This window comes from Novosphingobium sp. SG707 (genome assembly GCF_012275515.1).
Lineage (GTDB): Bacteria > Pseudomonadota > Alphaproteobacteria > Sphingomonadales > Sphingomonadaceae > Novosphingobium.
In genome coordinates this window covers 57,672-111,062 of sequence record NZ_JAAZQL010000003.1, presented here as the reverse complement: position 1 = coordinate 111,062, position 53,391 = coordinate 57,672, and the positions used below count along the sequence as shown (strand labels likewise).

Genomic DNA, 53,391 nt, shown 5'->3' with positions numbered 1-53,391 from the left:
AGCCCTGGTGTGGGTCTGCTGGGGCTATTCGATGGCCTTTACCGGCGGTTCGCCCTTTGTCGGCGGCTTCTCCAAGGCGTTTCTGATGGGCGTTTCGGCCAGCACCTATGCGGCCACCTTCTCGAACAACGTCTATCTGCCCGAATACACCTATGTCATTTTCCAGATGACCTTCGCCTGCATCACGCCGGCGCTGATCGTGGGCGCCTTTGCGGAACGCGTGAAGTTCACGCCGCTGATCATCTTCACGGTGCTGTGGCTGACCTTCATCTATTTCCCGATGGCCCACATGGTGTGGTATTTCGCCGGTCCCGACTTCCTGTCGGCCAACACGTCTGACGCCGGCTATCTCTATGGCCTTGGCGCTCTGGACTTTGCGGGCGGCACCGTGGTGCACATCAACGCCGGTATTGCCGGTCTCGTCGGCTGCCTCGTGATCGGCAAGCGCGTGGGCTTTGGCAAGGAAGCCACCCCGCCGCACTCGCTGACCATGACCATGATCGGCGCCTCGCTGCTGTGGGTTGGTTGGTTCGGCTTCAACGCCGGTTCGAACCTGGAAGCCAATGGTCTGGCCTCGCTCGCCTTCATCAACACCTTTGTCGCCACCGCCGCTGCCGCTGTCAGCTGGTCGCTGGTCGAGCAGGTCAAGCATGGCAAGCCCTCGATGCTGGGCGCTGCTTCGGGTGCTGTGGCCGGTCTGGTGGCCATTACGCCGGCCTCGGGCTTTGCCGCTCCGATGACCTCGATCGTGCTGGGCCTGGTGGTTTCGCCGATCTGCTTCTTCTTCGTCTCGACCGTGAAGAACAAGCTCAAGTATGACGATACGCTCGACGTTTTCGGCGTGCACTGCATCGGCGGTATCGTCGGCGCCATCGGCACCGGCATCGTCGCCGACCCCTCGCTGGGCGGCCAGGGCTGGGTTGACTACACCGTGTTCCCCTCGAAGGCCGGCACCTATGACATGGTTGCCCAGGTCATCACCCAGATCAAGGCTGTCGTCCTGACGCTGGTTCTCTCGGGCGGTGGTTCGGCGATCCTGTTCTTCGCTCTGGACAAGACCATCGGTCTGCGTCCCTCGGAAGAAGCCGAGCGCGAAGGCCTCGACATCACCGAGCACGGCGAACGCGCCTACAACTACTAAGTTTCAAAAGTTTGGCGGGGCTGGGGATCTCCTCCCTCTCCTCCTCCCCGGTCCCGCCTACCGATGTTCCTCCTGCGAACGACAAACTTACAAAGGGCCGGAGCCAGCCGCTCCGGCCCCTTTTTTATGCGCAGATCGAGGATATGAAAAAGGCCGGAGCGGTGGGCTCCGGCCTTTTCGCGTTTGGATGTCGGTGGTGGTTCAACCGGCTTGCGCGGCCAGCATGTCCATCAGCGGGCGGACCGGGCTGACGTCATAGCCGGCTGAGGCGGCCTGCGCGGTGACCTCGTCAAGGTCCGCGCCGAGGCTGGCCTGCGCCAGCGACCAGAGCAGTGTCGAACGCGTGCCCGACCGGCAATAGGCCAGAATTTTGCCCTCGCCCTTGAGTGCCTCGGCCATGGCGCTCACTTGTGCCTGGCTGAAACCGGCATGGGTAACGGGGATGGCGACATAGCCCATACCCGCGGCGGCGGCGGCCTGCGCGATGGCGTCGCCCGGCGTCTGGTCGTCGCTTTCGCCTTCGGGGCGGTTGTTGATGATGAGGGTGATGCCCTGCGCGGCGGCGGCATCGACATCGGCAAGGCTGATCTGCGGGCTGGCCCAGACACGCTGGGAAATCTGACGGAACATGATCGTCTCCTGATCCTGGCAGGCGCGAAGGCGGATGGGCCGCGCCAAAGGGCTGGATTCGCTCTGCCAAGGGGCGGGGAATCAGACAAGCGGGGATTTGCGCAAGGCGGCTGAGTCGCGGTCTTGGCGCATTATTTTCGGATATTCTTGGGGATGTGCACGATTCTATTCGCTATGACCTGGAATTTAGGATATGCCGGAGAGTGCAGAGGAGAGGGTCGCGTGTTTTGCGCGGCTGCTTGCCCTGTCGTTTGGTGTGATTCGTCCTCGCGCCACGCGATTTGGATCAGGGCGAAGCGAAGGTGCTTTCGGTTTTATGGGTTTTGATAGAGGGCGTCGCGGCAGGGGCCGAGACAAGCGCGACGGGTTCGGCGAAGAAGGTTTCGATCCCTTCATGGGCGGTGGCGACCGCTTTGGTGGTGGCGACCGTTTCGGCGGCGGTGACCGCTTTGGCGGCGGCCGTGATCGCGGCGGCTTCGGCGGCGGTGATCGTGGCGGCTTCGGCGGCGGCCCGCGTGGCGGCGGCTTCGGCGGCGGCGGTGGCGGCGGCTTCGGCGGCCCGCGCGGCGGCGGCGGTGGCGGCATGCCTGCCCAGGTCGTTGGTCAGGGCAAGGGCGTCGTGAAGTTCTTCAACGCTCAAAAGGGTTTCGGCTTCATCCAGCGTGAAGACGGCGGCGAAGATGTGTTCGTGCACATCAGCGCGGTCGAACGCGCCGGTCTTGAAGGTCTGGCCGAAGGTCAGGGTCTGGAATTCACGCTGGTGGATCGTGGCGGCAAGGTGTCGGCCAGCGATCTGTCGGTTGTGGGTGATGTGATCGCGGTCGCCAAGCGCGAACCCGCTGCTCCCCAGCGCCAGCTGACCGGTGAAAAGGCCACCGGCACGGTCAAGTTCTTCAACGCGATGAAGGGCTTTGGCTTCATCACGCGTGATGACGGCCAGCCCGATGCCTTCGTGCACATCAGCGCGGTCGAACGTTCGGGTCTTCGTGAAATCAACGAAGGCGACCGTCTGGAATTCGACATCGAAGTCGATCGACGAGGCAAGTACTCGGCGGTCAACCTCTCGCCGCGTCAGGGTTGATCCCGAACCTCTTGCCTTCAAGAGGACGCACGGCCCCCAATGGGTTAAAACCTGATTTCCTTTAAGGACAGGTTTGACCCGGGGGCGGCGACAGCATAAACGCGCGCAAATGGCGGCAGGTCCGAAGGATTCGCTTCGGGTCGCCGCCATTTCGCGTTTTCAGCTTCCGCCGAAATATTCTACCGAACATTGTCTGGATTGAAGAGCGACCCCGCGATCCTGGGGTCATTCTGGAATGCAAAGGAACTATCGATGACCATTTCGCCGTTGATGCCTGTTTACCCCCGGACCGCCTTTCGGCCGGTGCGCGGTGAGCATTGCCATCTGATTGGCGAGGATGGCCGCCGATATCTGGACTTTGCCGCCGGGATCGCTGTCAATCTGCTGGGCCACAGCCATCAAGGGCTGATTTCCGCGATTCAGCAACAGGCCGCGACGCTGATGCATGTGTCGAACCTCTATGGCAGCCCGCATCAGGAAAGCGTGGCCAAGCGGCTGGTCGAAGTGACTTTTGCCGACACGGTGTTCTTCACCAACTCGGGCGCCGAGGCTGTGGAATGCGCCATCAAGACCGCGCGCGCCTATCACCAGCACATCGGCAATCTCGACAAGTACGAGCTGATCACCTTCAAGGAGGCGTTCCACGGGCGCACCATGGGGACGATCTCGGCATCGAATCAGGAAAAGATGCATAAGGGCTTTCTGCCCATCCTGCCCGGTTTCAAATATGTCGATTTCGGCGATCTGGAAGCGGTGAAGGCGGCCATCGGCCCCAACACCGGCGGCATCATGATCGAGCCGATTCAGGGCGAGGGCGGCATCAAGGTGCCCAGCGACGAGTTCCTGCAGGCTCTGCGCGCGCTGTGCGACGAGCATGATCTGATGCTGATCTTTGACGAGGTGCAGTGCGGCGTGGCGCGTACCGGCACGTTCTATGCCTATGAGCAGTTCGGCGTGGTGCCCGACATTCTGGCGACGGCCAAGGGCATTGGTGGCGGCTTCCCGCTGGGCGCTTGCCTTGCCAGCGAGAAGGCCGCGCGCGGCATGGTGGCGGGCACCCATGGCAGCACCTATGGCGGCAACCCGTTGGCGATGTCGGCGGCCAATGCCGTGCTGGACGCAGTGGCCAATGAGGAATTCATGGCCCACGTGCGCGATATGGGCGCCAAGCTGACCAGCCGTCTGGAACAGTTCATCGGCAATTATCCCGATCTGTTCGAGCTGGTGCGTGGGCGCGGCCTGATGCTGGGCCTGAAGATGAAGGTCGAGCCGCGGCCTTTCGTCGCCCATCTGCGCGACAATCACCAGTTGCTCTGCGTTTCGGCGGGCGACAAGACCATGCGCATTCTGCCGCCGTTGGTGATCGACGAGAGCCATATCGACGAGTTCATGGAAAAGCTCTCGGCTGCGGCCGCCAGCTATCAGCCTGAAGAGGTGGCGTGATGGCGCGGCATTTCCTCAACCTCTCGGATGCGGGAGGGGATGCGGTCGTCGCGATGTTGAATGACGCGCTCGACCGCAAGCGGGCGCGCAGCAGCTGGACCAAGGGGCGCGTCGATGCCGATGCGCCTTTGGACGGCCATGTGCTGGCGATGATCTTTGAAAAGAACTCGACCCGCACGCGCGTGTCCTTCGATATGGCGATGCGCCAGTTGGGCGGCAGCGCGATCGTGATGGATGCAGGCGGCATGCAACTGGGTCGCGGCGAGACGATCGCTGACACCGCCCGCGTGCTCAGCCGCATGGTCGATGCGATCATGATCCGCACCAATGATCACGCCAAGATCGAGGAACTGGCCCATTACGCCGATGTTCCGGTGATCAACGGGCTGACCGATGCCTCGCATCCGTGCCAGATCATGGCCGATCTGCTCACCCTGCTGGAGCGCGGTGTGGCGTTGCCCGGCATGGAAATGGCTTGGCTGGGCGATGGCAACAATGTGCTGCATTCGCTGATCGAGGCAGCGGGGCTGCTGAAGTTCAACATTCGCGTCGGCGGCCCCAAGGGCTTTGAGCCGGATGCTGCTTTTGTTGAACAGGCGCGCACGCTGGGGGCGAAAATCACCTTTACGCAGGATGCTGCCGAAGCGGCGCGTGGGGCGCAGGTGGTGGTCACTGATACCTGGGTGTCGATGGGCCAGCCCGGTGGTGATGCCGTCATCAAGGCGATGGAGCCCTATCAGGTCAATGATGGCCTGATGGCGCAGGCGGCGCCGGGGGCTTTGTTCCTTCACTGCCTGCCCGCCCATCGCGGCGAGGAAGTGACCGACAGCGTGATCGACAGCGGGCAAAGCGTCGTCTGGGATGAGGCGGAAAACCGCATTCATGCCCAGAAATCGGTGCTGCGCTGGGCCTTTGGCCAATTGTGAGCACGGGCATGGATTGCGTTCTGCACTTCACCATCCCGTCGCGCGATGCACGGGGGCGGGCGGTTCGGCTCGGCCCCGTGCTCGACCTTGTGCAATCGGCCCATGATTATCCGCCGCCGATCCGCAAGCTGCTGGCCGAGGCGCTGGTGCTGGGCGCGCTGATGGGGTCCTTGCTGAAGGATCAGGACAGCCAGTTGACCATGCAGGCGCAGACGCAGGATGGCGTGGTCGATCTGCTTGTTTGCGATTATCGCAATGGCGAGGTGCGCGGCTATGCGCGCCACGACGAGGAGCGTCTGGCCGCGCTGGGGCCGAATCCGACTCTGCATGACCTGTTCGGCAAGGGCTATCTGGCGATTACCTTCGATCTGGCCGTGACCAAGCAGCGTTATCAGGGGGTCGTGCCGCTGGAGGGCGATTCTCTGGCGCAGGCTTGTCAGGCCTATTTCATCCAGTCCGAGCAGGTGCCGACCCTCATTCGCGTGGCGACATCGGATGTGGGCGGCCATTGCGTGGCCGGCGGGCTGCTGGTGCAGCATTTGCCCGATGGTGAGGAAGGGCGCGCGCGGCTGCATGTGCAGTTGGACCATCCGCATTGGGAGCATGTTGCCGTTCTGGCCGGATCGACCCGCGATTCCGAACTGGTGAACAGCGATCTGGCTTTGGACCAGTTGGTCTGGCGCCTGTTCCACGAGGAGAGCGAAGTGCGCGTGTCGGAAGATGCGCCTCTCAAGCGCGGCTGCCGCTGCAGCGAAGAGCATTATCGCTCGATCCTCTCGCGTTTTGGCGAGGGCGAATTGGCCGAAATGCGGGATGAAAATGGCGAGATCATCATCGATTGCGCCTTTTGCTCAAGGCTTTTCCCGATTTCGATGTAAGGTGGCATGGCTTGTTCGGGCCTTGCCGCAATAGAGATGGAAATATGACCCAGACTGATGTTCCCGCAGGCCGCAAGGCGGTTGTCCTGCTCTCGGGCGGGCTGGATTCGATGGTTTCGGCGGGGCTGGCGCGTGAGGCCGGTTATGAAATCTATGCGCTGACCATCGATTACAACCAGCGCCATGCATGCGAGATTGATGCGGCCAAGGTGCTGGCCAAGGAATTGGGGGCGGTGCGCCATGTGGTGCTGCCGCTCGATCTGCGCCAGTTTGGCGGGTCGGCGCTGACCGATGATATTGATGTGCCCAAGGACGGGCTGGAGCCGGGGATTCCCGTCACCTATGTTCCGGCGCGCAATCTGGTGTTTCTGTCGCTTACGCTGGCTTGGGCCGAAGCGGTTGGCGCGCGGGATATTTTCATCGGGGTCAATGCGCTCGATTATTCTGGCTATCCCGATTGCCGTCCGGAATTCATCGCGGGTTTTACTGAAGTCGCGCGTTTGGCGACCAAGGCAGGGGATGAGGGCGGCGAGTTTGTGATCCATGCGCCGCTCCAATTCCTTGGCAAGGGCGATATCGTTCGCGAAGCGGCTCGGTTGGGGCTGGATTTGGGACTCAGCTGGTCCTGCTATGATCCTCAGCCGGATGGCTCGGCATGCGGCCTGTGTGACAGCTGCCGTCTGCGTCTGGGCGGTTTTGCTGAGGCGGGGCTTCAAGACAAATTGCGCTATGCCGTAAAGTAAATCGATCGCGTTCCATTTTCCGAACACAATTAAGGCCGGGCTCCTTTCGGAGTTCCGGCCTTAATTGTGTTTAAGGTCAAATTGACTGCCCTTTGCCCAGGGGTGCACGCAAAAAAGAAGGGGCAGCTTGCGCCGCCCCTTCCGTTTTTGCCTGAAAGGCTGGACTTAGTTGCCCGAACCCGGACCGTAGGTGATTTCCACACGACGGTTCTGGAGTTCGCGAACGCCATCGGCGGTCGGAACGCGCGGGTTGGCTTCACCAAAGGCCTGGCTCGAGATCGCCGAGTCAGCGATGCCATGCGAGGTGAAGTAGGCGCGGACCGAAGCGTTACGGCGAGCCGACAGACCCAGGTTATACTTGGGCGTGCCCGAGCGGTCTGTGTAACCAGCCAGAACGACCGGAACCGAGGCGCAATTGCCATAGGCCTGAATGGCGCTGTCGAGGATCGACGAGGCTTCAGGGGTGATGTCGGCCTTATCCCAATCGAAGAACACGATGTAGGGACCCTTGTTGCACACCGGAGCCGGAGGCGGCGGAGGCGGCGGCGGAGGCGGCGGAGGCGGGGGGGGCGGCGGCGGCGGCGGGGGAGGCGGCGGCGGAGCAACCGGCTCAGCGCCACCGAAGTTGTAGGTCAGCGTCGCCAGCAGCGAGTGCGAGTGGAACTTTTCCGACAGGGTGTTGCCGGTCACGCCCACAAAACGGTCTGCACCCGGAGCGTTGAAGTAACGATACTTCAGGCCCAGATCCCAGTGCTTGCTGATCGGCGCGCGCACGCCGGCCAGAGCCTGCCAGGCAAAGCCGGTGGCCGAATCATCAACGTTATAAGCCGCAACCGAAGTGGCGTTGTAGCTCTTGACGCGAGCCACGCCGACGCCGCCGCCGACAAAGCCCTGAAGGCCATTGTCAGGACCGAAGTCGAGCAGGCCGTTGGCCATGAAGCTGAGCGCACCGGTGCCACCGCCGACCTGGCCGTTGCTATGGGTGTAGATCGTGCCATTGGCGGCTTCGAACGACTTGGTCCGGGCGCGACGATAGCTGGCTTCGGTTTCCAAGCGGAAGGGGCCGAAGTCGTAACCGACGATGCCACCGAAGTCGTAGCCGAGCTTCGACTTGATGTTGCCAAGAGCGGCGCCGCTCGTGACGTTGCCCAGCGGGTTGGATTCGACGATGACAGCACCGGCGTCGCCTTCGACGTACCAGGTCTTGTCTTTGGCCAGTGCCGGCGTAGCGAGGGCAGTAGATGCCAGCGCCAAGCCCAAGGCAATCTTGCGCATTTGTTTTCCCCTTGTGCGAGTGAGAGGCTACCAATTGCGCGCAGGTCTAACCCCTCGCTTACAGGCGTGCAAGCCGAGAAATACTTAGGATCGTTGCAAATTTGCCACAGGTGAGGCAATTTCAATTCTTGAATTGCGGCATTTTGGCCTCTGTATGGCGCCTTAAGGCAAAATGCCCGCCAGCCTTAACGCGGCGATTAACTGGCTGAGGGCGGCGCGGGCCTCCGAATCCACGGTCGAGCCGCCGGTGGGCGCGCTCACTGCGGAAGGAATCTTCCAGCCGGAAGAGTAAAGCCATGAACGGCCAGAGGATCGGTCGAAAACCCTCATGCCGTCCTTGGGCGTGACATAAATCCAGTTTCCGCTTTGCCGACAGGCGATCTGGCCGACATGCGAGGCCCAATCTCCGGTAGCGCCCGTGCCGATGCTCCAGTTCTGGCCGTCAACCGGCGATGCGGGCGGGGTGGTCGCCGTGCCTTCGATCGCGCAATGCAGTAGCGCATCGGTGATGGCGAAGGCCTCGTTGACGTAGAACTCCTTTTGCGCCTGTCCGGAATAGAGAAAGGGCAGACCGAAACGCGGGCTGGCATTGTCGAAAACGAGAGGGTCGCTCATCTAAATTCTCCTGTTGTTCGTATCTTTCGCGGAGCGGGGCTCACAGATCATACAGATGCAGCGCATCGGAGGCCTGGTAGGTGCCGACCTGCTTGACCCAGAGCGCGCCATGGCCATGAGCGGACACCAGATCGGCCTGCGCTGCAGCGCTCAGGGTCAGGCTGGCGGAAGTGACTTCCCACAAAGCGTTGGGGGCTGAGGTCGGACCGTAACCAACCTGATAGGCCTCCCTTTCCTCTTTCAGGGGAACATCGACATAATCGGACCATATCCAGGCCCCGCGCGCTCTTCGCGTCCAACTCAGGCTCAGCGCGCCATCCGATTGCGGCGCTGCCTGTCCCTGCACGGGTGAAAGCGGGCGGGTGGCAATCCCGCGACAGGCAATTGCGCTCTCGACCGGATCACTGTCACCCAGCCCCATGGCCGCAATCAGGATATCATTCGAACTGCCCAGCTTGCTCTTGTCCAATTCGATCACGGCATCGTCGAGCAGGACAAAGGGCTCATTGACCGCATGGCCGCTGATCGCCGCTTCGGTGCCCGCGCGCCCGCGCAGCAACTGCTCCAGCCGCCACCTTGCGCCGCCCAGCGGCACCGCGCGGCCGAATTGCACGATCTCGGTGCCCAGCAGCGCGCGATTGCTGCCCGCCGACAATTGGCGCAGCGACGCATCAGCCAGTGCCAGATCGTCATTGGCCAGTTCGATCTCAACCGAATTGTTCCGGTCCAGCCTGTGCGATGGCCCTGCCGCCAGTGCGGTGAGCGCCTTGCCCAGCGTAGCCGGTTGCCGCCCGCTGGTGCCGATCTGGGTCAGGGCGCCCGCCCCGTCGTCCATGTAAAGCACCGCGCCCTTCCAGGCGCTGCCTGAGGAGGAGAGCGCGGCATAGATCAGCCCGGCATCGCCCGCGCTGCTTCCGTCCGAGGGCAATTCGAAGGCGGCGATCCTGGTCTGGCCTATCGCCAGATCAGAGGCCAGATTGGCCTGCCCCGAGGCGGTTGCCGAACGGATCAGCGCTTGCGCCGGTGGGATACGTGCAAGGCTCAGTTCGATCCCCGTTTCGCGCCATTCCCAGTCTTTCACCTGCCACAGGCCCTGAACGGAGGGCAGCGTGACGCAGCGACCCGGAGCCACCGCCGGATCAAGCTCGGCGCAGCGCCACTGGATCGTTTCCTGCGCCCAGTCATCGCTCTGCACCGCGCCGCAGATCAGGCGAAAGGCTTCCGCGCCGGTCGTGCTGACGGGCAGGTCGAGCGTCTTGGGCTGGCCCGACAGGGCGCTGCCGGGCGCCCGTTGCGATCCGGGCTGATAATCCAGGTCGACGTCGTAATAGCGCAGCGATCTGGGCGGCGATTTGGTGGGCGGCGTGCGTTTCCAGCTATAGCCGCCCTTGCCACCGAAATCCCCGGTGCCCGTGGCCGCGACCGGTTCGCCCAGCATCCGGGGAGCCGCGACATCCTGCTGCGTGATCGTCAGCCCATCGCCATCGGCATCGCAGACAATCGGGACAATCGGCAACCACGCCGCGAGCGTATCGGCCAGCGGGTCCGAGCAGGAAAAGCCCAGGATGCCGTCAACCGGCACATCGGCCTGAGCCTCCTCGACCGCATCCTGAACCAGCGTGGCCAGATTGAGCGCGCCCTCATCGCAAAAGACCTCGAAATTGAGGCTGGGAAGGCGGTTGCCGAATTCGCCCAGTTGCAGATCCTCAAACACCACATAGGCCGTGCCCCGAAAGGCTGGACACAGATCGCCGCCCAGCAAGGAGACCATCAGCGGATCGGCGGCCTGATCCGCTGTCCCGGTGTAAACGCGCAAAGTGCCCCCCACCTTGAGATCGCCAGAAGACCCGCGCAGCAATTTGCCGTCGGCCCAGATCCGGCCAATCCCGATGATCGGGCGACTGGCCAGCGCGACCGCGAAGGAGGATGTATAGCTGTAACTGGTGGTCGAGGGCTGTCCCTTGCCGCCGCCACTGGTCGAACTGTGCTCGCTCAGATCCGTGGCCCAGATGATCGTGCCGCCCACCCGCATCCGGCCATAATGGCGCGGCATCGCGGCGCCATAGGTCGAGGTGGTGACGCTCAGGTCCTGCAGGCGGGCGCCCTGCCGTTTTGTGGAGGTGCCAAAGACCGCTCCATCGATCTGGCTGCCGACCAGAGCGCCCAGCGCGCCGCCCAAAGGCCCACCAAAAGCGGTGCCGATCGCCGTGAACAAAATCGTAGCCATGGTCTGCTTCCTTAAAGGTTTGGATCAAGGCGCCAGTGTTCGACCATCACGCCATCGGGCATGGCGGGTGAGCACAGCACCAGACGCTGGCCGGCATGGGCGTGGACAAAGCCGCCGCCCGAAACGGCGATGATGAAATGCAGCGCGGCCGCCCCCATGCGCAGCAGGATCACGTCGCCGGGCAGGATCGCACCATCAACCGCGACAAAACCCCACCGCCCGGCCAGATCCAGCGCGCGCTGCGGATTGGCGTTGCGCCATGCATAATCGGTGGGCAAATCGCCGGGCCGCCCGATCGCCCGTAGCGCCGCCGCCAGCACGCCCAGACAGTCAAGCCCATGTTCGCGATGGCGGCCATGCAGGCGAAAGCGCGTGCCGACCAGATCCTCGGCAGCCCGCGCCAGATCCGGCCCGGAACTCATCCTGCCATCCCATAGCGCACCACCAGATCGTTGCCCGGCAGGAATGGTTCGCCGCGAAAATTGGCGGCATTGCCAAAACGCTCGCCGCATGTGGCCAGCGTGTGATCGCAACCCTCGCGCAGCGCCACCCGCAACCCGCTGGTCAGCGCCAGATCGAGCGGATGGTCCAGCATCAGAAAGCTGCCGGAACGCCCGGTGATCGTCATCGACAGGCCCGCATAAGGCCCGTCGATCCAGCGCAGCGTCCCGCCCAGCAACAGGCCCAAATCGAGCCCAGAACCCGACGAAACGGTCAGATGGATCAGGTTGCTGTCCAGATCATGTGCCAGCAGCGTGGCCTCATGCGTAAATCGCGTCGCCGACAAGGCGCAATCCCGGTCGCAGAATTGGGCGCGGCATGTGGGGCTGGTGCGCGGGATCGGATCGCGGGCCAGCTCGGCCTTGCTCGATTCCAGTTCGGCCACAAAACCCTGCATTTCCTGACTGACCGTGCCGATTGCGCCGCGATAGAGCGGCTGATGCTCCAGTGTTTCCCAATCGACCACCCCGACTACCACGCGCGCGCCCTCGAACCGGCCCGATTGCAGGTCAAAACCGCTGATCGCGTCATGGCTGATCGCGCCGGTGATTTCGGCCGAATCATCGTCCAGCCCCGATGTGCGCCGGATGGCGGCGGGCATCATGCCGGGCGCCGCCATATGGTTGAGCCCATCGAACCACAGATCGCGATCATGCGTGGTAAAGCCCAAAGCCACACCATCGCCGCGCATGATGCGCCAATAGGTGGCCACGGTTTCGAGTTCCTGCGCGAACCATACCCGGCTCATACCGCCTCCCGCACTTCGATCAGGGGAACCGAGGGCGCCTCGCCGGCCAGAAAGGTCAGGCCCGAAATGTCGAGGCGATCCTGTTCAAAACGCACCGGCACATCGAACAGGAAGCCCGCGCGCACGATGGCCCCGGCGGCGGGCGGCGTGGTAAACTGCACGATACCGCCCGCGCCCAGCACCCACCCGCTCGCCTGCGCCATGCCATTGACGCTGACCAGCACCGAGCCGCTGCGTGGGCGGGTAATGCGCCGCAACTGGGCCTCATCATCGCCCAGCGCCCCCACACCATAGCGTTTGACGAGGGGGAAGCTGGCCAGCAAGCCGTCGCCGGTGCCCAATATCTGATCGCCGGCCGAGGGCGTGCCGGTCATGCCGTTCGAACTGAAATCGCTGGGATCGCTCAGGCGGAAGCCGCGCGCCGGGCCGCGCCGCGCGCGGAAGAACCCCAGCAGACAGCCCAGATCCTGTTCCGAGCGAATGCCCGGCCCCACATCAAAGCTCAACCTGGCATCGCTCCACAGGCTGTTGCGGCGCTCAAAGCCGGAGGCCGTGGTGGTCACGCTGGTCGAAAAGGCAGGGCTGATCTTGGTGTCCAGCCCCAGTGGCAGCGGATAGGCCACATCGTCGAAAGCGTTCATATCGTTGCTGTCCTCTGATAGGGGCAGGGCGACAAAGCCGTCACGGCAGACCTGCGGCAGCGCCCAGACGAAAATTTCGTGGGCCGCCCGGTCGCGTGCCTCGCCAATGCCTTGGTAGATCATGCGCCATTGCGCCGATTGGCTGGGCAAAAGGACGAAACCGGCCAGATAATCCTGCTGTTCGGGTGGGTATCCCAGTCGGTCGTTGACGAGTTGATAGGCCGCATACCGCCGCGCATCGGCGCCCGCAGTCAGCCAGTCGTAATCTTCCACCTGTAGCCGGTCGAAAGCGGGGCTGGCCCAGCCGACCGGCATATTGGCCCGCCGCGCCTCTGGGGTTGCGGGATCAAGCACGGTGGGCACGAAAGTCAGCAGCAGCGTCTCGCTGGCCACGCCTGCGGTCTGCGCCACCGCCCGTGCCGCCCCGGCCAAAGCGATGGTCGAGGCTGCCAGCATCGCTCCCGCCTGATCCAGCAGGGCGGTTTGCGCGGATGTCAGGCTGGCGCGCAGGTCGGCGATCTCCACCGGGCTGCCGCCAAAGGCTGCCTTGGCCGCATCGTCATAGATGCAGATCCGGCCATCGCCCATCACCCACCACCACGGCTCGCCCACCTGAAAGCGCACCGCGCAACCGGCATCGACCAGCAGTTGGGCAAAGGCGGCGGCGACCGACTTCTGCCATGTCATCGCCGCCGTATTGGCCGGGGACATCAACGCCGAGGGCGGCGACCAGCCGGTCAGCGCCGGATCGCCATTGGCCGCGCGCTGCTGCCAAGCCGATGGGCAATGCGCGGCCAGAACCTCATAGGACAGCGAGACGATGGGTGAATAGCCCCATGCCTGACATGCGGCGAAGAACTCGCTGTGCCAGGCCCGCGCGGGCAGGCACAAGGGATCGCCCGACAGGCCCACCAGATAGCCGCCGCCCGATGCGGTGAGCTGGAAGAAGTGGCTCATCCCGACATAGTGCAGGATGCTGCCCCGATAACCGAGCTGGCGCACCGAGCGCAGCAGGCGGGCAGGCGTCTGGTTGAAACTGTCATCATAGGCCGTGGCCATCGCCAGCCCATGGGGCGGCACAAAGACATTGCCGATCCGCAGCATCGCCTGGCGGCCCGTGCAGCGGATATTGGTCATTTCCGCCCATGCATCGGCGCTGGCGCTCAAAGGCGTTGCCGATCCGGCGACATAGCCGCTGGGCACCAGCGAGATGAACATGCGGTCGATGTCGGCGGGATAAAGCGGGTCAATTCCGGAATCGCGCGACCATCCGCCGAAAACTTCGGAAAAATTCAGCGTGACCTGCGCGTCCTCGCCCGATCCGCTGGCAAAGTTCCACAGGCGGACAAACCATGTGTGCGCCGCGCCCGCCGCATCGCGCCCCTCGATGGTCAGCGTGGGGCCATTGGCCTGATCCAGCGCGACCAGCCCGTTTGAGCGCCAGTGGAACGAAAGGGTCGTGCCCGTATAATCGCGCCCTGTGGCATAGGACAGCAGCGGATGGTCGAGCGTATCCTCGCTTTCCCAGATCAGCCCGGCCAGATCGCCCTGCGTCAGAAAACAGGCGTCGAGCCGCAACGCGTCGGGCGCGGGCGTGGTGATCGCGGCCATCATCGGGCGCGGAAAGTTCACCGTCCAGAAACGCGGGTCAAAGCGCTGGATCCAGTCGGTTTCCTGCCCCTCGCGGGTGGAGGCAAGCCAGAAGGCCATCGGTGGTTCCTACTCTTTCAGGTTTTCGTGGGCAGGGTTGCGGCATCAGGATTGGGACAGGGCGCGGCGCACGGCGCTGGCCACTTGGCGGCTCGATCGCTGCATGGCGGCGGGGGCATCGCTGCTGCCGCTGTTAAGCTGGATCGACACGTTCACATTGCGTGAGGCGGTGTTGAGCGCGCCATTCGAGGCGACAGAACCGGCCGAGGTCGGCACGAACAGCTCCGGCCCGCGCTCGCCCACCAGATAGGCCTGACCCGGCGAGACGGGCCCGCCGGTCGCCCGTCCGGGCAGGCCGAGGACCGAGCCGATCAGCGAGGAGATGCCCGAGGTGGTGCCCGAGCTGCTCTCCAGCCCCAGCGCGCCGGACAACAGGCTGCTCGACGCGCTGGCGGCAATATCGGCCAGCGCCTTGAGCGCGGTGGTGCGCAAATCGCCAAACCCGCTGCTGCCGCGCTTCAACGCCTGCGTCAGCGCAGTGTCGAGCGCCGAGCCTGCCTGCGTAAATCCGGGCAGCAGTGTGGTATCGAAACCACTGCGCATGGCGGAGATGTCTTGCGCAAAGCCCTGCGTGCTGGCGCGCACGTCGATGAGCAGGCTCTGGACCGTATCCGAGCCGCTGGAACTGGAAGTATTAGCCATGGTCGCGCTCCATCAAGCGGTTCATTTCCTCGCGGGTCAGCGGCGCGGGGCCGGGGGCTGCATCGGGGGCCAGAATGGCGGCCAGTTCGGCAGGGGTCGCGGCCCAGAATTCATGGGGCCGCCATCCCAGCAGCCTTGCCGCCAGCCCGGCCAATCGCCGCGAGCCCTCGCCAAAGCTGGCGCCCTCGGCCATCACCCTTCGCCCTGCAGGATCTGGCCCAACAACCCGCGCAATTGCGGCGAAACGCCTGCCAGACCCTGCGCCACCACCGCCTCGCCCAATTGCTCACGGGTGATGCCATCGCGCCGGGCAAGGCAGTGCCAGAACAGGCCGATCAGCTCGGCCAGGCGCAATTGCCCCGCCGCCGCGCGCTCAACCAGAGCGAACAGCGGCCCCAGCTCCTCCTCGGCGGCCACCAGCGCGGCAAAGCTGGGGCGCAGCACGCACGCCTCGCCCGCCACGATCAGGCTGGATTCGCCGCGCCACGGGTTGGCGGCATTCATACCGGCACCACCGGGCCGGAGCTTTCGAGCTGGATCGTATAGGAACGTTCGCTGTTGTAATCGCCCGAATATTCCAGCTTCTGGACCAGGAACTTGCCCTGCATTTTGCTGCCGTCCTCAAAGCTGAGCTGATAGGTGTCGATCACCCCGCCCAGCGCATTGGTGCGGATGCGGGCCTCGGCGGCCGATCCCATGAACACCCCGGCGGCGCTGACCGAAATGGTGCGCGCGCCCGCGCCCGAGAGCAGATCGCGCCAGCCCGCGCTGTCCTTGGTGGTGATGGTCACGGCCTGTCCGGCAATCGACATCTGGGTGGTGCGCAGGCCCGCCACGGTGTTGAACGTAGGGGTTGCGGCGCCATCGGTGATTTTCAGCAGAAAGGCGGCTCCGGATTGAGCGGTCATGATGTCCTCCTTGAAAGGAAAGGGGTCAGGCAGCGATGGTGCGGAAGCGATATTCCAGCAGCATCGCGCGCGTGTTGTTGGGCCGCGCTTCGGCGCGGCTGCGCAGGAAATTCAGCGTGACGATGCGATAGGGGCCCTGATCGCGCGGCAGGCTGGCGATGCGCGCCTGAACCGCGCTGGTCACGGCTGCGCCATCCTCGGGCCGGTCGCCGCGCAGGTGCAGTTCAAGCGCGATGCGCGTTTCATAGCCCGCCTCGGACTTGGTGCTCCAGTCGACGCTGGCACTTGTGGCGATGGCCAGCCATGGCAGAGCGGTGCGGCTGGGCGCTTCCTCGGTGATGGCGTTGAGCATGGAGCCAAGCGCGGCATCACTGGCCAGCCATTCGATCAGGCTGGCGCGCAGGGGAATTTCCATGGGGCCTATCCTCCCTGATTGGCGGTAAAGGCGGGCCAGAGCAGGCGCGCATCGCGCCAGATGGCGGTGGAATCAACGCCGCTCCGGGCTTGTTGGACGGCTTCCTCGGCGATGGCTTCGGCCTGCCGGGTCAACACATTGGCTAACTGGCCCAAATCGGGCTGAAACGTGGCGGCGATCATGCCATGCGCATCCGGCGCCATGGCCGCCACAGCGCGGTGACCGAGGCGGGCGGCAGGGCGTCGGCCCCGGCGCTTTCGCGCTGGCGATATTGATGCGCGGCAAGGCGCATGATCCCATGGCGCAAGGATTCGGGCAGGCCTGACCATTGATCCGCCAGTCCCGCGGAGAAACGCACCACCGCGCGATCCAGCCCGATGGCGGCGGGAATGCGGATCGCGCATTGCCCGTCGCCGTCGATCCGCACCGCATACTGGGTATCGGACAGGGCGGAGCGCGCGCCCGTGCTGCTCAGGGCTTCGACCGAGATCAGCGCCGAGACAGGGCGCAGGCCCAGCCGGTGCCACCCATCATGGCTCGCACGCCCATGCCAGTCGCCGGGGAAATGGCAGCTTTGCCAATCGGTCGGGCCGGGCATGGCGGAGCGCCCAGTAGGCATGCAAAGCGTCTCTTCATAGGTGGCGGCCAGCGGCACCATCCCGATATAATCGGCGCAAACCTCCAGCGCGGTGCCGAGCAGGCTGGTCAGACCCGCATCGTCCGCCGAAATGGTGATGCCAAGCCAGTCCTTCAGCTCGGCCAGCGCCGCAGGTGCCAGAACCGGTGGCGTGACGATAACCCGCGTCATGGCGGTCTCCCTTATTTGCATGAACGAAAAGGTGCCCCTCGCGCCGAAACGGCGTCGCGGCGCGAGGGGCCAGGCGGGGAGAGCCTTTAGGCGGTGATCTTGAGCAGCTTGATCGCGTCGCTATCGAGCACCTGTCCGCCCACGCGCTTGGTGGCGTAGAAGTTGACATAGGGTTTGTTGCTGTAAGGATCGCGCAGCAGGCGGGTGCCGAAGCGTTCGGTGATCAGATAGCCGTTCTGGAAATTGCCAAACGCAATCGGATAGGCGCCTGCGGCCACATCGGGCATATCGGCCGCCTCGACCACCGGATAGCCCAGCAGGCGGTTGGGCTGGCCATCCATCATCGAGGATTGCCAGATATAGGCGCCGGTCGAATCCTTGACCTTGCGGATCTGGGCGATGGTGGCCGCATTCATCACCCATGCCGCGCCCTGACGATGGCCCGGTTTCAGCGCCATCACCATGTCGATCAGCCGATCATCGGGCGTCGTGCCCAAACCCGCCGCATCGCCCGAGCCCAGATACTGGAGCGTGCCGAAGCTGCGCGTGGTGTCATCGGCGCTGCTGGGCGTGCCGGTCAGGAAGCCCAGCGGCTGGTTGGTGCCATTGCCCGAAACGAAGGCGGCCCCTTCGGCGCGGGCGAATTCATTGGCGATCTGGCCCGCCAGCCAGCCTTCGACATCGAAACCGGCATCATCCAGCATGAATTGCGTGGCCGAGGGATTGGCATAAAGCTCGCCCGAGGGGGGGATGATTTCAGCGAATTTGGGCGAGGTGGTTTCGCCCCGCGCGGCGGTCTGGCTGGCCCAGCCCGACTGGGGAGCGCCGACGGCGATCAGCTTGCGATAGTCCGAGGTGGTGGTCTGGACCACCTGCGCGATCGAGCGGATCGGACTGAGGCGAGCCAGGCGCTCGGCAATCTGCTGGTCCAGCACGGTGGGGACGACAAAGCCGCCATCGCCCATCGCGGCGGTGTTGAGCGACTTCAGCTCGGTATCGCGCCCGGCGCGCAGATAACCATCGACAAAGCCCTTCAGCTCATGATTCCCGCCATCGGCGGCGGCGAGCGGCGGGCGGGCCGAGGGCCGGAAGCGCGACTTTACTTCCTCAATTTCACCGCGCAGCGCGTTCAGCGCGGCATCGGCGGCTTCCTGACGGGCCACGATGTCGAACGAGGCGTCGAGACCATTGCTCAGGTTTTCATGTTCCATGGGGCATTTACCTTTCACACAAGAGGGCCGCCCCCAAAGGCGGCTCGACGAAAAACGGAAAAATGGAAGGAGGATGAGGGCCGCGCTCAGACGGCCGGGCCGGTGACCATATGGACCCGCGCGTCATGCTGCATCGGGTGGGTAACCAGGCTGACTTCGTAGAGGTCGATGTCGCGCAATTCGCGGCCCTGCGCATCGCGGTCAAAGGCGCGGGCGCGATAGCCGAAGCTCAGGCCCGTGACCTTGCCGGTTTTCAGGGCCGCCGCCGCGCCGCCCGCCGGATTGTCGATCCGGGCGATGACGCGCAGGCCCCGCTCATCCTCGGCTGCCTTTTCGATCCAGCCGATCTGCTGGTCCGGATTATGCTGCCAGAACAGGGGCAGGGGGCCCTGACGGCGCGCATCCCGCTCGGCCAGTGTGCGGGCAAAGGCGCCGGGGCGGATCGTGTCGCGCCCGGCATCGCGCTTGTCGAACAGGGCCGCATAGCCGGCAAAGCGCAGGCTATCTTCAGGTTCTGCCGTCATTTCAGCAATTCTCCTGCTCCCGACCGCATGGCAATGCCCACCAGCACCGCGGCCAGCCCGGCGCGCACCGCCCAGTCGATCACCGCCTTCCACATGCTGCGCTTGGCATCGCGCCATGCGCGCAGCAATTCGCGCAGTTCCGACAGGTCATCAGAGGCGCCATCATCATTGAGCCCCATGCGCGCCAGCATCCGCGCCGCGCCCAGTTCGCTGGCCTCCTCGACAATCGCGCGCAGGGTGATCAGATCGCCCCCATCGGCATTTTCCTGCGCCATCAGCCGCGCCAGCATATCTTCGCGTTTCATGGCTGCACCTGGGCGGTTTGCGGCCCAAGGCCAAGCGCGGGAAGCCCCAGCATCTCGCGCTTTTCCGCATCGGTCAGGAAATTGGCGGCGTTGATCTGGCTCCACAGCGCCTGCCGGTCCTCGGCCAGCGCGGGGATGCGATCAAGGTCGATCGCCAGACGCGCATCGGGGAACCATGTCTCCAAACCCTCGGCAATGGCCGAAAGCAGTTTGTCGGCCAGCGGCAGGAGGGTCAGCCGCCAGAGCGCCTTGTTGGCCTCCTTGTAATTGTTATAGGTGCTGTCGCCCGGCAGGCCGAGCAGCATCGGCGGCACGCCAAAGGCCAGCGCAATATCGCGCGCGGCGGCGGATTTGAGCGCAGCAAAATCCATGTCGGCGGGCGACATCGACATCGACTGCCATTTCAGGCCCCCTTCGAGCAGCATCGGCCGCCCGGCATTGGGAGAGCCGGAAAAGACCCGGTTCAATTCCTCGCGCAGCCGGTCGAACTGTTCGCCCGAAAGGCCTGCGCCATTGCCCGCATCATAGACCAGCGCCCCCGAAGGCCGCGCGGCATTTTCCAGCAGGGACCGGTTCCAGCCCGCCGCCGCATTATGCGTGGCCACCGCCTGATCCGCCGCGCCAAGGCAGCCCGCGCCATAATGGTCGTCGCCCGGATGATAGCCCTTGATATGGATGATATTGGGCGAGGCATCGGCATCGCACATGGGGATCGTCATCGAGCGGTCGCCCACGCGATAGGTGATGCCCGTGGGCCAGCCATCATTGCCGAACACCAGCGTCACCCGCTCGGGCCGCAGGGCAAAGAGTTCGACCGGATAGCCCAGCCCATCCTTCAGGATCTGCACATAGGCATTGCCGTGAAGCAGCAACTGGCTGGCCAGCGTTTCGAGCAGCGATTGCCCCGCCGAGGTTTCCAGCACCAGCATGGCCAGCGACGGATCGGTCGGCGCCAGCGGCGCCCCGGCGATGCCGTCGGCCACCAGCCGCACCGCGCGATGCGCCACCGGATTTTCCAGATAGGCGCGGCGCACCGCCTGATGATAATCAAAGGGCTGTCGTCCATTGTGGCTGTCGCCGAAGACCCATGGCGAGACATAGGACTGCGCCAGGGGCACGCGGGCTCCCCTGCCCTTGAAGGCGGAAGCGATGGTTTCAAGGAAGGTCATGGGATCGCCTTTCAAAACAAGTGGTTGGGCGAAGGAATTACAGGTCGAGCACGCGCGGCGGGACGCGGGTGGAAAGCATCAGTTCGGTCAGCGCCCAGACGGCGGCATCGGCGCGGTCGGGCGACCGGCCCGGCCCCTGATAGGCCCCGCCCGCCACAAGACCGCAAAGCTGGTCCTCCAGCGCGGGGAAGGCGCCGACATGGCGCACGCGCCCCGTTTCATAGAGCGCGGCGACCGGCTCGGCCCGCGCCGCCTTGCCCACGCTGGCGTGGACCAGCCGGATGGGCAGGGCGATGCAGGCCGCGCGCAGCACGCTTTCCACCATCGCCCCGCCCTGATTGGCCTCGGCCACAACGCGGTCGGCGCGCCATGTGGCGGCGGCTTCGGCCACGGCTCTGGCCCATTTTTCCGGGCTCGCGCGCTGCACGGTGGCGTCGGCAAGGATCCGCGCCACCCCATCATCGCCCAACTGCGCGACGATGATCCCGCAGGCATCGCCCGCCGCCGAGGCCGGAGGGTCAACCCCGATCACCGTGCGCACCGGCTGCGCCCCGGCGGTGCTCTCGCGGGCGGTTTCGATCATCGCGCGGGTCCAGAGCGCCCCCTCGATGTCGGTCAGCAATTCGCCGTCCAACTCCTGCCGCGCCAGCGCCGAGCGACCAAAACTGCGGCGCATATCCTTGAGGAAACGCGCGGGCAGGTTCGAGAGGTTGTCCTGCGTCCGCCCCCGCGTGATGATCGCATCCTCCTGATCCAGCAATTGCATCAGCAGGGGCACCGCGCGCGGCGTGGTGGTGGCCAGCGCCTGAGGGTTTTCGCCAAGGCGCATGCCCAGCAGGAGGTTATTCCAGCTTTGCTCGGCCCGCTGCGCCGCATTATCCCATTTGGCAATTTCATCGCACCAGGCATGGCTATGCTGCGGCCCGCGCAGGCTTTCGGGTTCGCCCGCCGAGTAAATCGTCGCCTGCGCCCCGTTGGGCCAGACCAACCGCCGCAGCGAGGGTTCAAAGCGCGGGCGGCGGCGGGGAGGAGAGCAGGCCAGAATGCCGCTCTCGCCCTCGACCATCACCGCGCGGGCATCGCCCAGAGACGCACCCACCAAAGCAATCCGCGCATCGGGATGGTCGGCGGCCACGCGGCGGACCCATTCGGCCCCCAGCCGCGTCTTGCCAAACCCGCGCCCGGCCATCACCAGCCAGATCCGCCAGTCGCCGCGCGGGGGCAATTGTTCGGGGCGCGCCCAAAGCTCCCAATGGTGGCGCAATTCGGCGCGCTCGGCCCCGGTCAGCACCGCCAGCGCCGCCAGCCTTTGCGCCGTCGATTGGGCCAGAAGGCATTCCAGCAGCGGCGGCTTATTCCTCATGGGTGGCATCCTTTGCCGCCAGCCAGCGTTCGCGCATCTTTTCCAGCTTCGCATTGATCGAGGCGAGGATCGCATCGGCGTCCTCCTCCTCGCGGATGGCGCGTTCGCGGGCCACCGTTTCGCGGTGGGCGGCCAGCAGGCGCAGCGCGGTGGCATTGTCGAAGCTGCGCGTGGCGCGTTTGGCGCCCGTTGCCGGTTTCAACTCGCCCACCCGCAGGCGGTAAAGCAGCGCCATTTCCAGCGCATCATACCCTTCGCAAAGGGCCGAGCGCCAGGCGCGTGCAAATTCGGCATCGTGGCGGCGCGTGTCATAGACCAGGCGGGTCGAAACCCCCGCCTTGGCCGCCGATGCCGTCACATTCGATGTTGCGGCCAGTTCGGCCAGAAAGATTGCGCTCCATCCGGCATGGGCGCACCGTGGAGGCGCCGTCAGTTCACCCTGACGGCGGGACTTGGGATTGTCCGCCATAGTTTTGATCCATTGCTTGAAGGTTTTCGCGGCCGGGAGCGACTCGGTCTTTCGCGATGTTCCCTATATGTACCTATTGAGCGTGACGATGTCAATGGAAAAGTGCCAAATGGGTTATTGATCCGCGCTTGCCCAGAGGCGCTGTGCTGGTTAAGCATCGCCACGGATAGAAGGGGAATTCAGATGCTTCGCCGCCTGTATAATTGGACGATGGGCAAGGCCGCCGGGCCATTTGCCGAATATTGGCTCGCCCTCTTCGCCTTTGTCGAGGCCAGCTTTTTCCCCATTCCGCCGCATCCGGTGCTGGGGCTGATGTGTCTGGCGCGCCCGGAACGCGCGATTCGCTATGCGATTATAACCACATTGGCTTCCGTGGCGGGCGGTTTACTGGGCTATTCCATCGGTCATTTCGCCTTTGCGATGGTGGGGGAAAAGCTGCTCGATGCGCTGCATCTGACCGCCAGCTTCCCCTATGCCGCTTGCAAATTGCGCGGCGAGGCGGGCTTTATCGCCATTATCGCCAAGGGCGCGACGCCGATCCCCTTCAAGCTCATCACCATCACGGCGGGCTTCATCGGCATGCCCATCGCCAAATTCCTGCTGGCCAGCGTGATCTCGCGCTCGATCAGCTTCATGATCGTGGGCGTGCTGTTCCGCCTGTTCGGCGCGCCGATCAAGGCGTGGATCGACAAGTATCTCGGCATGGCGGTCGCCGGGTTTGTCGTGCTGGTGGTGGCCGGGTTTGTCGCCGCCGCGATGCTGGGCGGGCACAAGGGAGGCGCGGCCGACGAATGCACCGGGGTGACGATGGAGTCGTTGGCTTCGGTGAAGTGAAGGTTTGCCTCCGGCGGGCAAAGGGCGGGGGCCCTTTGCAATCCCGATAATGGGGTGGCGCTTTGATGGCAGCGGGGCGTAATCTAGATAAAATGAAAGCCTGCGGCGCGTTCAAAGGGGCCGCAGGCTTTAAAATTTCAATGCTGCGTCCGATACAAAACGCCGAACCCTATGCGCAACGCAGACAGTAACGGGAGGGCGAGGGTCTAGACCCTCGCACCTTTAACCCCTTAAATAATCCCAACCTTCTTACCGGCCCGTTCAAACATGCCGATAATGGTCTGCACCTGCTCGGCCGAATGCGCGGCGCACAGCGAACAGCGCAGCAAAGTCATACCCGCAGGCGTCGCCGGCGGCCGCGCCAGGTTCACATAGAGCCCTTCGTGCAGCAGCGCTTCCCACATGGCCGCGCCGCGTTCGAGGTCGGGCATGATGACCGAGATGATCGCCGACTGGGGCGTTTCGGTGCCCAGCTTGAACCCGCGTTCGCGCAGGCCGCCATGCAGAACGCGCGAATTTTCCCACAGATGCGCGCGCTTGTCGGCGGCATGCATCAGCTTGCGCACGCTGGTCGCCGCCGTTGCCACCACGCTGGGCGGCAGCGAGGCGGTGAACACATAGGGGCGGCAGACCAGACGCATGATCTCGAACTTGGGATGGTTCGAAACGCAGAAGCCACCGACCGTGCCGACCGATTTGCTGAACGTGCCGATCACGAAATCGACCTGATCCAGCACGCCCTGCTCTTCGGCCACGCCGCGCCCGTTGGGGCCGATAAAGCCCATCGAGTGGGCCTCGTCCACCAGCACCATCGCGCCATATTTCTTGGCGATGGCGATCATTTCCTTGAGCGGCGCAATATCGCCCAGCATCGAATAGACGCCTTCGAGCACGACCAAAATGCCCGCGCCCTCGGGAATGCGCTTGAGGCGCTTTTCCATCGCCTCGATGTCATTGTGCTTGAAAGGCACGACTTCGGCATCGCCCATCTTGCACCCGTCCCAGATGGACGCATGGCTGTCGATGTCGAGGATGATGTAATCACCCTTGCCCGCGATCGTGCTGATGATGCCCAGATTGGCCTGATAGCCGGTCGAGAACACCATGGCATGATCCATGCCGTAGAAGTCGCAAAGCGCCTGTTCGACAGCCTTGTGCCCGGCATAGGTGCCGTTCAGCACGCGGCTGCCCGTGGTGCCGCTGCCGAAATCGTCCAGCGCCTGCTTGCCCGCGGCGATCACGTCCGGGTCGAACGTCATGCCCATATAGTTGTAGGTGCCAAGCAGGATCGTCTCGCGCCCGTTGCACATGGCCACCGTGGGCGAGATCACCTTTTCCATCACCAGGCCGAAAGGATCGGTCACGCCCGTGGACAGCAGATCCGTCCGCATCTGGATCAGGGGGTCGAATTTGGAAAAAAGATCAGTCATCTTCAACCCTTGAGCTTGACCACGGCGTCGACGAGCTGGCCATAGGTTTCGATTTCGGCCTGCTGGTTCATCGAAATGATGATGTCAAACTCGTCCTCGATGGCGGCCACGAAATCCATCACCGTCAGGCTGTCGAATTCCAGATCGCCGGCAAAGCTGGTGGCGTCGGAAATGGCGATGCCCTTCTTGTTGAAAGGCTCGATCAGCGCGGCGATCTTTTCGCTGGTGGCGGCGCGGTCCATGCAAGATTCCTTATGCAAATGCGATGAAGGCCCTCTGGCCGACAATTACGGCGCAAAAGGGGCGGTGGGCGGCAAATGTCAAGCGGGCGCGTTTTCCAGCAGGCGTTTGACCGCCGCCATAAACGGCCCGATCGACACCGGCTTGGCCAGATAGCCGTCGGCGCCCGCCTCGCGGATGCGGTCCTCGTCGCCCTTTCCGGCATAGGCGGTGACGGCCAGCACGGGGATCATGCGCAGCAAGGGATCGGCCTTGGCCCCCTCGATCAGCTCCAGCCCGGAAATATTGGGCAATTGTATGTCCATGATCATCAGATTGGGCACAAAGGCCCGCGCCTTGTCCAGCGCCTCCAGCCCATCGCCCACCGGCTCGACGGTAAAGCCCTGACTCTTCAAAACATCGCAGAACAGCTTGCGATTGAGGTCATTGTCCTCGACAACCATAATTCGCTTTGCCATGCGCCTGCCTGTGATCGTAATGCGTTCGGGCCAAGGCTCTAGGACCTATCAAGGGGGCTGACAATTCTGCGCATGGTAAAAGATGATGGAGAGGCCGAAGGGCTGGCTCTGGCCGCATTCGGCTGGGTCTTGTCCGATGACGATCATGCCGACCGGCTGCTGGCGCTGACCGGCGTCAGCCCGGAGGAATTGCGCGAAAGAATCGGCGAGCGCGTGGTGCTGGCCGCGATACTGGAGTTTGTCTTGAGCCACGAACCTGATCTTCTTGCCTGCGCTGATGCGCTGGGCGTGCCGCCCAAGGCGCTGGAAAAGGCCCATGCCGCACTGGCCGCGCCGATGGATGATGCGGATTGGGGGGCATGATGGGGCGCCCTCTGGTCATTTCCGATTGCGACGAAGTGCTGCTGCACATGATCGCTCCCTTCCGCGACTGGCTGGGCGAGACGCAGGGCGTCACCTTCACCATGAACGGCAATGATTTCTCGCGCTCGATGCATTACGGCGACGGCAGCGCGGTGCCGGGGCCGGAGATGTGGCGCCTGCTGGGCGCATTCTTCGACACCGAAATGCACCGCCAATCGCCCATCGCGGGCGCGATCGAGGGCATGACGCAATTGGCACAGGATGCCGATGTCGTGATCCTGACCAATCTGGAGGATCACCGGCAAGAGGCCCGCACAAGGCAATTGGCCGATCATGGCCTCAACATCCGCGTCTTTACCAACCAAGGCCCCAAAGGCCCCGCGATTCGCGCGATCCTCGACGAATACCGCCCCAGCCGCGCGGTGTTCATCGACGATATCGCCCAGCATCACGGATCGGCATCCGAGATCACGCCCGACATCGCCCGCCTGCATCTTTGCGGCGAGCCTTTGCTGGCCCCACATATCACTTGCGCTTTCACCCAAGGCCATGCTCACGCCCGGATCGACGATTGGGCCAGCGCTTTGCCTTGGCTGACCGCCCGACTGCATGGAGACACCAATGACTGATTCTGTTGAAGCTCGTCTGGCCGAACTGGGCTTTACCCTGCCGGTTGCGGCGGCGCCTGTTGCGGCCTATGTGCCGGTGGTCGAGGCGGGCGGCCTGGCCCATGTTTCGGGGCAATTGCCCTTTATCGACGGCGCTCTGGTCAAGGGCCGCCTTGGCGAAGATGTTTCCACCGAGGAAGGCTATGCCGCCGCGCGCGCCTGCGGTCTGATGATTCTGGCCCAGCTCAAGGCCGCTCTTGGCAGCCTCGACCAGGTTGAGCGCATTGTAAAGCTGGGCGCTTTCATCAATTCGACCGGCGATTACACGGATCAGCCCAAGGTGGCCAATGGCGTCAGCGAACTGATGGTCGCGGTCTTTGGCGATGCCGGCAAACATGCCCGCAGCGCGGTGGGCGTGCCGGTTCTGCCGCTGGGCGCGGCGGTTGAGGTGGACGCTATCGTGGCGATCAAGGCCTGAGGATGACGGAAAGGGCCGATTGGCTGCGCGGGGCGGTGATCGCCCATCGGGGCCTGCATGATATGGCCCGATCCGGCGGACAATGGATTGGCCATTGGGCGGAGAACACCCTCTCCGCCTTCACCTGCGCGATTGCGGCCGGATATGGCATCGAATGCGATGTCCGGCTGGCGGGCGACGGCACGGTGGTGGTGTTTCATGACGCCATGCTGGACCGGCTGACCCATGCGCGGGGGCCGGTGAAGGATCACGGCATGGAGGTGCTCTCGCGCCTGCCGGTGGGGGGCACGCGCGATGTGATCCCTTCGCTGGTCCAGATGCTGGACTTGGTGGGGGGCCGTGTCCCGCTGCTGATCGAGATCAAGGTCGAAAAGCGCGAGGATCCGGCGGCTTTGTGCGAAGGCGTCGCCCGCGCTTTGGCCGATTACGCCGGGCCGGTGGCCATCATGAGTTTTGACCATCGCGCGCCGCGCTGGTTTGCGCAAAACGCGCCCGACGTGGTGCGCGGCATGGTGCTGGAGTCGCGCGACATGTCGGGCTGGCGCGCGAAATGGTTGATGCCGCGCCGGTTTTCTGCCGCAGAAATAGAGTTTCTCGCCGTGGATATTCGCGGTCTGCCCCATGATACAGTTGCGCGTTGGCGCGAAACGTGGCCCATCGCCACATGGACGGTGCGCCGCGCCATCCAGCGCGAGGTGGCGCTGGAACATGCCGACGCGCTGATCGCCGAAGGAGATGGTCTGGCGTGAGCGAAGCCCCCTATACCGCGCATGTGCAGCCCGGCGTGTCCGGCCTATCGGCGCGGGAATGGGACGCGCTGACCGATGGGGGCAATCCCTTTGTCTCCCACGCTTTCCTTTCCGCGCTGGAGGATTCGCAAAGCGTGGGCGAGGGGACGGGATGGACACCGGCGCCCATTACGATCCATGACGGGGCGGGCCATCTGGCCGCCGCTCTGCCCGCCTATGTCAAAACGCATAGCCAGGGCGAATATGTCTTCGACCATAGCTGGGCCGATGCGTGGGAGCGGGCAGGGGGCGATTATTACCCCAAATTGCAGATTGCGGTGCCTTTCACCCCCGCCACCGGCCCGCGATTGCTGACGCAGCATCCTGAATTGATGACCGCCTTGATTCGCACCGCCGAGCAGATGTGTCGCGATGCGGGGCTCTCGAGCGCCCATGCCACCTTTATCGAACCGGATCAGGTGGCGGCGTTTGAGAACGCGGGCTGGTTGATTCGCCACGACATCCAATTTCACTGGGCCAATGCCGGTTATGCCGGATTTGACGATTTTCTTGGCGCGCTATCGTCCGACAAGCGCAAGAATCTGCGCAAGGAGCGGCGTGCGGCGCAGGATGGCGTGACGATTCGCGCGCTGACGGGCGATGCGATTCGCCCCGAACATTGGGACGCCTTCTGGCGATTCTATCAGGACACCGGCAGCCGCAAATGGGGCCATCCCTATCTGACCCGCGCGGCGTTTGACCTGCTGGGCGAGAGGATGGCCGACAAAATCCTGCTGGTGATGGCCTTTGCGGAGGATCATCCGGTGGCGGGCGCGCTTAATTTCATCGGACGCGATTGCCTCTATGGCCGCTATTGGGGGGCGATTGTCGACAAGCCCTTCCTGCATTTTGAACTGTGTTATTATCAGGCGATCGATGCGGCCATCGCGCTGGGCCTGCGCCGGGTCGAGGCCGGGGCGCAGGGCGGGCACAAACTGGCGCGCGGCTATGCGCCGGTGCGCACGACATCGGCGCATTTCATCGCCCATGCCGGTTTTCGCCGCGCGGTCGAGGATTTCCTGCGGCGCGAGCGCGAAGGCATTGCCGCAGATCAGAATTTTCTGGAAGCCAGAACGCCTTTCCGGCGCGGCGGATAATTCAGGCCGCGCGGCGGGTGGTCGTGGCGATCCATGCGCGGGCGCGGCGCTGGGCCTCGGCAATATCGCGCGTGGTCATTTCCTCGGATACTTCGGCCCGGCAATGCGCGGCTTCGTCATGCCCGCCGACCGCAGCCAGATTGAACCACTTATGCGCCTCGATCAGATCGCACACCGCGCCATGGCTGCCGGTGGAAAAGGCCACGCCCAGATCGAAATAAGCATCCACACAGCCCTGGCTCGCCGCGATCAGGCAATTGGCGATCAGGCCGGTGATCTCGCCCGATGCCGGATGGCCTGAGGCGGCTAACAGATGGTCCTGCGATTGTGTCCAGTTGTATCCCATGTCGAAGTTCCCCATTTCCCGTTCATGAGGCTCAAGCTGTCGCAAGTTGGATAACAAGTGGTAAATGGCGCGGTAATTTCTGTCGCCCGTGTCGCGCGCCATTGCCGCGCGACTGCGCCCACTGTCGGGGTCATGTCATGACCTTGTCACCAAAACATGGGCAAGGCGCGCCCTATTCGCAATTTTGCGGTGGTTTAAGCTGTCGCAGATCGGCTTTGCCGCTTGTGGACCTTCAGGGGGCAAACTATAGGCCGGGCGATAGAATGGGATGCTTATCAATCCCGCGGATGGATTTCGGAGGGTTATAATGGCAAGTGGTCTGGCAGACGAAATCGATGTGCTGGTCAAGGCCAGACGGTCGCTGGCCGGTGATTATGTCCCGTCCGACGGCGAAGAATACATGAACGCCGAACAGCTGGACTACTTCCGCCGGCTGCTGCAACAATGGAAAAAACTGATCCTGAGCGCGGCCGCCGACACGTTGAGCCAGCTTCAGGAAGGCCCGCTGCGCGAACCTGACCTTAATGACCGCGCCTCGTCGGAAACCGATTGGGGCATCGAATTGCGCACTCGCGACCGCCAGCGCAAGCTGATTTCCAAGATCGACTCGGCCCTGCGCCGCATCGAGGAAGGCGAATATGGCTTTTGTGAAGTCACCGGCGAACCCATTGGACTTGGCCGCCTGATCGCACGCCCGATCGCCACCATGACGGTCGAGGCGCAGGAAGCCCATGAACGTCGTGAACGGGTATCACGCGACGATTGACGGCCATATCCGCAAGTTACCGGATAGATTTACGCTTTATTTGCCATTTTGCGTTAATACCTTGTTGTGAATTAGCGCGCCCGTCCCGGTCTGGATCGATCCATGCCGGGCCGGGCCACGGCAGCGGGAAGTGAGCCAACCATGGCCGGTGACGAGCAACGCCAGATCAACCGCGACAGCCTGTTCATGCTGGCCTGTCTGCGTATCAGCGACCGTGATCCGGTGCATCGGGTCAAGATTCGCAATCTTTCCAGCGGCGGTTTGATGGCCGAAGGCGATATGCGCGTAGCGGCCGGCATGGTGCTGGAGGTTGAGCTGCGCAATGTCGGCTGGGTGGCGGGATCGGTCGCCTGGGTTCAGGGCAACCGCTGCGGCATAGCCTTCAACGAAGAGATCGACGCCAAGAGCGTGCGCGCCGCGCAATCCGCCCCCGACGACTCGGGCTTTGTGCCGATGCGTCCGCTGGCTGCGGTGAAACAGGTCGATCCGGGCCAGTTGCGCAAAGTCTGAACCGCAAAAACCGGGGTGCAAACCTGATTCGGAGCGCGGCGGACGTTCCTCTGGGCGCCAAATTGTTCTAGGCTTGGCGCAATCATGCTGCGCAAAAACCGCATCTCCATTCTGATGGCCGCCCTTTTGGCGGCGGCCTGCCATGGCTCGGCCCAGCAGCAACCGCTGCGGGTGGTGATGGTCAATGATTCGGGCTCTGCCGCGCTCGATCGGGAATTGCGCGCGGCCACGGCCGAAGGTCTGGTCAGTCTGGATGAGGAGGGCAAGGTCGTGCCCGGTCTGGCCGAACGCTGGATCGTGGCGGATGAAGGGCGTGGCTATATCTTCCGCTTGCGCGACAGTGCGTGGCCCGATGGCACCAAACTGAGCGGCGAGACGGCCCGACAGGCGCTGCGCCGCGCCATTGCCGCGCAGAAAGGCCGCGCGCTGGGGCAGGATCTGACGATCATCGAGGATATCCGCGCGATGGCCGGGCGCGTGATCGAAATCCGGCTGGCCCAGCCCATGCCCAATTTCCTGCAATTGCTGGCCCAGCCCGAACTGGGGCTGGAGCATCGCGGGCAAGGCGCCGGGCCGATGCGGCGCAAACATGTCGAGGGGCTGGACTGGCTGACGCCGATTTCGCCCGATGCGCGCGGCCTGCCCATGCCCGAGGGCTGGGCCGCGACGATGCGCCCGCTTTCGATTCGCGCGATGGGCGGCGAAAAGGCGGTGGCGGATTTGCTGGGCGGGCAGGTCGATGTGGTGCTGGGCGGGCGGATCACCGATCTGCCGCTGATTCAGCGGGGCCTGCTGGGCCAGCGGGCGGCGCGCTTCGATGTGACGCCGGGCCTGTTCGGCCTGCTGGTGGAAAAGGACAGCGGCTTTCTGGCGGTGCCGACGAATCGCGCCGCGCTGGCCATGGTGATCGACCGCGCGGCGCTGGTGAACGCCTTGGGCATGCAGGCGGGCGGCATCCCGGGATGGAGCCCTACCACGCGGCTGATCTCGCCGGGCATCGGCGAAGTGCAGCTTCCCGAGCGCTGGACCGATATGGATATGGACCACCGCCGCGCCGTGGCGGTCGAGCGGGTGACGGTGTGGAGCAAGGCCCGCGCCCTGACGGCCCGGCCCGAGGAGGGCGACGGGCTGAAATTGCGGATCGCAATGCCGGGCGGCGCGGGCAGCAATGTGCTGTTTTCCCGGCTGGCGCAGGATGTGGCGGCGATCGGGCTGCGGCTGCGCCGGGTGGGCATGGGCGAGTCGGCGGATCTGCGTGTGATTGATGAAGTGGCGCGTTATCCTTCGCCGGTTTGGTTTTTTAACCAGTTGCATTGCGGTGTGCATTCCGTATGCACACCCGATGTGGACCATCTGGTGGCCCAGGCATGGAATGTCGAAGCCTCCCTTGCCCCCGCCCTTTATGCCGAGGCCGAGCGCGAGGTGATGGAAGCCAATCTGTTCATTCCACTGGCTTTACCGGTGCGCTGGACCATGATCGGCAGGGGGGCGGGCAACGGTTTGCGCGGCCTTGTGCCCAATGCCTATGGGGTTCACCCTTTTTACCCTTTGGCCGATGGGGAGCGTTAGGGGCATTTACGAGTTACCCCAAAAAAATGGGGGCTTTAATGCCGGTTTACATTAAATTAACCTTTCGCGTTCATTCCTCCTATGGTTAATAGCGGATGTGCCCGGTGAAGGTGCGTTCGCGGGTTTCGGGGCAAGGGGGTTCACCCATATGCGCGTGCTGTTGATCGAAGACGAGCCGACTACGGCCAGAGCCATCGAATTGATGCTCACCACAGAGGGCTTCAATGTCTATTCGACCGATCTCGGGGAAGAAGGCCTCGATCTCGGCAAGCTCTATGACTACGACATCATCCTGCTGGATCTCAATCTGCCGGATATGCATGGCTATGACGTGCTCAAAAAGCTGCGCGTGGCCAAGGTTCAGACGCCTGTGCTGATCCTTTCGGGCATTTCGGAAATGGACTCCAAGGTCCGTTCGTTCGGCTTTGGCGCCGACGATTACGTGACCAAGCCCTTCCACCGCGAAGAGCTGATCGCGCGCATTCACGCCGTGGTCCGCCGCTCCAAGGGCCATTCGCAATCGGTCATCCGCACCGGCAAGCTCTCGGTCAACCTCGACGCCAAGACGGTGGAGGTTGACAGCGCCCGCGTGCATCTGACCGGTAAGGAATATGCGATGCTCGAGCTGCTTTCGCTGCGCAAGGGCACGACATTGACTAAGGAAATGTTCCTCAACCACCTCTATGGCGGTATGGACGAACCCGAACTCAAGATCATCGACGTGTTCATCTGCAAGCTGCGCAAGAAGCTGGCCCATGCCTGCGGCGGCGAGAATTACATCGAAACCGTCTGGGGCCGCGGCTATGTACTGCGCGATCCGGGCGAGGATGCTGTAGCGGCCTGAACCGGCCATCCCCCGAACAACCCGACATGAAGGCCCGCCCCCGCAAGGAAGGCGGGCTTTTCATTGGACGTCAGCGCTTGCGGCTGGCCTTGACCAGCGCGAGGGCAGCAATGGCGCTCATCAGCAGGGCCGCGATCAGGCCGACGCTCGCGCCCCACAGGCCCGCAGCCTGTCCGCCCATCACCAATCCGGCGATAAAGCCGAGCAGCGGCAGAACGATCAGCGCAAGGCAACCGAGGGCAAACATGACGCCCCCCTTTGCCTGCTGGGCCTTGACCCTGCCTTAACGGCCTGCCATCGCGCCCGGCGAAATCTTGAAGGCACAGACATGACCGCGCATAAAGAAGGCGATCCCACCACGCTCAACCGGCTCTATGGCCGCTCCAAGGGCAAGCCCCTGCGCGCCGGGCAGCAAGGGCTGGTGGATACGCTGCTGCCCCAGATCGCCGTGCCGATGGAGGGCGAGGTGACGGCCCAGCGCCTGTTTGGCGAGGACCGCCCGCTGCATTTCGAGATCGGCTTTGGCGGGGGCGAGCATATGGCCTATCGCGCCGATATGCTGCCCGATCATGGCTTTATCGGCGCCGAGCCCTTCATCAATGGCGTGGCGCAGGCGCTGACCCATGTGTCCGGGGATAATGGCGCCCATGCCCCGATCCCCAATGTCCGCATCCATCATGGCGACGCGCTGGAGGTGCTCTCGCGCATTCCCGATGGCTCGCTCACCATGCTCTATCTGCTGCACCCCGACCCATGGCCCAAGGCGCGCCATGCCAAGCGCCGGATGATGAATGATGGCCCGGTAGAAATGTTCGCCCGCAAGCTCAAGCCCGGCGGCGAGTTCCGATTCGGCACCGACCATGCGATCTATGTCCGCCATGCGCTGATGGTGATGCAGCGCCACACCGACAAGTTCGAATGGCTGGCCAAGGAGGCCAAGGATTTTCAGGTCCGCCCCGGCGGCTGGCCGCAAACGCGCTATGAGCATAAGGCGCGCACGGTTTACGGACATGAGGTCTGGTACTTCCGATATCGCCGTAAAGACTGATTTCGTTCGATAATTGCCGTTTCGCAGGCCGCCTCAACCCCCGCCGGGTTGGGGCGGTTTTTGCGTGTTCTTCATATGAATTGCATAAAACGTGTATAAATGTATATTTACGGGCTAAATCGTGCGGCGCATAAGACGCCCATGGACAACAACCTCCCCCTTGGCCGCCGCGAGATGATCGCGCGCCGACTCGATGAAGGACAGGCCGTGGTGGCCAATGTGCTGGCCGCCGAATTCGATGTGTCCGAGGATGTGATCCGGCGCGATCTGCGCAACCTTGCCGCCGAGGGGCGCTGCCGCAGGGTCTATGGCGGCGCGCTGCCGCTTTCGGCCCCATCGACCCCGATCAACCAGCGCATCGGCGAGAGCGAGGAGCGCAAGCACGCGCTGGCCGCCGCTGCGGTGGGCCTGATCGCGCCGGGCGAGATGATCTTTATCGACAGCGGCAGCACCAATCTGGCGCTGGTGCCCTTGCTGCCCGATGGCATCGCGGTGGTGACCAATTCGGTGGTGATCGCCGGGGCGCTGCAGGCGCGCGGCACCATCGTCACCTATATGATCGGCGGCAAGGTGGACGCGCAGGTGGGCGGCTGCGTCGATGCGGGCGCGGTGCAGGCGCTGGGCCAATTCAACATCGACCGGGCGTTTCTGGGCGCCTGCGCGGTCTCGGGCGAGGAAGGCATCGGCGCCTTTTACGCCGACGATGCAGCCTTTAAACGCGCCGCCATCGAGGTCAGCCGCCACAGCGTGGTCATGGCCACCAGCGACAAGCTGGACAGCCGCACTCATTTCCGCATCGCCCCGCTCGACCGGATCACGCATTTGGTGCTTGAACATGACGCCGCCGTGCTGGCGCCCGCCTTGATGGCGCAGATCGGGCAAAGGGTGATCCTTGCCCGCCCGCCTGCCTGACCTTTCGGAGTCTGAGATGTCTGACAGCCCCTCGACGCGGCTTGCCACGCGCCTGGCCTTTCTTGTTGCCGGTTTTGGCATAGCCTGCTGGGCGCCGATGGTGCCCTTTGTCAAATTGCGGCTGGGGGTCGATGAAGGGGTGCTGGGCGCTCTGCTGCTCTGCCTTGGCGCGGGATCGGTGATGGCGATGCTAGCCACAGGCGCGCTCAGCAGCCGTTTCGGCACGCGTCCGGTCATTCTGGTCGGCGGGTTGGGGCTTTGCGCCATGCTGCCGCTGCTGGCGGTTTTGCCCTCGGTGCTCACGCTGGGGGCGGCGCTGCTGGTGTTTGGCGCTTCGCTGGGATCGCTGGATGTGGCGATGAACATTCATGCGGTCGAGGTGGAAAAGCACGCAGGCCGCCCCCTGATGTCGGGCTTTCATGCGCTTTTCAGCATTGGCGGATTTGCCGGATCGCTGATGATGGCGCTGCTGCTCTCGCTGGGGGGCAGCGCGCTGGCCGGGGCTTTGCTGGGGGCGCTGTTGATGCTGCTCGCGCTGCTTTATGCCGCGCCGCGCCTGTTGCGGACCAAGGCGGTGGAGGGCGAGCCGCATTTCGCGCTGCCCCATGGCATCGTGCTGTTGCTGGCCGGGCTGACGGCGATCACCTTTCTGGCCGAGGGGGCTTTGCTTGATTGGGGCGCGCTGTTCCTGACCGAGGGCGGGCTGGTCGATGTGAAGCGGGCAGGGTTCGGCTATATGTTCTTTGCCATTGCCATGACGCTGGGGCGGCTGACGGGCGATGCGCTGACGGCGCGAATCGGGGACAGGGCCGCGCTGCTGTGGGGCGGAGCGGTGGCGGTGGCGGGCTTTGGCGTGCTGATCGCGGCGCCGGTGGCGGGGCTGGCATGGGCGGGCTTTGTGCTGATCGGGCTGGGCGCGGCCAATATCGTGCCGGTGCTGTTCCGTCAGGCCGCTTCGCAAAAGCAGATGCCCGCCGCGCTGGCCATTGCCGCGATTTCCACCACCGGTTATGCGGGGGTCCTGCTGGGGCCTGCGGCCATCGGGCTGGTGGCAAAATATGCCGGGCTTTCCATGTCCTTTGTGATGCTGGCCGGGCTGATGTGTCTTGTGCCGCTCTGTTCGGGACAGGTGGTCCGCGCCAAAGCGTCCTTATGACTTTCCCGGGGCAAAGTAATTTTCCTTAGGCAAAGTCCTTGGTTTAATAGGGTTATTCCGAAAAAACTTTTACATCAGTTTGTGGCATAGGCCGCCCACGGAAAAAGGGTGTTGCGCTGTGATCGCATATTTTGGCCAATCCCGGGCGATGGATCGCGCGGCATGACGGGGGCGTCGATCTGGAACGACCGTCTGAGCACCAATGCGCGCGCGGGGCGCAAGGACATGACTCTTTGCGACACCTTGCTGGGCCTGCTGCTGTTCTCGCTGGTCACGGTGCTTTACGAATTGGACCGCCATGGCGTGGGCACAGCCGTCACTCAGGCTGACCTGCTGGTCTCGCGCCTGATGACGATCGTGGCTATCGCGCTGCTGCTGGGCCTGATCGTGTTCAGCCGTCGTCGCATCATGGCCTCGCTGGTTACGCTGGAGCAGGCGCAGGAAGCGCGCCAGCAGGCCGACGAATTGTTCAACCTGACCGATATGCTGCAAAGCGCGGACAGCTATGAGGACGCCACCGCCGTCCTTCAGGTCACCACGCAGCAGATCCTGCCTGATCTTGGCACGGCGCTGTATATTTTCAATCAGGCGGGCGATCAGCTCGAATTGAGCAAGGCATGGAACCTGCCCGCAGGCTGCGAGCCTTCGCCCACGCTGGCGCCCGACAATTGCTGGGCGCTGAAGCGCGGGCGCAGCCATCTGAACGATCCGCTGCATGGCTCGGTCTGTTGCAGCCATCATACCGGCAGCACCATCACGCTGGAATTTCCGATGCAGGCGCGCGGCAGCGTGTTCGGCCTGATCAAATTCATCGGCGAGGGCGAGGAAGGCTGCGTCCGGCTGGGCCATGCCGAGAGGATCGGGCGGGCGATGGCCGAGTCGATTTCGCTGGCCCTGTCCAATATCCAATTGCGCGAAACCTTGCGCAACCAATCCCTGCGCGATCCGCTGACGGGCCTGTATAACCGGGGCTATCTGGATGAAACGTTTGATCGGCTTCAGCGGCTGGCCGAACGCAACCAGTCGCATCTCAGTCTGGTGATGATCGACCTCGACAATTTCAAGATGCTCAACGACACCTATGGCCATGCCAAAGGCGATGCGGTGCTCAGCGATGTGGCCCATGTCATTCAGGGCCATCTGCGCGCTTCGGATCTGGCGTGTCGCTATGGCGGCGAGGAACTGGTGCTGATCCTGCCCGATTGCTCGCTCGATCAGGCGTTGGTCAAGGCTGAGCAGTGCCGGGGGCGGATCGAGGCCCTGTCGGGCGCGCATCACGCCAAGATTTCCGCCTCCTTTGGCGTGGCGACCTATCCGGAAACCAGCAAGACCTGCGAAGCCCTGCTGGGCAGCGCGGATGCGGCGCTGTATCAGGCCAAGGCGCTGGGGCGAAACCGGGTGGAATGGGCGGCCTGTCCGGCCTAAGGAGCGGGGCTGTCCGACAGCAATTTCTGCATAAAGGCCAGATCGAGCCAGCGCCCGAATTTGTGGCCGACCTGCGGCATAAGCCCCACCTGCGCAAAGCCCAGGGCCTGATGCAGGGCGATGGAGCCTGTGTTGCCAGCATCGATCGCGCCGACCATCGCGTGAAAACCCGAAGCTTTTGCCCGCGCGATCAGCGCATCAAGCAAGGCCCGCCCGATCCCGCGCCGATGCGCAGAGGGGGCGACATAGATTGAATGTTCGACAGTTTGGGAATAGCCCGGAAATGGCCGAAAATCGCCATAAGAGGCAAAGCCCAGCACAAGATCGCCTTCGACCGCCACCAGCACGGGAAAACCCCGCTGATGCTTGGCGTCGAACCAGAGGTGGCGTTCCTCGATACTGCCCGGTGTTTCGTTCCACACCGCCGTCGTGTGCAAAACGGCATGGTTATAAATGGCCAGAACAGCGGCCAGATCATCCCGGCCTGCATCGCGGATCATCATGCGCGCTTCCTCGGGATGACCGGCGCGAGGATGATCCCCGCGCCGGTATCCTTCACTCGATCACCCGGTGATACCAGCCGCCGCCAGCACCGCCAGCGTCAGCACGTCGGGCGCAATCGCGGTCATGGGCACGATCTGCACCGGCTTTTCCATGCCGATCTGGATCGGGCCGATCGCCGTATTGCCGCCCAGTTCGCGCAGCAGCTTGGCCGCGATATTGGCCGATTGCAGGCCCGGGAAGATCAGCACATTGGCCGGCGCGGTCAGGCGGCTGAAGGGATAATGCTTCATCACCGCCGGGTTGAGCGCCGCATCAGGCGTCATTTCGCCTTCATATTCAAAGTTCTGCGGCTCTGAATCGAGGATCGAGATCGCGCCGCGAATGGGCTCCAGCCACTTGCCCGTGGGATTGCCAAAGGTCGAGAAGGACAGGAACGCCACGCGCGGTTCATGGCCCAGACGGCGCGCCACGGCCGCCGTTTCCTTGGCGATGACGGCCAATTCTTCCGAATTGGGCCGCTCGTTGCAGGTCGTGTCGGCCAGGAAGGTGGTGTTGTTCTTGCCCACCATCACATGGATGCCAAAGGGCAGGTGGCCCGGCTTGGGGTCCAGCACATGGCGCACTTCGCGCATGGTCTGGCCAAAGGGGCGGGTCGCGCCCGTCACCATCGCATCGCCCACGCCCATCTTCAGCAGCGCGGAGGCAAAGCCGTTGCGGTCCTGATTGACCATGCGCTTGATGTCGCGCTCCAGATAGCCGCGGCGCTGGAGGCGCTCGTAAAGCATCATGCCCATTTCCGCGACATGCTCGCTGTCGGCGGCATTGTGGATTTCATAGGAATCCGGCTTGCCCACGCCCAGCTCGACCAGCTTGTCGCGCACGGCCTGTGTACGGCCCACCAGAACCGGCGTGCCATAGCCGAAATCCTTGAACTGGATCGCGGCGCGCAGCACCACTTCGTTCTCGGCCTCGGCAAAGATCACGCGCTTGGGGTTGGCCTTGACCTGTTCATAGACGTTGGTCAGCACCGAGGTGGTCGGGTTCAGACGGCCTTTAAGCTGATGGCGATAGGCGTTGAAATCCTCGATCGGCTTTTGCGCCACGCCGCTGTCCATGGCGGCCTTGGCCACGGCCATCGACACCACCTCCATCAGGCGCGGGTCAAACGGGGCGGGAATGATGTAATCGCGGCCAAAGCTGTGGTTCTTGCCATAAGCCAGCGCGACTTCTTCGGGCACCTGTTCGCGCGCCAGTTCGGCAATGGCGTTGGCCGCGGCGATCTTCATCTCTTCGTTGATCGCGGTGGCCCGCACGTCCAGCGCGCCGCGGAAGATGAAGGGGAAGCCCAGCACATTGTTCACCTGATTCGGAAAATCCGAACGGCCGGTGGCGATGATGCAGTCGGGGCGCGCGGCCTTGGCCTCGGGCGGAGTGATTTCGGGCACCGGGTTGGCCATGGCAAAGATGATCGGCTCGGGCGCCATTTCCTTGACATATTCGGCAGGCAGCGCGCCCGCCGCCGACAGGCCCAGAAACACGTCGGCACCTTTCAGCGCCTGTTCGAGCGAGCGGGCATCGGTATCGGCCGCATGGGCGCTCTGCCACTGGTTTACCGGCTTTTCGCGGCCGCGATAGATCGGGCCGTCGCGGTCGCACACGATCACGTTTTCGTGGCGCACGCCCATCGACTTGATCAGCGAGGTGCAGGCCAGCGCCGCCGCGCCCGCGCCATTGACCACGACCTTGATGTCTTCCAGCTTGCGGTTGGTGATCATGCAGGCGTTGATCAGACCGGCCGCCGAAATGATCGCGGTGCCGTGCTGGTCGTCATGCATGACCGGGATCTTCATCCGTTCACGCAGGGCTTGCTCGATCACGAAACATTCGGGGGCCTTGATATCCTCAAGGTTGATCCCGCCAAAGCTGGGCTCCATCAGCGCGATGGCTTCGATCAGCGCGTCGGGATCTTCGGAATTCATCTCGATGTCGATGGAATCGACGTCGGCAAAGCGCTTGAAGAGGACCGCCTTGCCCTCCATCACCGGCTTGGAGGCCAGCGCGCCCAGATTGCCAAGGCCAAGGATGGCCGTGCCGTTGGAAATCACCGCGACCAGATTGCCCTTGGCGGTGTAATCATAGGCGGTGGCGGGATCCTTGGCGATGGCTTCGACGGGAACCGCGACGCCGGGCGAATAGGCCAGGCTCAGGTCTCGCTGCGTGGCCATCGGCTTGGATGCGATGATCTCGATTTTGCCAGGGCGGATCGTGTTGTGGTAGAACAGCGCTTCGCGCTCGGTAAACCGGACGTTGGCTTGCTCGGGGCTTTCCTCGGACACCGAAACTTTCTCCTTCTTGCAAGGCTGCCCTAACCAAAGAGAGAGCGCCGCGATAGGGGAAAGCGTGGGGTGTGGGCATTCCATCGTATCGATTCTGCGGCTAATCCGGCATCATGAGTGAGAAATCCGCCCCCCCAGCCGCAACGCCCATGATGACGCAATACCTTGGTCTAAAGGATAAGGCCGATGGTTGTATGCTGTTCTATCGCATGGGTGATTTCTTTGAGCTGTTTTTCGAGGATGCGAAACAGGCATCGCAGATTCTCGACATCGCGCTGACCAGCCGGGGCGAACATGGCGGGGAACCGATCCCGATGTGCGGTGTGCCGGTCCATGCGGCCGAATCCTATCTGGCGCGCCTGATCAAGGCCGGATGCCGCGTGGCAATTGCCGAACAGGTCGAAACCCCCGAACAGGCCAAAAAGCGCGGCGGATACAAGGCGCTGGTGATGCGCGACATTGTGCGATTCGTCACCGCCGGGACTTTGACCGAGGAGGCTCTGCTCGAACCGCGCCGGGCCAATGTGTTGGCGGCGGCATGTCTGCTGCGCGACAAGGTGGGCGTGGCGGCGGTGGATATTTCCACGGGCCGTATGGAACTGGAGGAGTGCGAGCCCGAGAATATGGGCGCGGCGCTGGCGCGTTTGGGCGCCAGCGAGATCATCGCGCCGGACAATTGGGGCGAGGCGCCTTTCGAGTCGATTCCGCGCGGCGCCCATGAATTTTCCAGCGAGGGCGGCGCGGACCGGCTCTGCGGTATTCACGGCGTGGCGACGCTCGACGGGTTTGGCGCGTTCACACGGCCGATGCTGGCGGCGGCCTGCGGCTTGCTGGCCTATCTCGACCATGTGGGCCGGGGCAAACTGCCGCTGCTGCTGCCCCCCGTTGCCCGCCATGGCGAGGCCCATATGGCGATGGACGAGGCCACGCGCGGCAGTCTGGAAATCCTGCGCTCATCAACCGGGGGCCGTTCGGGCAGCCTGATCGAGGCGGTGGACCGCTGCGTCACCGGTGCGGGCGCGCGGCAATTGGCCGAGGATCTCTCGGCGCCCTTGCTGGACCGCGCGGCCATTGAGGAACGGCTCGAACTGGTCCAGTGGCTCTATGATGATGCGTTGCTGCGCGGGGATGTGCGCGGGCAATTGCGCAGCCTGCCGGACGCCGGGCGCGCGCTGGGCCGCGTGGTGGCCGGGCGCGGAAGCCCGCGCGATCTGGGGCAATTGCGCGATGGTCTGGCGGGCGCGGCGCGACTGGCCGCAAGGCTGGCGCGGGTTGAAGGGCGCCCCGCGATGCTCGATGCTCTGCTGCCCGCGCTGGTCGGGCATGATGGGCTGATCGACCTGTTCTCGCGCGCCCTGATCGCCACCCCGCCCACCGAACGCTCGCAGGGCGGCTTCATTGCCGAGGGCTATGATGCCGATCTCGATGACTTGCGCAGCGTCTCCAGGGATGCCCGCGAAGCGATCAAACAACTGGAGGAAAGATATCGCAATCAGACCGGCATAGCCGCGCTGAAAATCAAATATAATGGCGTGCTGGGCTATTATATCGAAGTGCCCGCCCGCCATGGCGATCAGTTGATGGCCCCCGACAGCGGCTTTACCCATCGCCAGACCATGGCAGGCGCGATGCGTTTCAATGCGCTGGCGCTGCATGAGGAAGCGGGCCGGATTGCCGAGGCGGGCGGCCATGCTCTGGACGCCGAGGAAGCGCATTTCACAGAACTGACCGCCGTCGCGGTTGCCGCGCGCAATGAAATCGCCCGCACCGCCGCCGCTCTTGCCCGCATCGACGTGGCCGCAGGGCAGGCCGAGCGTGCCGCCGAGGGCAATTGGTGCCGCCCCGCGATCAGCGAGAAATGCGAACTCGCCATCGTCGAGGGCCGCCATCCCGTCGTCGAAACCGCGCTGGGCGCGGCTGGTGAGCGTTTCGTCGCCAATGACTGCACGCTCAGCCAGTTCGACCGGCTCTGGCTTTTGGGCGGGCCGAACATGGGCGGTAAATCGACCTTTCTGCGCCAGAATGCCCTGATCGTCCTGTTGGCGCAGGCAGGCGGTTTCGTGCCTGCCCGCGCGGCCACCATTGGCCTGGTCGACCGCCTGTTCAGCCGGGTGGGTGCGTCGGACAATCTGGCGCGGGGGCGCTCGACCTTCATGGTCGAAATGGTCGAAACCGCCGCCATCCTGCAACAGGCCACCCCGCGCAGCTTCGTCATCCTTGACGAGGTGGGGCGCGGCACCAGCACCTATGACGGCCTCGCGCTGGCATGGGCGGTGGCCGAGGCGGTGCATGGGGTCAACCGCTGCCGCTGTCTGTTTGCCACGCATTACCATGAACTCGCGCGGCTGGCCGATAGTTGCGAGGCGCTGACGCTCCACCATGTCCGCGCGCGCGAATGGAAGGGCGATCTGGTGCTGCTCCATGAAGTCACCACGGGGCCGGCTGAAAGCTCTTTCGGTCTGGCCGTGGCGCGACTGGCGGGGGTGCCGGGGCCGGTGGTTTCCCGCGCCAAGTCGGTGCTGGCGAAACTCGAAAAGGGACGGGCGGAAACCGGGGGAATCGCCGCAGGGCTGGGCGATCTGCCGCTCTTTGCCAATGTGGTCGAGGAGGCGCCCAAGGGCGACCCTTTGCGCGAAAAGCTGGCGGCGCTTGATATTGACGCGCTTTCCCCGCGCGATGCGCTCGGCTGGCTTTATGAACTGAAGCGCGAGATCGGTTAACCATCCTTGGCGGCGCAAGGTTTAACCGGACCCGGTGTAAACCTTGCGCCATGCTTCCCTTCGGACCCCGCCTGACTACCGTTTTCGCCAGTCGCTGGAAGGCTTTGTTCTGGGCGGCGGGCGTGATGGTGACGGCCTATTTCACGGCCAGCGAAGCCAGACATGACGACCCTGCCGACACTCATGCCGCTCCGGTGGTGCAGCCTTCGTCCGGCGGCAACCCGTCCTCGCCCTGGGCCAAGTAAAGCCTATTCCCGCGCGGCGGCGGGGCCCAGCGACTCTTCCTCATCATCGTCATTGCGTTCGCCGCGATAGGCATCCATGTCGATGCGGCCTGATGCCTCCATGTCGCGCATGTGGTCGACCAGATCCTGAACATCGTCGCCGACATCCCCGCTCACCGGCTTGCTGCTGTCCTCCAGCACGAATTTGTCGCTGTCGAGCTGCTGCGCGGCCTCGCCATAGGTCTGAGCCTGAGTCGATTCGTCCTCCTGAGACAGGTTGACGGTTTCGGGCGGCGGATCGTCGGTCAGATCCGGCAGGCCGGGTTCGGGCTGCGACGGCGGGGGCACCTGCGGCTCGATGGCGGGGGGAATGTCGGGTGTCGGGGTTTGCGGGACGGGGCTTTCCGGGATGGGTTGATTTGGCGTGCTGGCCATGGGGCTCTCCTGTTGCGCCCGAAAGGACGGTGCCAACAGGAAAGCCGCCAGGGCAGCCCCAGGTTCCCTTGCCCTTGCGTGTTTCAGCGCGTGGGTACGGGTGTTTCGCCGCTGTAATCGTAAAAACCGCGCCCGGTCTTGCGGCCAAGCCACCCGGCCTCGACATATTTGGCCAACAGCGGGGCGGGGCGATATTTGCTGTCGCCCGTGCTGTTCAACAGGATGCGGGTGATTTCAAGGCAGGTGTCGAGCCCGATGAAATCGGCCAGTTCGAGCGGCCCCATCGGGTGGTTGAGGCCCAGCTTTGCCCCCGTGTCGATATCGACCACATTGGCCGTGCCCGCGCCCAGCGTGAAGGCCGCCTCGTTGATCATCGGCATCAGGATGCGGTTGACGATAAAGCCCGGCTCGTCCTGCGAAAGCACCACCGTCTTGCCGAGGCCGGTGGCGAAGCTGCGCGTGGCGGCAATCGTTTCGGGGCTGGTGGCAAGGCCGGGGATGATCTCGATCAGCTTCATCACCGGGACCGGATTGAAAAAATGCAGCCCGATGAAGCGCGCCGGATCGGGCGATTGGCGCGCCATGCGGGTGATGGGGATGGATGACGTGTTGCTGGCCAAAATCGCGTCCGCGCCCAGCACCTTGCCCGCCGCCTCAAAGATCTTGGCCTTGATGTCCTCGCGCTCGGTGGCGGCCTCGATGATGAAGCCGGCCTCGGCCATCGGGGCATAGTCGCCTACCGGGGTGATGCGCGAGAGGGTCTCTTCGGCCGCCTGCGCCGTGATCTTTTCCTTGGCGACCAGCCGGTCCAGCCCCTTGCCGATCTTGTCCTTGGCCTTTTGCGCCAGCTCCACCGACACATCGGCCAACAAAACCTCATGGCCGAACGCGGCAGAAGTCTGCGCAATGCCCGAGCCCATCTGGCCCGCGCCGATCACCCCAACAATCGTCATGTGCATCAACCCCTTTTGTCTTCAGGCATCGCGGCTTGCGCCCGGCACCCACAGTATGTCGTCGGCGCCATTGTTATTGCGCGCGCGCGCCAGCACAAACAGATAATCCGACAAACGGTTGATATAGGCCAGCGCCGCCGGATTGACCGGCTCATCCGCGGCCAGCGCCACACAGGCGCGCTCGGCCCGGCGCGCGGCGGCGCGGGCGATATGGGTGCGCGCGGCGCCTTCCGATCCGCCGGGCAGGATGAAGCTGGTGAGGGGATTGAGATCTTCATTCACCGCGTCGATCGCGCTTTCCAGCCATTCCACCTGCGCTGGCACGATGCGCAAGGACATCGGGCCGGGCGTGAAATCATCGCCGGGCGTGGCCAGATCCGCGCCCAGATCGAACAGGTCGTTCTGGATTCGCAGCAGCGCGGCCCGATGCGCGCCATCGACCGCCAGAACCGCCAGACCCAGCGCGCTGTTGGCCTCGTCCACCGCGCCTATCGCCTCCATCCGTGCGGCATGTTTGCCCACGCGTGATCCATCGACCAGCCCGGTGGTGCCGTCATCGCCGGTGCGGGTGTAAATCTTGTTCAACTTGACCAAGTCTGTATCCTGTTCGCCATTATCTCGACGCGGCCAATAGCACCGCCACCACGATCACCGCCAGCGCCTGATATTTGATGCGGGCAAACATCATCTCGTTCTGTTTCAGCTGCATCGGGCTGGGGCCGTTTCCGCCGCCGCTTTCCAGATCATCGCGCGTGGTCTGCAGAAAGGCGATGATCCCCTTGGCCAGACTGACCACGACAAAGCCCATGGCCACCACGATCACCGGAATGAGGATATATTTCAGCATCGCCCGTCTCCCAATTTCTTATTGGGCGCAGCCTATGCCCCTTATCAGCGAAAGGCCAGCGGGCAAAAGGGCATGACGCAGGTCATCGGCCAAGGCCCGCCCGTCCACTCCATCGCCGCGCATATCGGCCAGCGATGGGCTGCCCCGGCGTTTGGCCAGCTTGCGCCCATCGCCTTCCACGATCAGCCCGTGATGATGCCAGCGCGGCACGGGCAGATCGAGCAGGGCCTGAAGCAGGCGATGCACATGGCTGGCCGCAAACAGATCGGCGCCGCGCGTGACCAGCGTGATGCCATCGGCGGCATCGTCCAATGTCGCGGCCAGATGATAGGAGGCCGGCGCCTCCTTGCGCAGCAGCACGATGTCGCCAAAGATTTCGGGCGTGGCCACCCGCGGCCCGGCCAGTTCATCCTCCCACACCAAAGGCCCGGCGATCTCCACCGCCCTTGCCATATCCAGCCGCCATGCCGCCCCCGCCGGATCAATGTCGCGCCCGCGACAGGTGCCGGGATAGATCAGCCCGTCGGGGCCATGGGCCGTGGCCGCCGCCGCGATTTGGGCGCGGGTGCAGTTGCAGGGATAGAGCAGGCCCATCGCCCGCAGCCTATCCGCCGCCGCGCCATAGGAGTCCAGCCGCGAGGATTGCCAGACCACCGGCCCATCCCAGCCGAGGCCCAGCCATTGCAGATCCTCGATCATCGCCTCGGCCAGTTCGGGGCGCGAGCGCGCGGCGTCAATATCCTCGATCCGCAGCAGAAACTCGCCGTCCGCCGCGCCGTCCGCCGCGCGCGCCAGATCATGCGCGACAATGGCCGCATAGGCATGGCCCAGATGCAGCAGGCCGTTCGGGCTGGGGGCAAAGCGGGTTCGGATCATCGCATTTTGCCCTCTGGCACCCCTTGACCTTGGCGGCAAGTCGGTGTTGATTGCGCTCATGAATTGTCGCCAAACCGTCATGCCCGCTTGTTATCAGGAGCCATGCTCAAGGCGGAGCTGATAGAGCGCGCGGCCCGGTTCCGCAGCGCCGGGGAGGATCCCTCCCGCCATTTGAGCGATTGTCCCGCATTGGTGTTGAACGCGGACTTTACCCCGCTTTCCTATTACCCTTTAAGCCTCTGGCCATGGCAGACCGCGATCAAGGCGGTTTTCCTGGAAAGGGTCGATATTGTCGCCAGTTACGAGCGCGAGGTGCACTCGCAGAGCTGGGCGATGCAACTGCCTTCGGTGATCGCACTGCGCCAGTATGTGAAGCCTTCGGAATTTCCGGCCTTTACCCGGTTCAACGTGTTTCTGCGTGATCGGTTTTCCTGCCAATATTGCGGCAATCCGCATCAATTGACCTTTGACCATGTGTTGCCGCGCCGCCTTGGCGGGCGGACGAGCTGGGAAAATATCGTCGCGGCCTGTTCGCCCTGCAATCTGAAAAAGGGCGGGCGCACCCCGCGCGAGGCGCATATGCCGCTGCTGACCCATCCGATCCGGCCGACAAGCTGGCAGTTGCAGGAGCGGGGCCGCGCCTTTCCGCCCAATTATTTGCATGAAACCTGGCGCGACTGGCTCTATTGGGATGTCGAGCTGGAGGCCTAGGCCCCCAGCTCGCGGCTGTTCAGCGCGGGATCACCCAGCGGATCGCATTGCTGTAGCTGCCCGCCATCGGCTGGCCGCTTTCATCCTGCGCCGGGTTGAACCGGGCGCGTTTGGTCACCAGCGCGCAGGTGGCGGCATCCAGCCCCGGCCATCCGCTGCTCTGCACCACGGTGCAGGAGGAGACGCGGCCATCGCTGCCCACCGCCAGTTGAAAGCGCACCACGCCCTCATGATTCATGCGCAATTCCATGGCGGGATAATCGTCCTCATTGGCCCATTCGCCCGGACGCGTGCGCGGGCTGACCGCCTTGGGCTGGCCATGGGGGCGGGCCGGTTCGGCGGTGGCGCGCGGCTCCGGCGTGGCCGTGGGGGTGATGTCCACCCCCTGCGCGGGCATGGGATCGACCGTGAGCTGCGGCATCGGATCGAGCGGCAGGGTAATCACGGTTTCAGGCGCCAGCACGGGCTTGGCATCGGCCTTCTGGCTGGGCTTCACCTCGGGCTGGGGCAGGGGCGCGAGCGGCATGTTGACCGCATCGGTATGATGCTCGGGCGCGATCACGCGATAGGCGGCAAGGCCCGAGACCAGCACCACCGCCGCGCCGACATGCAGCAGTGCGACCGCTCCGAGCGAGGCCATACGGGACTTAAGACTTGTCTGTGCAGTATACGTCATGACAGATCTCCCCTTCTGTCACCCGATCCGGTCCACCCTGTTTTGTTGCGTCCGGCAATACCGACCTGATTGGGTGATGGTGTATCGTAACATAAATTTCATGCCGTCCCAGCGCTAATTTCGCGCTTGCGGATTTGGTGGTGCGCGCGCAAATCCGGGCCTATGAACGCCTTTTCCACCCCCATCCTTGCCGTGATGACCGGCCGCGCCGTCCGTTTCCGTGATGCCGACGAGCATAGCGCGATTGCCAAGCAGCCTGTCACCGGCCCCGTCCGCGTGGGCTTTCTGGGGCTGGAGGGTGATGAACAGGCCGACCGCAAGCATCATGGCGGGCCGGACAAGGCGATCCACCACTATGCCTTTGACCATTATCCGACATGGACGGCTGATCTGGGGGATCACCCCTTGCTGAGCGCGCCGGGCGGGTTTGGCGAGAATATCTCGACCTTGGGCCTGACCGAGGACAATGTGCTGCTGGGCGATCGGTTCCGGCTGGGCAGCGCGCTGATCGAGGTCAGCCATGGGCGCCAGCCCTGCTGGAAGCTGGGCCATCGGTTCGATCATGCGCCGCTGGCCGCGCGGATCGTCAAGAACCGGCGCTCGGGCTGGTATTACCGTGTGATCGAGGAAGGCGCGGTGCAGGTCGGCGATGCGCTTGAACTGGTCGAGCGGGGGCTGGTGGATTGGCCGGTTTCGCGCTTGTTCCATGTGCTGATCGGGGGCGGGCACAAGGCGGACCCGAGCGTGCTGCCCGATCTGGCGGCGATGCCGGTGCTGGCGCAGGCATGGCGCAAGAGGGCTGTGGAACTGGCGGCCTAACGTTTCCCGCTCAGCGCTTTCTGACGGCGGCGCTGCACCGAGGAGCCAAGCCCGATCGCCTCGCGATATTTGGCCACGGTGCGCCGCGCCAGTTCAAAGCCCTTGGCCTTGAGCAGATCGACCAGCGTGTCGTCCGACAGGATCTTTTTCGGGTCTTCGTTGTCGATCAATTGCTTGATCGCGGCCTTGACCGCCTCGGCCGAAACGCCTTCGCCATCGGCGCCCGAGACGCCGCTGGTGAAGAAATATTTCAGCTCAAACGTGCCCCGCTCGCACATCAGATATTTGTTGCTGGTCACGCGGCTGACGGTCGATTCATGCAGCCCCACCGTTTCAGCCACCGCGCGCAATGTCAGCGGCTTCAACTGGCTGACGCCGCGGCGGAAAAAGCCTTCCTGCTGGCGCACCAATTCGCTGGCCACTTTGAGGATCGTCTTCTGCCGCTGGTCCAGCGCTTTGACCAGCCAGTTGGCATCGGCCAGCTTTTCCGACAACCACCCGCGATCCTCCTTGCCTGCGGTTTTCCCAGCACAGGCCCCGCGCATTTCCAGATAATAGCTGCGATTGAGGATCAGTTTGGGCAGGGTGGCCTGATTGAGCGCGACATTCCAGCCGCCATCGGCGCGCGCGGTGATCAGGATGTCGGGCACCACGGGCGCGGCCGCCCCGCCGCCATAGCGCAGGCCCGGCTTGGGATCATAGCCGCGCAATTCGGCCAGCATATCGGCAAAATCTTCCTCATCCACGCCGCACATCCGGCGCAGGCGGGGCAATTCGCCGCGCGCGATCATTTCCAGATTGTCGATCAGCCGGGCCATCGCCGGATCGTAGCGATCCGCTTCCCTGGCCTGCAACGCGATACATTCCGACAGGCTGCGCGCGCCAACGCCGGTGGGGTCGAGCGATTGGACCAATGCCAGCGCGGCCTCGACCTCGGCGGGCGAGACTTGCAGGTCCATGGCGATTTCGCGCAGGGAAGCGGCCAGGTAGCCCGCATCGTCCAATTGATCGATCAGGAAGCGGGCGATGAAAGCCAGCTTGGGATCGCGCACCACCGCGCCGATCTGACCATGCAGATGCTCAGCCAACGTCTCGTCAAAGGCGCCATATTCCTCCATCGCCGGGGCTTCGCCGCCGCCGGAGATGGTTGCTTCGCCCTCAAAGGCCGGTTCATAGCGTTCGGGCGTATCACCCCCGCCATCGCCCGTGTCCCGGTCCACATCGAGCGTCTCGGCGCTGATGTCCAGCGGGCAGTCCTCGGCGGCCATGCCTTCGCCGATCAACTGGTCGCAGGGGCTGCTTTCAAGGCTGGTGCGGCGCGCCTCGATCTCGACGGGTTCGACAGGCGGCGCCTCGCCCATTTCGAGCAGGGGGTTGGCGTCCAGCGCATCGCCGATAAACGCCTCGATCTCCAGATTGGACAGCGTGAGCAGCTTGATCGCCTGCTGCAGCTGCGGCGTCATCACCAGCGACTGTGTCTGGCGTAGATCGAGGCGCGGCCCCAGCGCCATAATCCTTTATGCGCCCCCAGCCGGTATCACAGCGTAAAGCCCTCGCCCAGATAGAGGCGGCGCACGTTTTCATCGGCCACCAGCGCTTCGGGGCTGCCCGCGAACAAGACCTGTCCGCCATAGATGATGCAGCCGCGGTCGCAGATTTCCAGCGTTTCGCGCACATTGTGGTCGGTGATCAGCACGCCGATGCCGCGCTGTTTCAGATCATGCACCAGATGGCGGATATCGGCGATGGACAGCGGATCAATACCCGCGAAAGGCTCGTCCAGCAGCATGATCGAGGGCTTGGCCGCCAGCGCGCGGGCAATTTCCGCACGCCGCCGCTCGCCGCCCGACAGCGCCATCGACGGGCTGGCGCGCAGCCGCGTCAGGCCGAATTCCTCCAGCAGCCGCTCCAGCTCGCCCGCCCGCGTCGCCGGATCGGGTTCGACCAGTTCGAGCACGGTGGCAATGTTCTGCTCCACCGTCAGCCCGCGAAAGATCGAGGTTTCCTGCGGCAGATAGCCAAGGCCCAGAATCGCGCGGCGATACATCGGCAGATTGGTGATATCGATCCCGTCGAGCAGGATGCGCCCCGAATCAGGCCGCACCAGCCCCATGATCGAATAGAAACACGTCGTCTTGCCCGCGCCATTGGGGCCGAGCAGGCCCATCACCTCGCCCTTGGCCACCTCCAGCGAGATGTCGGTGAGGACCGCGCGCTTGTCATAGCTTTTGGCGATGGACACGACCTGCAGCCCGGAAAACGAGCCGTTGGGATCGGACTGACGGTCGGCAGGGCCGGCTTCGGGGGCGATTGTCTGGGTCATCTGGGATCATTTTAGGCATCGCGGCGGCATTGGGCAAGGGCGATGCGGGTGATTGGCAGGTTTCATGCATGGCTGGGACAAAACGCCCATGGGGCGCGGCCGATTGCGCTTGATCGTGGTGGCCATCAATGTTTTACTCATACCAAAGGCCAATAGGGCCAGCGGCCAACAGGTCGGGATAGGGGAAGAGGGTTCATGGCCAAGGCACGCCTTGATGCGCCTGCCGATGTGGTGTCGCGTAATTCGCGCCCGCATGCGGATAGCGTATGGGCCCCTCGCAAACAGGGGGGCATCTTGCTGGATTGGCGCAAGCGGATCAGCGATCATATCGCTTATGCCTTGCTGGTTTACACCGGCCTGCAGATCTTCGTGACCATCGCTGCCCTGCGCGAGGGCAGCGCTTCGGTGCTGCCGGGGCTGGCGCTGGTGGTGCTGGTGGGCGCGATCATCCCGGCGTGCCGGATGATGGAGCGGCGCTGGACGCGGCTGAGCGATGCCGAGGCGGGCGATCCGGCGCGCGCCGCGGCCTTTTACCGGGATCGCGCGATGGTCTGGGCCGCCGCCATCGGATTGCCCTTTATTGTCACCGGGGGTTTTCGGCTGGTCGCGATGATGATGGCCTGAGGGGGCTGGCGAAGCGGATTGCTCTTGGCGGGGCGGGGCGTTAGAGCCTGCGCCCTACCAAGGCTTCAGGAGTTGCCCAGACCGCCATGCTTACCCCGCTTCAGGCACAGGAAAGGGCGCAGGCCCTGATCGAACGCGCGCGCAAGGCCGGGGCCGACGCCGCCGATGCGGTCTATATCGCCGATGCTTCGGAAAGCGTGTCAGTGCGGCTGGGACGGCTGGAGGATGTCGAAAGGTCTGAAAGCGAGCATATCGGTCTGCGGGTGTTTGTCGGGCGGCGTTCGGCCTCGATTGGTTCTTCCGATCTTTCCGATGATGCGCTGGCCGAGCTGGCGGCGCGCGCGCTGGCCATGGCGCAGGGGGCGCCCGAAGATCCCTATGCGGGACTCGCGCCCGAAGAATTGCTGTTCAAGGGGCCGTTTCCCGATCTCGATCTGGTCGACAGCGGCGAGCCCAGCCCGCAGGAGTTGCGCAGCCTTGCCGAAGAGGCCGAGGATGCCGCGCGCGCCATTGCGGGCGTGACCAACAGCGAAGGCGCGGGCGCATCGAGCGGCGGTGCCGTCATGGCGCTGGCCACCAGCCACGGTTTTGCCGGAGCCTATGCCGCCACCAGCCGCTCGATTTCGGCCAGCGTGGTGGCGGGTGAGGGCGGCGCGATGCAGCGCGACTATGCGCACCGTATGGCCCGCCACCGCGAGGACCTGATCTCTCCGGCTGAAATCGGCCGACAGGCGGGCGAGCGGGCCGTGGCGCGGCTCAATCCGGGGCGGATGAAGAGCGGCCCTGCGCCGGTGGTGCTGGACCCGCGCGTGGGCGGATCGCTGATCGGCCATTTGCTGGGCGCGATGTCGGGGGCTTCGATTGCCCGGCGCTCCAGCTTTCTGATCGGGCGGCTGGAAGAGCAATTGTTCGACAGCGCGGTGCGGATTGTCGATGATCCGCTGCGGCTGCGCGGGTTCCGCTCGCGCCCCTTCGATGGCGAGGGGTTGCGCACGGCCCCGCGCGATCTGGTGCGCGATGGGCGGATCACGGGCTGGCTGATGGAATGCGCCTCGGCGCGGCAACTGGGCCTTGCGCCCACCGGCCATGCCGGGCGTGGCGGCGGCGGGGCGCCGGGCGTGTCGCCGGGCAATCTGCATCTGGAGGCGGGCAGCCAGTCCGTGGCCGAACTGATCGCGGATATTGAGGATGGCGTCTATGTGACCGAGCTGATCGGCCATGGCGTCAACGGGGTGACGGGCGATTACAGCCGGGGCGCCTCGGGCTATCGCATCGTGAAGGGCCAGATCGCCGGGCCGGTGGCCGAATTCACCGTGGCGGGCAATCTGGTCGATATGTTCCGGGCGATGACCCCGGCCAGCGATCTGGAATGGTATCGCACGATCAATGTGCCCACCATCCGCGTCGATGGCATGACGATTGCCGGCGACTGATAGCAAAAGGGGCGGGAATGACCCCGCCCCTCTTTCTTATCAGGCCTTCTTGCCGGCCTGATAGCGTTCGATCGCTTCGATCACGATCTGGCGCGCATCGGCGGCATTGCCCCAGGTGCCCACGCGCACCCACTTTTCGGATTCCAGATCCTTGTAGTGGGTGAAGAAGTGTTCGACCTGCTGCGCGATGATGTCGGGCAGATCTTCCTTTTCCTTCACGTTGGCATAGTAGGGAAAGGTCTTGTCGTCGGGGACGCAGAGCAGCTTTTCATCGCCGCCCGCTTCGTCCTCGAGGTTGAGCACCGCGATCGGGCGGCAACGCACCACCGAACCCGGCACGAAGGGCGAACGAGCCACCACCAACGCATCGAGCGGGTCGCCATCGGGCGAAAGCGTGTGCGGCACAAAGCCATAGTTGGCGGGATAGCGCATCGGCGTGTGCAGGATACGGTCCACGAACAGAGCGCCCGAGTCCTTGTCGAACTCATACTTCACAGGTTCGCCCCCGGTAGGAACCTCGATGATGACGTTCAGATTGTCAGGCGGGCTCTTGCCGACCGAAATTTTGCTGATGTCCATGGCACCGTCATTATTATATGTGAGCGACACCGCCCCTTGCGGGTGCCGCGCAGGAATCTGCGGGGAAAGCCCTAGCCTTGGCCGTA

The 53,391-nt window shown here is 64.1% G+C and carries 62 protein-coding genes (1 of these 62 cut by a window edge); 26 read left to right on the top strand and 36 right to left on the bottom strand.

The genetic code is table 11. The features are described 5' to 3' along the window. Positions 1-1,141 carry the 3' portion of an ammonium transporter gene (locus FHW92_RS09275; protein ID WP_168602999.1) on the top strand. Its footprint begins 272 nt before the window's first position, so 1,141 of the gene's 1,413 nt are visible here — the last part of the coding sequence; its start codon lies off the left edge, out of view; its stop codon occupies positions 1,139-1,141. Between the two features lie 201 nt (positions 1,142-1,342). Here the strand turns inward: FHW92_RS09275 and FHW92_RS09270 are convergent, their stop codons facing one another. Beyond that, positions 1,343-1,771, bottom strand: coding sequence for a TIGR01244 family sulfur transferase (locus FHW92_RS09270; protein WP_168602998.1), 429 nt, complete (start codon positions 1,769-1,771; stop codon positions 1,343-1,345). Positions 1,772-2,087: 316 nt separating this feature from the next. Between FHW92_RS09270 and FHW92_RS26050 the strand changes: the two genes are divergently transcribed. From FHW92_RS26050 to queC, 5 genes are all read left to right on the top strand, one after another. Further along, positions 2,088-2,852: a cold-shock protein gene (locus FHW92_RS26050; RefSeq protein WP_168602997.1), complete on the top strand. Its 765-nt coding sequence runs from the start codon at positions 2,088-2,090 to the stop codon at positions 2,850-2,852. Between the two features lie 252 nt (positions 2,853-3,104). Further along, positions 3,105-4,295 (top strand): aspartate aminotransferase family protein, encoded by a 1,191-nt coding sequence (locus FHW92_RS09260; RefSeq protein ID WP_168602996.1) that lies wholly within the window; start codon positions 3,105-3,107, stop codon positions 4,293-4,295. After that, entirely contained in the window at positions 4,295-5,221 is a 927-nt protein-coding gene (argF, locus tag FHW92_RS09255; protein ID WP_168602995.1) for an ornithine carbamoyltransferase, read from the top strand. Before FHW92_RS09260 ends, argF begins: the two co-directional genes overlap by 1 nt. A gap of 8 nt (positions 5,222-5,229) precedes the next feature. Then, positions 5,230-6,099, top strand: coding sequence for an Hsp33 family molecular chaperone HslO (locus FHW92_RS09250; RefSeq protein ID WP_168602994.1), 870 nt, complete (start codon positions 5,230-5,232; stop codon positions 6,097-6,099). Between the two features lie 44 nt (positions 6,100-6,143). After that, positions 6,144-6,842, top strand: a complete 699-nt coding sequence (gene queC, locus FHW92_RS09245; RefSeq protein WP_168602993.1) for a 7-cyano-7-deazaguanine synthase QueC — start codon at positions 6,144-6,146, stop codon at positions 6,840-6,842. Between the two features lie 165 nt (positions 6,843-7,007). Here queC and FHW92_RS09240 read toward each other — a convergent pair whose 3' ends face one another. From FHW92_RS09240 to FHW92_RS09150, 19 genes are all read right to left on the bottom strand, one after another. Next, positions 7,008-8,117, bottom strand: coding sequence for an OmpA family protein (locus FHW92_RS09240; RefSeq protein WP_168602992.1), 1,110 nt, complete (start codon positions 8,115-8,117; stop codon positions 7,008-7,010). A 162-nt stretch (positions 8,118-8,279) separates the two neighbouring features. Further along, entirely contained in the window at positions 8,280-8,732 is a 453-nt protein-coding gene (locus FHW92_RS09235; RefSeq protein ID WP_168602991.1) for a DUF2793 domain-containing protein, read from the bottom strand. A 40-nt stretch (positions 8,733-8,772) separates the two neighbouring features. Then, positions 8,773-10,959: a phage tail protein gene (locus FHW92_RS09230; RefSeq protein ID WP_168602990.1), complete on the bottom strand. Its 2,187-nt coding sequence runs from the start codon at positions 10,957-10,959 to the stop codon at positions 8,773-8,775. 11 nt (positions 10,960-10,970) lie between these two features. Then, a complete protein-coding gene (locus tag FHW92_RS09225; protein ID WP_210428434.1) occupies positions 10,971-11,381 on the bottom strand; it encodes a hypothetical protein in 411 nt (136 codons plus the stop codon). Next, positions 11,378-12,208, bottom strand: coding sequence for a DUF2163 domain-containing protein (locus FHW92_RS09220; RefSeq protein WP_168602989.1), 831 nt, complete (start codon positions 12,206-12,208; stop codon positions 11,378-11,380). The genes FHW92_RS09225 and FHW92_RS09220 overlap by 4 nt, the downstream gene beginning before the upstream one ends. Beyond that, positions 12,205-14,559, bottom strand: a complete 2,355-nt coding sequence (locus tag FHW92_RS09215; protein ID WP_168602988.1) for a DUF2460 domain-containing protein — start codon at positions 14,557-14,559, stop codon at positions 12,205-12,207. The genes FHW92_RS09220 and FHW92_RS09215 overlap by 4 nt, the downstream gene beginning before the upstream one ends. Positions 14,560-14,604: 45 nt before the next feature. Further along, positions 14,605-15,201: a tail tape measure protein gene (locus FHW92_RS09210; protein ID WP_168602987.1), complete on the bottom strand. Its 597-nt coding sequence runs from the start codon at positions 15,199-15,201 to the stop codon at positions 14,605-14,607. Beyond that, the gene (locus FHW92_RS09205; RefSeq protein WP_168602986.1) at positions 15,194-15,394 is read right to left on the bottom strand and encodes a phage tail assembly chaperone; all 201 of its coding nucleotides are present in this window, start codon (positions 15,392-15,394) and stop codon (positions 15,194-15,196) included. Before FHW92_RS09205 ends, FHW92_RS09210 begins: the two co-directional genes overlap by 8 nt. Then, positions 15,394-15,705, bottom strand: coding sequence for a gene transfer agent family protein (locus FHW92_RS09200; RefSeq protein ID WP_168602985.1), 312 nt, complete (start codon positions 15,703-15,705; stop codon positions 15,394-15,396). The genes FHW92_RS09205 and FHW92_RS09200 overlap by 1 nt, the downstream gene beginning before the upstream one ends. Then, the gene (locus FHW92_RS09195) at positions 15,702-16,109 is read right to left on the bottom strand and encodes a phage major tail protein, TP901-1 family (RefSeq protein ID WP_168602984.1); all 408 of its coding nucleotides are present in this window, start codon (positions 16,107-16,109) and stop codon (positions 15,702-15,704) included. The genes FHW92_RS09200 and FHW92_RS09195 overlap by 4 nt, the downstream gene beginning before the upstream one ends. A gap of 25 nt (positions 16,110-16,134) precedes the next feature. Further along, positions 16,135-16,524 carry a DUF3168 domain-containing protein gene (locus FHW92_RS09190; RefSeq protein WP_168602983.1) on the bottom strand — a complete coding sequence of 130 codons (390 nt, stop codon included), beginning with the start codon at positions 16,522-16,524 and terminating at the stop codon, positions 16,135-16,137. A gap of 5 nt (positions 16,525-16,529) precedes the next feature. Beyond that, the gene (locus FHW92_RS09185; RefSeq protein ID WP_168602982.1) at positions 16,530-16,727 is read right to left on the bottom strand and encodes a hypothetical protein; all 198 of its coding nucleotides are present in this window, start codon (positions 16,725-16,727) and stop codon (positions 16,530-16,532) included. Then, on the bottom strand, positions 16,703-17,332 hold the full coding sequence (locus FHW92_RS09180; protein WP_168602981.1) for a hypothetical protein: 630 nt from the start codon (positions 17,330-17,332) through the stop codon (positions 16,703-16,705). Before FHW92_RS09180 ends, FHW92_RS09185 begins: the two co-directional genes overlap by 25 nt. An 86-nt stretch (positions 17,333-17,418) precedes the next feature. Continuing rightward, a complete protein-coding gene (locus tag FHW92_RS09175; RefSeq protein WP_168602980.1) occupies positions 17,419-18,543 on the bottom strand; it encodes a phage major capsid protein in 1,125 nt (374 codons plus the stop codon). 86 nt (positions 18,544-18,629) lie between these two features. Further along, a complete protein-coding gene (locus tag FHW92_RS09170) occupies positions 18,630-19,067 on the bottom strand; it encodes an HK97 family phage prohead protease (RefSeq protein WP_168602979.1) in 438 nt (145 codons plus the stop codon). Beyond that, entirely contained in the window at positions 19,064-19,372 is a 309-nt protein-coding gene (locus FHW92_RS09165) for a DUF6127 family protein (RefSeq protein ID WP_168602978.1), read from the bottom strand. Before FHW92_RS09165 ends, FHW92_RS09170 begins: the two co-directional genes overlap by 4 nt. Beyond that, a complete protein-coding gene (locus tag FHW92_RS09160) occupies positions 19,369-20,541 on the bottom strand; it encodes a phage portal protein (RefSeq protein ID WP_168602977.1) in 1,173 nt (390 codons plus the stop codon). The genes FHW92_RS09165 and FHW92_RS09160 overlap by 4 nt, the downstream gene beginning before the upstream one ends. Before the next feature lie 37 nt (positions 20,542-20,578). Continuing rightward, positions 20,579-21,904: a terminase family protein gene (locus FHW92_RS09155; protein ID WP_168602976.1), complete on the bottom strand. Its 1,326-nt coding sequence runs from the start codon at positions 21,902-21,904 to the stop codon at positions 20,579-20,581. Continuing rightward, positions 21,894-22,373: a hypothetical protein gene (locus tag FHW92_RS09150; protein WP_168602975.1), complete on the bottom strand. Its 480-nt coding sequence runs from the start codon at positions 22,371-22,373 to the stop codon at positions 21,894-21,896. Before FHW92_RS09150 ends, FHW92_RS09155 begins: the two co-directional genes overlap by 11 nt. 183 nt (positions 22,374-22,556) lie before the next feature. Here FHW92_RS09150 and FHW92_RS09145 point away from each other — a divergent pair, with 183 nt between their 5' ends. Beyond that, on the top strand, positions 22,557-23,207 hold the full coding sequence (locus FHW92_RS09145; RefSeq protein ID WP_168602974.1) for a VTT domain-containing protein: 651 nt from the start codon (positions 22,557-22,559) through the stop codon (positions 23,205-23,207). 230 nt (positions 23,208-23,437) lie between these two features. Here FHW92_RS09145 and FHW92_RS09140 read toward each other — a convergent pair whose 3' ends face one another. The 3 genes from FHW92_RS09140 to FHW92_RS09130 all read right to left on the bottom strand — a co-directional run bounded on the left by FHW92_RS09140 (position 23,438) and on the right by FHW92_RS09130 (position 25,335). Then, positions 23,438-24,637, bottom strand: coding sequence for an aminotransferase class I/II-fold pyridoxal phosphate-dependent enzyme (locus FHW92_RS09140; protein WP_168602973.1), 1,200 nt, complete (start codon positions 24,635-24,637; stop codon positions 23,438-23,440). A 2-nt stretch (positions 24,638-24,639) separates the two neighbouring features. Next, the gene (locus tag FHW92_RS09135; RefSeq protein WP_168602972.1) at positions 24,640-24,879 is read right to left on the bottom strand and encodes an acyl carrier protein; all 240 of its coding nucleotides are present in this window, start codon (positions 24,877-24,879) and stop codon (positions 24,640-24,642) included. 78 nt (positions 24,880-24,957) lie between these two features. Continuing rightward, the gene (locus FHW92_RS09130; RefSeq protein ID WP_168602971.1) at positions 24,958-25,335 is read right to left on the bottom strand and encodes a response regulator; all 378 of its coding nucleotides are present in this window, start codon (positions 25,333-25,335) and stop codon (positions 24,958-24,960) included. A gap of 72 nt (positions 25,336-25,407) precedes the next feature. On the opposite strand from FHW92_RS09130, the gene FHW92_RS09125 reads away from it, so the two are divergent. The 5 genes from FHW92_RS09125 to FHW92_RS09105 are packed head-to-tail and all read left to right on the top strand — an operon-like array spanning position 25,408 to position 28,669. Further along, a complete protein-coding gene (locus tag FHW92_RS09125; RefSeq protein WP_168602970.1) occupies positions 25,408-25,698 on the top strand; it encodes a DUF3572 domain-containing protein in 291 nt (96 codons plus the stop codon). Beyond that, a complete protein-coding gene (locus FHW92_RS09120) occupies positions 25,698-26,327 on the top strand; it encodes an HAD family hydrolase (protein WP_168603540.1) in 630 nt (209 codons plus the stop codon). The genes FHW92_RS09125 and FHW92_RS09120 overlap by 1 nt, the downstream gene beginning before the upstream one ends. Further along, positions 26,320-26,784, top strand: coding sequence for a RidA family protein (locus FHW92_RS09115; RefSeq protein ID WP_168602969.1), 465 nt, complete (start codon positions 26,320-26,322; stop codon positions 26,782-26,784). The genes FHW92_RS09120 and FHW92_RS09115 overlap by 8 nt, the downstream gene beginning before the upstream one ends. Positions 26,785-26,786: 2 nt before the next feature. Then, positions 26,787-27,533, top strand: a complete 747-nt coding sequence (locus FHW92_RS09110) for a glycerophosphodiester phosphodiesterase family protein (RefSeq protein WP_168602968.1) — start codon at positions 26,787-26,789, stop codon at positions 27,531-27,533. Next, positions 27,530-28,669 (top strand): GNAT family N-acetyltransferase, encoded by a 1,140-nt coding sequence (locus tag FHW92_RS09105; protein ID WP_349237661.1) that lies wholly within the window; start codon positions 27,530-27,532, stop codon positions 28,667-28,669. The genes FHW92_RS09110 and FHW92_RS09105 overlap by 4 nt, the downstream gene beginning before the upstream one ends. A gap of 1 nt (position 28,670) precedes the next feature. Here FHW92_RS09105 and FHW92_RS09100 read toward each other — a convergent pair whose 3' ends face one another. Next, complete coding sequence (locus FHW92_RS09100) at positions 28,671-29,030, bottom strand: hypothetical protein (RefSeq protein WP_246870039.1); 360 nt, start codon at positions 29,028-29,030, stop codon at positions 28,671-28,673. Between the two features lie 292 nt (positions 29,031-29,322). Between FHW92_RS09100 and dksA the strand changes: the two genes are divergently transcribed. The 4 genes from dksA to ctrA all read left to right on the top strand — a co-directional run bounded on the left by dksA (position 29,323) and on the right by ctrA (position 32,704). Next, positions 29,323-29,781 carry an RNA polymerase-binding protein DksA gene (dksA, locus tag FHW92_RS09095; RefSeq protein ID WP_168602967.1) on the top strand — a complete coding sequence of 153 codons (459 nt, stop codon included), beginning with the start codon at positions 29,323-29,325 and terminating at the stop codon, positions 29,779-29,781. 141 nt (positions 29,782-29,922) lie between these two features. Continuing rightward, positions 29,923-30,291, top strand: coding sequence for a PilZ domain-containing protein (locus FHW92_RS09090; protein ID WP_168602966.1), 369 nt, complete (start codon positions 29,923-29,925; stop codon positions 30,289-30,291). A gap of 84 nt (positions 30,292-30,375) precedes the next feature. Next, the gene (locus FHW92_RS09085) at positions 30,376-31,860 is read left to right on the top strand and encodes an ABC transporter substrate-binding protein (protein WP_168602965.1); all 1,485 of its coding nucleotides are present in this window, start codon (positions 30,376-30,378) and stop codon (positions 31,858-31,860) included. A 148-nt stretch (positions 31,861-32,008) separates the two neighbouring features. Next, a complete protein-coding gene (gene ctrA, locus FHW92_RS09080; protein ID WP_168602964.1) occupies positions 32,009-32,704 on the top strand; it encodes a response regulator transcription factor CtrA in 696 nt (231 codons plus the stop codon). 70 nt (positions 32,705-32,774) lie between these two features. Here ctrA and FHW92_RS09075 read toward each other — a convergent pair whose 3' ends face one another. Next, a complete protein-coding gene (locus FHW92_RS09075) occupies positions 32,775-32,951 on the bottom strand; it encodes a hypothetical protein (RefSeq protein ID WP_168602963.1) in 177 nt (58 codons plus the stop codon). An 81-nt stretch (positions 32,952-33,032) separates the two neighbouring features. Between FHW92_RS09075 and FHW92_RS09070 the strand changes: the two genes are divergently transcribed. From FHW92_RS09070 to FHW92_RS09055, 4 genes are all read left to right on the top strand, one after another. Further along, the gene (locus FHW92_RS09070) at positions 33,033-33,752 is read left to right on the top strand and encodes a tRNA (guanine(46)-N(7))-methyltransferase TrmB (protein WP_168602962.1); all 720 of its coding nucleotides are present in this window, start codon (positions 33,033-33,035) and stop codon (positions 33,750-33,752) included. Between the two features lie 141 nt (positions 33,753-33,893). Continuing rightward, positions 33,894-34,664, top strand: coding sequence for a DeoR/GlpR family DNA-binding transcription regulator (locus FHW92_RS09065; protein WP_168602961.1), 771 nt, complete (start codon positions 33,894-33,896; stop codon positions 34,662-34,664). A 16-nt stretch (positions 34,665-34,680) separates the two neighbouring features. Beyond that, positions 34,681-35,820 (top strand): MFS transporter, encoded by a 1,140-nt coding sequence (locus FHW92_RS09060; protein WP_168602960.1) that lies wholly within the window; start codon positions 34,681-34,683, stop codon positions 35,818-35,820. A gap of 162 nt (positions 35,821-35,982) precedes the next feature. Next, on the top strand, positions 35,983-37,245 hold the full coding sequence (locus tag FHW92_RS09055) for a GGDEF domain-containing protein (RefSeq protein ID WP_168602959.1): 1,263 nt from the start codon (positions 35,983-35,985) through the stop codon (positions 37,243-37,245). Here the strand turns inward: FHW92_RS09055 and FHW92_RS09050 are convergent. Next, complete coding sequence (locus FHW92_RS09050; RefSeq protein ID WP_168602958.1) at positions 37,242-37,748, bottom strand: GNAT family N-acetyltransferase; 507 nt, start codon at positions 37,746-37,748, stop codon at positions 37,242-37,244. The genes FHW92_RS09055 and FHW92_RS09050 overlap by 4 nt on opposite strands. Before the next feature lie 60 nt (positions 37,749-37,808). After that, positions 37,809-40,085 (bottom strand): NADP-dependent malic enzyme, encoded by a 2,277-nt coding sequence (locus FHW92_RS09045; protein WP_292693017.1) that lies wholly within the window; start codon positions 40,083-40,085, stop codon positions 37,809-37,811. A gap of 149 nt (positions 40,086-40,234) precedes the next feature. Here FHW92_RS09045 and mutS point away from each other — a divergent pair, with 149 nt between their 5' ends. Then, positions 40,235-42,805: a DNA mismatch repair protein MutS gene (gene mutS / locus FHW92_RS09040; protein WP_168603537.1), complete on the top strand. Its 2,571-nt coding sequence runs from the start codon at positions 40,235-40,237 to the stop codon at positions 42,803-42,805. Positions 42,806-42,855: 50 nt separating this feature from the next. Further along, positions 42,856-43,050: a hypothetical protein gene (locus tag FHW92_RS09035; RefSeq protein WP_168602956.1), complete on the top strand. Its 195-nt coding sequence runs from the start codon at positions 42,856-42,858 to the stop codon at positions 43,048-43,050. Positions 43,051-43,053: 3 nt separating this feature from the next. Here the strand turns inward: FHW92_RS09035 and FHW92_RS09030 are convergent, their stop codons facing one another. The 5 genes from FHW92_RS09030 to gluQRS all read right to left on the bottom strand — a co-directional run bounded on the left by FHW92_RS09030 (position 43,054) and on the right by gluQRS (position 46,140). Then, positions 43,054-43,464, bottom strand: a complete 411-nt coding sequence (locus FHW92_RS09030; protein ID WP_168602955.1) for a hypothetical protein — start codon at positions 43,462-43,464, stop codon at positions 43,054-43,056. A gap of 83 nt (positions 43,465-43,547) precedes the next feature. Further along, the gene (locus FHW92_RS09025; protein WP_168602954.1) at positions 43,548-44,417 is read right to left on the bottom strand and encodes a 3-hydroxyacyl-CoA dehydrogenase NAD-binding domain-containing protein; all 870 of its coding nucleotides are present in this window, start codon (positions 44,415-44,417) and stop codon (positions 43,548-43,550) included. A gap of 21 nt (positions 44,418-44,438) precedes the next feature. Beyond that, positions 44,439-45,011: a cob(I)yrinic acid a,c-diamide adenosyltransferase gene (locus FHW92_RS09020; RefSeq protein WP_168602953.1), complete on the bottom strand. Its 573-nt coding sequence runs from the start codon at positions 45,009-45,011 to the stop codon at positions 44,439-44,441. Positions 45,012-45,030: 19 nt separating this feature from the next. Then, entirely contained in the window at positions 45,031-45,264 is a 234-nt protein-coding gene (locus tag FHW92_RS09015) for an HIG1 domain-containing protein (RefSeq protein ID WP_310015511.1), read from the bottom strand. A gap of 18 nt (positions 45,265-45,282) precedes the next feature. Further along, complete coding sequence (gluQRS, locus tag FHW92_RS09010) at positions 45,283-46,140, bottom strand: tRNA glutamyl-Q(34) synthetase GluQRS (protein ID WP_168602952.1); 858 nt, start codon at positions 46,138-46,140, stop codon at positions 45,283-45,285. A gap of 102 nt (positions 46,141-46,242) precedes the next feature. Here gluQRS and FHW92_RS09005 point away from each other — a divergent pair, with 102 nt between their 5' ends. After that, on the top strand, positions 46,243-46,851 hold the full coding sequence (locus tag FHW92_RS09005) for an HNH endonuclease (protein ID WP_168602951.1): 609 nt from the start codon (positions 46,243-46,245) through the stop codon (positions 46,849-46,851). Between the two features lie 19 nt (positions 46,852-46,870). Here the strand turns inward: FHW92_RS09005 and FHW92_RS09000 are convergent, their stop codons facing one another. After that, a complete protein-coding gene (locus FHW92_RS09000; RefSeq protein ID WP_210428433.1) occupies positions 46,871-47,527 on the bottom strand; it encodes an energy transducer TonB in 657 nt (218 codons plus the stop codon). 162 nt (positions 47,528-47,689) lie between these two features. Between FHW92_RS09000 and FHW92_RS08995 the strand changes: the two genes are divergently transcribed. Further along, positions 47,690-48,346 (top strand): MOSC domain-containing protein, encoded by a 657-nt coding sequence (locus FHW92_RS08995; protein ID WP_168602949.1) that lies wholly within the window; start codon positions 47,690-47,692, stop codon positions 48,344-48,346. On the opposite strand, the gene rpoN is transcribed toward FHW92_RS08995, so the two are convergent. After that, the gene (gene rpoN / locus FHW92_RS08990) at positions 48,343-49,857 is read right to left on the bottom strand and encodes an RNA polymerase factor sigma-54 (protein ID WP_168602948.1); all 1,515 of its coding nucleotides are present in this window, start codon (positions 49,855-49,857) and stop codon (positions 48,343-48,345) included. The genes FHW92_RS08995 and rpoN overlap by 4 nt on opposite strands. A gap of 26 nt (positions 49,858-49,883) precedes the next feature. Further along, entirely contained in the window at positions 49,884-50,669 is a 786-nt protein-coding gene (lptB, locus tag FHW92_RS08985) for an LPS export ABC transporter ATP-binding protein (protein ID WP_168602947.1), read from the bottom strand. A 195-nt stretch (positions 50,670-50,864) separates the two neighbouring features. On the opposite strand from lptB, the gene FHW92_RS08980 reads away from it, so the two are divergent. Together FHW92_RS08980 and FHW92_RS08975 are read left to right on the top strand one after the other, a co-directional pair. After that, positions 50,865-51,293: a hypothetical protein gene (locus FHW92_RS08980; protein ID WP_246870038.1), complete on the top strand. Its 429-nt coding sequence runs from the start codon at positions 50,865-50,867 to the stop codon at positions 51,291-51,293. Between the two features lie 86 nt (positions 51,294-51,379). Then, complete coding sequence (locus FHW92_RS08975; RefSeq protein ID WP_168602946.1) at positions 51,380-52,726, top strand: metallopeptidase TldD-related protein; 1,347 nt, start codon at positions 51,380-51,382, stop codon at positions 52,724-52,726. Positions 52,727-52,765: 39 nt separating this feature from the next. Here FHW92_RS08975 and ppa read toward each other — a convergent pair whose 3' ends face one another. Then, complete coding sequence (gene ppa / locus FHW92_RS08970; protein WP_168602945.1) at positions 52,766-53,305, bottom strand: inorganic diphosphatase; 540 nt, start codon at positions 53,303-53,305, stop codon at positions 52,766-52,768. Positions 53,306-53,391: the final 86 nt, after the last annotated feature.

What these genes read in the sequence shown, in the direction of transcription:
- FHW92_RS09225 (WP_210428434.1), bottom strand. Translation starts at nt 11,381, where the DNA reads ATGAGTTCCGGGCCGGATCTGGCGCGGGCTGCCGAGGATCTGGTCGGC.
- FHW92_RS09070 (WP_168602962.1), top strand. Translation starts at nt 33,033, where the DNA reads ATGACCGCGCATAAAGAAGGCGATCCCACCACGCTCAACCGGCTCTAT.
- FHW92_RS08975 (WP_168602946.1), top strand. Translation starts at nt 51,380, where the DNA reads ATGCTTACCCCGCTTCAGGCACAGGAAAGGGCGCAGGCCCTGATCGAA.
- queC (WP_168602993.1), top strand. Translation starts at nt 6,144, where the DNA reads ATGACCCAGACTGATGTTCCCGCAGGCCGCAAGGCGGTTGTCCTGCTC.
- FHW92_RS09115 (WP_168602969.1), top strand. Translation starts at nt 26,320, where the DNA reads ATGACTGATTCTGTTGAAGCTCGTCTGGCCGAACTGGGCTTTACCCTG.
- FHW92_RS09000 (WP_210428433.1), bottom strand. Translation starts at nt 47,527, where the DNA reads ATGACGTATACTGCACAGACAAGTCTTAAGTCCCGTATGGCCTCGCTC.
- FHW92_RS09205 (WP_168602986.1), bottom strand. Translation starts at nt 15,394, where the DNA reads ATGGCCGAGGGCGCCAGCTTTGGCGAGGGCTCGCGGCGATTGGCCGGG.
- ppa (WP_168602945.1), bottom strand. Translation starts at nt 53,305, where the DNA reads ATGGACATCAGCAAAATTTCGGTCGGCAAGAGCCCGCCTGACAATCTG.
- FHW92_RS09190 (WP_168602983.1), bottom strand. Translation starts at nt 16,524, where the DNA reads ATGGAAATTCCCCTGCGCGCCAGCCTGATCGAATGGCTGGCCAGTGAT.
- FHW92_RS09065 (WP_168602961.1), top strand. Translation starts at nt 33,894, where the DNA reads ATGGACAACAACCTCCCCCTTGGCCGCCGCGAGATGATCGCGCGCCGA.
- FHW92_RS09165 (WP_168602978.1), bottom strand. Translation starts at nt 19,372, where the DNA reads ATGAAACGCGAAGATATGCTGGCGCGGCTGATGGCGCAGGAAAATGCC.
- FHW92_RS09235 (WP_168602991.1), bottom strand. Translation starts at nt 8,732, where the DNA reads ATGAGCGACCCTCTCGTTTTCGACAATGCCAGCCCGCGTTTCGGTCTG.
- FHW92_RS09180 (WP_168602981.1), bottom strand. Translation starts at nt 17,332, where the DNA reads ATGACGCGGGTTATCGTCACGCCACCGGTTCTGGCACCTGCGGCGCTG.
- lptB (WP_168602947.1), bottom strand. Translation starts at nt 50,669, where the DNA reads ATGACCCAGACAATCGCCCCCGAAGCCGGCCCTGCCGACCGTCAGTCC.
- FHW92_RS09260 (WP_168602996.1), top strand. Translation starts at nt 3,105, where the DNA reads ATGACCATTTCGCCGTTGATGCCTGTTTACCCCCGGACCGCCTTTCGG.
- FHW92_RS09075 (WP_168602963.1), bottom strand. Translation starts at nt 32,951, where the DNA reads ATGTTTGCCCTCGGTTGCCTTGCGCTGATCGTTCTGCCGCTGCTCGGC.
- FHW92_RS09120 (WP_168603540.1), top strand. Translation starts at nt 25,698, where the DNA reads ATGGGGCGCCCTCTGGTCATTTCCGATTGCGACGAAGTGCTGCTGCAC.
- FHW92_RS09025 (WP_168602954.1), bottom strand. Translation starts at nt 44,417, where the DNA reads ATGACGATTGTTGGGGTGATCGGCGCGGGCCAGATGGGCTCGGGCATT.
- mutS (WP_168603537.1), top strand. Translation starts at nt 40,235, where the DNA reads ATGATGACGCAATACCTTGGTCTAAAGGATAAGGCCGATGGTTGTATG.
- gluQRS (WP_168602952.1), bottom strand. Translation starts at nt 46,140, where the DNA reads ATGATCCGAACCCGCTTTGCCCCCAGCCCGAACGGCCTGCTGCATCTG.
- FHW92_RS09195 (WP_168602984.1), bottom strand. Translation starts at nt 16,109, where the DNA reads ATGACCGCTCAATCCGGAGCCGCCTTTCTGCTGAAAATCACCGATGGC.
- FHW92_RS09060 (WP_168602960.1), top strand. Translation starts at nt 34,681, where the DNA reads ATGTCTGACAGCCCCTCGACGCGGCTTGCCACGCGCCTGGCCTTTCTT.
- FHW92_RS08980 (WP_246870038.1), top strand. Translation starts at nt 50,865, where the DNA reads ATGGCCAAGGCACGCCTTGATGCGCCTGCCGATGTGGTGTCGCGTAAT.
- FHW92_RS09055 (WP_168602959.1), top strand. Translation starts at nt 35,983, where the DNA reads ATGACGGGGGCGTCGATCTGGAACGACCGTCTGAGCACCAATGCGCGC.
- FHW92_RS09270 (WP_168602998.1), bottom strand. Translation starts at nt 1,771, where the DNA reads ATGTTCCGTCAGATTTCCCAGCGTGTCTGGGCCAGCCCGCAGATCAGC.
- argF (WP_168602995.1), top strand. Translation starts at nt 4,295, where the DNA reads ATGGCGCGGCATTTCCTCAACCTCTCGGATGCGGGAGGGGATGCGGTC.
- FHW92_RS09230 (WP_168602990.1), bottom strand. Translation starts at nt 10,959, where the DNA reads ATGGCTACGATTTTGTTCACGGCGATCGGCACCGCTTTTGGTGGGCCT.
- FHW92_RS08995 (WP_168602949.1), top strand. Translation starts at nt 47,690, where the DNA reads ATGAACGCCTTTTCCACCCCCATCCTTGCCGTGATGACCGGCCGCGCC.
- FHW92_RS09210 (WP_168602987.1), bottom strand. Translation starts at nt 15,201, where the DNA reads ATGGCTAATACTTCCAGTTCCAGCGGCTCGGATACGGTCCAGAGCCTG.
- FHW92_RS09220 (WP_168602989.1), bottom strand. Translation starts at nt 12,208, where the DNA reads ATGAGCCGGGTATGGTTCGCGCAGGAACTCGAAACCGTGGCCACCTAT.
- rpoN (WP_168602948.1), bottom strand. Translation starts at nt 49,857, where the DNA reads ATGGCGCTGGGGCCGCGCCTCGATCTACGCCAGACACAGTCGCTGGTG.
- FHW92_RS09145 (WP_168602974.1), top strand. Translation starts at nt 22,557, where the DNA reads ATGCTTCGCCGCCTGTATAATTGGACGATGGGCAAGGCCGCCGGGCCA.
- FHW92_RS09160 (WP_168602977.1), bottom strand. Translation starts at nt 20,541, where the DNA reads ATGACCTTCCTTGAAACCATCGCTTCCGCCTTCAAGGGCAGGGGAGCC.
- FHW92_RS09215 (WP_168602988.1), bottom strand. Translation starts at nt 14,559, where the DNA reads ATGGCCTTCTGGCTTGCCTCCACCCGCGAGGGGCAGGAAACCGACTGG.
- FHW92_RS09110 (WP_168602968.1), top strand. Translation starts at nt 26,787, where the DNA reads ATGACGGAAAGGGCCGATTGGCTGCGCGGGGCGGTGATCGCCCATCGG.
- FHW92_RS09085 (WP_168602965.1), top strand. Translation starts at nt 30,376, where the DNA reads ATGCTGCGCAAAAACCGCATCTCCATTCTGATGGCCGCCCTTTTGGCG.
- FHW92_RS09015 (WP_310015511.1), bottom strand. Translation starts at nt 45,264, where the DNA reads ATGCTGAAATATATCCTCATTCCGGTGATCGTGGTGGCCATGGGCTTT.
- FHW92_RS09035 (WP_168602956.1), top strand. Translation starts at nt 42,856, where the DNA reads ATGCTTCCCTTCGGACCCCGCCTGACTACCGTTTTCGCCAGTCGCTGG.
- FHW92_RS09250 (WP_168602994.1), top strand. Translation starts at nt 5,230, where the DNA reads ATGGATTGCGTTCTGCACTTCACCATCCCGTCGCGCGATGCACGGGGG.
- ctrA (WP_168602964.1), top strand. Translation starts at nt 32,009, where the DNA reads ATGCGCGTGCTGTTGATCGAAGACGAGCCGACTACGGCCAGAGCCATC.
- FHW92_RS09140 (WP_168602973.1), bottom strand. Translation starts at nt 24,637, where the DNA reads ATGACTGATCTTTTTTCCAAATTCGACCCCCTGATCCAGATGCGGACG.
- FHW92_RS09030 (WP_168602955.1), bottom strand. Translation starts at nt 43,464, where the DNA reads ATGGCCAGCACGCCAAATCAACCCATCCCGGAAAGCCCCGTCCCGCAA.
- FHW92_RS09090 (WP_168602966.1), top strand. Translation starts at nt 29,923, where the DNA reads ATGGCCGGTGACGAGCAACGCCAGATCAACCGCGACAGCCTGTTCATG.
- FHW92_RS09050 (WP_168602958.1), bottom strand. Translation starts at nt 37,748, where the DNA reads ATGATGATCCGCGATGCAGGCCGGGATGATCTGGCCGCTGTTCTGGCC.
- FHW92_RS09155 (WP_168602976.1), bottom strand. Translation starts at nt 21,904, where the DNA reads ATGAGGAATAAGCCGCCGCTGCTGGAATGCCTTCTGGCCCAATCGACG.
- FHW92_RS09240 (WP_168602992.1), bottom strand. Translation starts at nt 8,117, where the DNA reads ATGCGCAAGATTGCCTTGGGCTTGGCGCTGGCATCTACTGCCCTCGCT.
- FHW92_RS09135 (WP_168602972.1), bottom strand. Translation starts at nt 24,879, where the DNA reads ATGGACCGCGCCGCCACCAGCGAAAAGATCGCCGCGCTGATCGAGCCT.
- FHW92_RS09200 (WP_168602985.1), bottom strand. Translation starts at nt 15,705, where the DNA reads ATGAATGCCGCCAACCCGTGGCGCGGCGAATCCAGCCTGATCGTGGCG.
- FHW92_RS09185 (WP_168602982.1), bottom strand. Translation starts at nt 16,727, where the DNA reads ATGGCGCCGGATGCGCATGGCATGATCGCCGCCACGTTTCAGCCCGAT.
- FHW92_RS09130 (WP_168602971.1), bottom strand. Translation starts at nt 25,335, where the DNA reads ATGGCAAAGCGAATTATGGTTGTCGAGGACAATGACCTCAATCGCAAG.
- FHW92_RS09100 (WP_246870039.1), bottom strand. Translation starts at nt 29,030, where the DNA reads ATGGGGAACTTCGACATGGGATACAACTGGACACAATCGCAGGACCAT.
- FHW92_RS09005 (WP_168602951.1), top strand. Translation starts at nt 46,243, where the DNA reads ATGCTCAAGGCGGAGCTGATAGAGCGCGCGGCCCGGTTCCGCAGCGCC.
- FHW92_RS09170 (WP_168602979.1), bottom strand. Translation starts at nt 19,067, where the DNA reads ATGACGGCAGAACCTGAAGATAGCCTGCGCTTTGCCGGCTATGCGGCC.
- FHW92_RS26050 (WP_168602997.1), top strand. Translation starts at nt 2,088, where the DNA reads ATGGGTTTTGATAGAGGGCGTCGCGGCAGGGGCCGAGACAAGCGCGAC.
- FHW92_RS09175 (WP_168602980.1), bottom strand. Translation starts at nt 18,543, where the DNA reads ATGGAACATGAAAACCTGAGCAATGGTCTCGACGCCTCGTTCGACATC.
- FHW92_RS09125 (WP_168602970.1), top strand. Translation starts at nt 25,408, where the DNA reads ATGGTAAAAGATGATGGAGAGGCCGAAGGGCTGGCTCTGGCCGCATTC.
- FHW92_RS09150 (WP_168602975.1), bottom strand. Translation starts at nt 22,373, where the DNA reads ATGGCGGACAATCCCAAGTCCCGCCGTCAGGGTGAACTGACGGCGCCT.
- dksA (WP_168602967.1), top strand. Translation starts at nt 29,323, where the DNA reads ATGGCAAGTGGTCTGGCAGACGAAATCGATGTGCTGGTCAAGGCCAGA.